The sequence below is a fragment of the Pseudoalteromonas sp. SWN29 genome, from assembly GCF_015864465.1.
GTDB lineage: Bacteria > Pseudomonadota > Gammaproteobacteria > Enterobacterales > Alteromonadaceae > Pseudoalteromonas.
The window spans coordinates 1-47,555 of record NZ_JADYXE010000041.1; the positions used below are offsets into that span (position 1 = coordinate 1).

The 47,555-nt window shown below is 39.4% G+C and carries 35 protein-coding genes, 2 pseudogenes and 1 riboswitch; of the genes and pseudogenes, 21 read left to right on the plus strand and 16 right to left on the minus strand.

The window, feature by feature from the left end; translation table 11 throughout:
• Positions 1–459: 459 nt before the first annotated feature.
• The 4 genes from I6F53_RS15050 to I6F53_RS15065 all read right to left on the minus strand — a co-directional run bounded on the left by I6F53_RS15050 (position 460) and on the right by I6F53_RS15065 (position 5,719).
• Positions 460–1,011, minus strand: a complete 552-nt coding sequence (locus tag I6F53_RS15050; RefSeq protein WP_197179756.1) for a DUF4136 domain-containing protein — start codon at positions 1,009–1,011, stop codon at positions 460–462.
• 96 nt (positions 1,012–1,107) lie between these two features.
• Entirely contained in the window at positions 1,108–3,882 is a 2,775-nt protein-coding gene (locus tag I6F53_RS15055; RefSeq protein WP_197240088.1) for an ATPase, read from the minus strand.
• Positions 3,879–4,427, minus strand: a complete 549-nt coding sequence (locus I6F53_RS15060) for a condensin complex protein MksE (protein WP_165739882.1) — start codon at positions 4,425–4,427, stop codon at positions 3,879–3,881. The genes I6F53_RS15055 and I6F53_RS15060 overlap by 4 nt, the downstream gene beginning before the upstream one ends.
• 20 nt (positions 4,428–4,447) lie before the next feature.
• On the minus strand, positions 4,448–5,719 hold the full coding sequence (locus tag I6F53_RS15065; protein WP_024612710.1) for a hypothetical protein: 1,272 nt from the start codon (positions 5,717–5,719) through the stop codon (positions 4,448–4,450).
• Positions 5,720–5,941: 222 nt separating this feature from the next.
• Here I6F53_RS15065 and nhaD point away from each other — a divergent pair, with 222 nt between their 5' ends.
• On the plus strand, positions 5,942–7,189 hold the full coding sequence (gene nhaD / locus I6F53_RS15070) for a sodium:proton antiporter NhaD (RefSeq protein WP_197240089.1): 1,248 nt from the start codon (positions 5,942–5,944) through the stop codon (positions 7,187–7,189).
• 101 nt (positions 7,190–7,290) lie between these two features.
• Positions 7,291–7,463: riboswitch (Lysine riboswitch) on the plus strand.
• Positions 7,464–7,538: 75 nt separating this feature from the next.
• The gene (gene lysC / locus I6F53_RS15075; RefSeq protein WP_197240090.1) at positions 7,539–8,930 is read left to right on the plus strand and encodes a lysine-sensitive aspartokinase 3; all 1,392 of its coding nucleotides are present in this window, start codon (positions 7,539–7,541) and stop codon (positions 8,928–8,930) included.
• A gap of 72 nt (positions 8,931–9,002) precedes the next feature.
• Here the strand turns inward: lysC and I6F53_RS15080 are convergent, their stop codons facing one another.
• A complete protein-coding gene (locus I6F53_RS15080; RefSeq protein ID WP_197240091.1) occupies positions 9,003–9,761 on the minus strand; it encodes a 4'-phosphopantetheinyl transferase family protein in 759 nt (252 codons plus the stop codon).
• Positions 9,762–9,902: 141 nt separating this feature from the next.
• On the opposite strand from I6F53_RS15080, the gene I6F53_RS15085 reads away from it, so the two are divergent.
• Complete coding sequence (locus I6F53_RS15085; RefSeq protein ID WP_197118851.1) at positions 9,903–11,225, plus strand: sodium-dependent transporter; 1,323 nt, start codon at positions 9,903–9,905, stop codon at positions 11,223–11,225.
• A gap of 95 nt (positions 11,226–11,320) precedes the next feature.
• On the opposite strand, the gene I6F53_RS15090 is transcribed toward I6F53_RS15085, so the two are convergent.
• Both I6F53_RS15090 and I6F53_RS15095 read right to left on the minus strand, forming a co-directional pair.
• Positions 11,321–12,301, minus strand: coding sequence for a 2-hydroxyacid dehydrogenase (locus I6F53_RS15090; protein ID WP_197240092.1), 981 nt, complete (start codon positions 12,299–12,301; stop codon positions 11,321–11,323).
• Positions 12,302–12,399: 98 nt separating this feature from the next.
• Positions 12,400–12,972, minus strand: a complete 573-nt coding sequence (locus I6F53_RS15095) for a glutathione peroxidase (RefSeq protein WP_197240093.1) — start codon at positions 12,970–12,972, stop codon at positions 12,400–12,402.
• 121 nt (positions 12,973–13,093) lie between these two features.
• Between I6F53_RS15095 and I6F53_RS15100 the strand changes: the two genes are divergently transcribed.
• Positions 13,094–13,975, plus strand: coding sequence for an NAD(P)-dependent oxidoreductase (locus I6F53_RS15100; protein ID WP_197240095.1), 882 nt, complete (start codon positions 13,094–13,096; stop codon positions 13,973–13,975).
• 224 nt (positions 13,976–14,199) lie between these two features.
• Here I6F53_RS15100 and sbcB read toward each other — a convergent pair whose 3' ends face one another.
• A complete protein-coding gene (gene sbcB / locus I6F53_RS15105; RefSeq protein ID WP_197240097.1) occupies positions 14,200–15,645 on the minus strand; it encodes an exodeoxyribonuclease I in 1,446 nt (481 codons plus the stop codon).
• Between the two features lie 268 nt (positions 15,646–15,913).
• On the opposite strand from sbcB, the gene I6F53_RS15110 reads away from it, so the two are divergent.
• The 4 genes and pseudogenes from I6F53_RS15110 (at position 15,914) to I6F53_RS15125 (ending at position 19,553) form a co-directional block, all read left to right on the plus strand.
• Positions 15,914–16,885: a hypothetical protein gene (locus tag I6F53_RS15110; protein ID WP_197240098.1), complete on the plus strand. Its 972-nt coding sequence runs from the start codon at positions 15,914–15,916 to the stop codon at positions 16,883–16,885.
• A 244-nt stretch (positions 16,886–17,129) separates the two neighbouring features.
• Positions 17,130–17,390: pseudogene (locus tag I6F53_RS15115) on the plus strand (alpha/beta fold hydrolase); the annotation flags it as partial.
• Between the two features lie 188 nt (positions 17,391–17,578).
• A complete protein-coding gene (locus I6F53_RS15120; RefSeq protein ID WP_197240100.1) occupies positions 17,579–17,986 on the plus strand; it encodes a hypothetical protein in 408 nt (135 codons plus the stop codon).
• A gap of 316 nt (positions 17,987–18,302) precedes the next feature.
• Positions 18,303–19,553: a cation:proton antiporter gene (locus I6F53_RS15125; protein ID WP_197240102.1), complete on the plus strand. Its 1,251-nt coding sequence runs from the start codon at positions 18,303–18,305 to the stop codon at positions 19,551–19,553.
• 139 nt (positions 19,554–19,692) lie between these two features.
• Here I6F53_RS15125 and I6F53_RS15130 read toward each other — a convergent pair whose 3' ends face one another.
• Positions 19,693–20,151 carry a hypothetical protein gene (locus I6F53_RS15130; RefSeq protein WP_231616609.1) on the minus strand — a complete coding sequence of 153 codons (459 nt, stop codon included), beginning with the start codon at positions 20,149–20,151 and terminating at the stop codon, positions 19,693–19,695.
• A gap of 457 nt (positions 20,152–20,608) precedes the next feature.
• Here I6F53_RS15130 and I6F53_RS15135 point away from each other — a divergent pair, with 457 nt between their 5' ends.
• The 7 genes from I6F53_RS15135 (at position 20,609) to I6F53_RS15165 (ending at position 29,614) form a co-directional block, all read left to right on the plus strand.
• Complete coding sequence (locus I6F53_RS15135; protein ID WP_165727704.1) at positions 20,609–21,019, plus strand: hypothetical protein; 411 nt, start codon at positions 20,609–20,611, stop codon at positions 21,017–21,019.
• Between the two features lie 554 nt (positions 21,020–21,573).
• On the plus strand, positions 21,574–24,666 hold the full coding sequence (locus tag I6F53_RS15140) for a PilC/PilY family type IV pilus protein (protein WP_197240104.1): 3,093 nt from the start codon (positions 21,574–21,576) through the stop codon (positions 24,664–24,666).
• 510 nt (positions 24,667–25,176) lie between these two features.
• Positions 25,177–26,667 carry a hypothetical protein gene (locus I6F53_RS15145; RefSeq protein ID WP_197240105.1) on the plus strand — a complete coding sequence of 497 codons (1,491 nt, stop codon included), beginning with the start codon at positions 25,177–25,179 and terminating at the stop codon, positions 26,665–26,667.
• A gap of 237 nt (positions 26,668–26,904) precedes the next feature.
• The gene (locus tag I6F53_RS15150) at positions 26,905–27,243 is read left to right on the plus strand and encodes a methanolan biosynthesis protein EpsI (protein WP_197240106.1); all 339 of its coding nucleotides are present in this window, start codon (positions 26,905–26,907) and stop codon (positions 27,241–27,243) included.
• Complete coding sequence (locus tag I6F53_RS15155) at positions 27,236–28,576, plus strand: SPFH domain-containing protein (protein WP_197240107.1); 1,341 nt, start codon at positions 27,236–27,238, stop codon at positions 28,574–28,576. The genes I6F53_RS15150 and I6F53_RS15155 overlap by 8 nt, the downstream gene beginning before the upstream one ends.
• A 152-nt stretch (positions 28,577–28,728) precedes the next feature.
• Complete coding sequence (locus I6F53_RS15160; RefSeq protein ID WP_197240108.1) at positions 28,729–28,998, plus strand: YrhK family protein; 270 nt, start codon at positions 28,729–28,731, stop codon at positions 28,996–28,998.
• A gap of 100 nt (positions 28,999–29,098) precedes the next feature.
• Entirely contained in the window at positions 29,099–29,614 is a 516-nt protein-coding gene (locus I6F53_RS15165; protein ID WP_197240109.1) for a M23 family metallopeptidase, read from the plus strand.
• Here the strand turns inward: I6F53_RS15165 and I6F53_RS15170 are convergent.
• Positions 29,611–30,780: an MFS transporter gene (locus I6F53_RS15170; RefSeq protein WP_197240110.1), complete on the minus strand. Its 1,170-nt coding sequence runs from the start codon at positions 30,778–30,780 to the stop codon at positions 29,611–29,613. The genes I6F53_RS15165 and I6F53_RS15170 overlap by 4 nt on opposite strands.
• Before the next feature lie 243 nt (positions 30,781–31,023).
• On the opposite strand from I6F53_RS15170, the pseudogene I6F53_RS15175 reads away from it, so the two are divergent.
• Positions 31,024–31,158: pseudogene (locus I6F53_RS15175) on the plus strand (LysR family transcriptional regulator); the annotation flags it as partial.
• 19 nt (positions 31,159–31,177) lie between these two features.
• Here I6F53_RS15175 and I6F53_RS15180 read toward each other — a convergent pair.
• The 3 genes from I6F53_RS15180 to I6F53_RS15190 all read right to left on the minus strand — a co-directional run bounded on the left by I6F53_RS15180 (position 31,178) and on the right by I6F53_RS15190 (position 35,142).
• Positions 31,178–32,179 carry a LacI family DNA-binding transcriptional regulator gene (locus tag I6F53_RS15180; protein ID WP_197240117.1) on the minus strand — a complete coding sequence of 334 codons (1,002 nt, stop codon included), beginning with the start codon at positions 32,177–32,179 and terminating at the stop codon, positions 31,178–31,180.
• Positions 32,180–32,254: 75 nt separating this feature from the next.
• A complete protein-coding gene (locus I6F53_RS15185) occupies positions 32,255–33,781 on the minus strand; it encodes an MFS transporter (RefSeq protein WP_197240118.1) in 1,527 nt (508 codons plus the stop codon).
• A 32-nt stretch (positions 33,782–33,813) separates the two neighbouring features.
• Positions 33,814–35,142, minus strand: a complete 1,329-nt coding sequence (locus tag I6F53_RS15190) for a GH1 family beta-glucosidase (protein ID WP_197240119.1) — start codon at positions 35,140–35,142, stop codon at positions 33,814–33,816.
• A 238-nt stretch (positions 35,143–35,380) separates the two neighbouring features.
• Between I6F53_RS15190 and I6F53_RS15195 the strand changes: the two genes are divergently transcribed.
• The gene (locus I6F53_RS15195; protein WP_197240120.1) at positions 35,381–37,957 is read left to right on the plus strand and encodes a glycoside hydrolase family 3 protein; all 2,577 of its coding nucleotides are present in this window, start codon (positions 35,381–35,383) and stop codon (positions 37,955–37,957) included.
• Positions 37,958–38,032: 75 nt separating this feature from the next.
• On the opposite strand, the gene I6F53_RS15200 is transcribed toward I6F53_RS15195, so the two are convergent.
• The 3 genes from I6F53_RS15200 to I6F53_RS15210 all read right to left on the minus strand — a co-directional run bounded on the left by I6F53_RS15200 (position 38,033) and on the right by I6F53_RS15210 (position 44,132).
• The gene (locus I6F53_RS15200; RefSeq protein ID WP_197240121.1) at positions 38,033–39,520 is read right to left on the minus strand and encodes a tryptophan halogenase family protein; all 1,488 of its coding nucleotides are present in this window, start codon (positions 39,518–39,520) and stop codon (positions 38,033–38,035) included.
• The gene (locus I6F53_RS15205) at positions 39,513–41,063 is read right to left on the minus strand and encodes a tryptophan halogenase family protein (RefSeq protein ID WP_197240122.1); all 1,551 of its coding nucleotides are present in this window, start codon (positions 41,061–41,063) and stop codon (positions 39,513–39,515) included. Before I6F53_RS15205 ends, I6F53_RS15200 begins: the two co-directional genes overlap by 8 nt.
• Positions 41,064–41,165: 102 nt before the next feature.
• Complete coding sequence (locus tag I6F53_RS15210; RefSeq protein WP_197240123.1) at positions 41,166–44,132, minus strand: TonB-dependent receptor; 2,967 nt, start codon at positions 44,130–44,132, stop codon at positions 41,166–41,168.
• Between the two features lie 483 nt (positions 44,133–44,615).
• Between I6F53_RS15210 and I6F53_RS15215 the strand changes: the two genes are divergently transcribed.
• The 4 genes from I6F53_RS15215 to I6F53_RS15230 all read left to right on the plus strand — a co-directional run bounded on the left by I6F53_RS15215 (position 44,616) and on the right by I6F53_RS15230 (position 47,424).
• Positions 44,616–45,524, plus strand: coding sequence for an MBL fold metallo-hydrolase (locus I6F53_RS15215; protein WP_197240124.1), 909 nt, complete (start codon positions 44,616–44,618; stop codon positions 45,522–45,524).
• Between the two features lie 76 nt (positions 45,525–45,600).
• Positions 45,601–46,260 (plus strand): hypothetical protein, encoded by a 660-nt coding sequence (locus I6F53_RS15220; protein ID WP_231616610.1) that lies wholly within the window; start codon positions 45,601–45,603, stop codon positions 46,258–46,260.
• A 3-nt stretch (positions 46,261–46,263) separates the two neighbouring features.
• Positions 46,264–46,938, plus strand: a complete 675-nt coding sequence (locus tag I6F53_RS15225) for a Crp/Fnr family transcriptional regulator (protein WP_165741490.1) — start codon at positions 46,264–46,266, stop codon at positions 46,936–46,938.
• 78 nt (positions 46,939–47,016) lie between these two features.
• Entirely contained in the window at positions 47,017–47,424 is a 408-nt protein-coding gene (locus I6F53_RS15230; RefSeq protein ID WP_165741491.1) for a hypothetical protein, read from the plus strand.
• Positions 47,425–47,555: the final 131 nt, after the last annotated feature.

Genomic DNA, 47,555 nt, shown 5'->3' on the forward strand with positions numbered 1-47,555 from the left:
CCCCTTGTACATACAGCATCTACTTAAAAAAAGTGTGCTTGGATACCATTCAGTTTCTGAGAATAGAAAGTCAGGGCCTTATCTACGGAGCAGTATTAAATACTAGACGCACAGGCAAGCTCACTGACTTCGATGTGATAAATGATAGCTAATCATTTATCAATGAGAGATACAAGACGTGCAGCTTGCAGACGTGACGAGCGTAGCTCGTAATTTGGAGTGAAATAAGCGCATAAAGATAATTAATTAGAAGCTGCGCTTCTCGCGCAAGCAAGCTTATCGCCTACAGATAAAATAAAGTTCAGCGTTTACAGGTAAAGATTAATCGGTGTTTTTTGTAGACGTGCAGCTTGCTGACGTGACGAGCGTAGCTCGTAATTACATAAGTCTGTAAGTCCTAAAAACAAGCACCCACAAAAAAGCTCACATAACGTGAGCTTTTTAAAAACTAACTAAAACTTACTGCTGCTTTTGCGGCGGGAAGTTACTTAAAATTTCGCTCACTGTTTTATTAATTGATGCTTCACGTTGTTCTGGCGATTGATTTTTCTTTAATCGACCTTCTTTCGCGCCGCGCCATACTAGCTGGTTTGATTCGCGGTCTACAATATCAATAATTAGTGTACCAACTTCGTATTCACGCGCAGTTGTATCACGTTGAAAACCAGTACCCCAATAACCCCAATGCGGGCGGTAGTTTACATTAAATGTATCTACTTCAAGCTCTTTATCAACCGATGCATGATAGTTAACAAGTACATCAGCTTGCGCTGCATCAACTAAGCTCATACCTAATGTTTGGCTCAATTCTGCATTAACGGCAGTGCGAACACGTTTTTCCATTAGGCCATTAATTTGATAGTTGGTTGTGTCTTTAGTTAAGCTCGCGTTTTCTACCCAAGCAAATGTTTTAAAATTACTAAAGTTGGCTGATTTATCGTAATCCCAATCTGGGGTTTGTGTACAGGCTGTAAGTAGTGCTAGCGCTGCAACAATAAGTATATTTTTCATTACGTTTGCTCCAATAAAATGCGTTAATTTAAAATAACACACATCATTTAAATGTGTATTATTTTAACGTCCTATATTTTAGTCTAATTACTTGGGCTAATGTTCAACTTCAATCCAATCTTTTTCGTCTACCCAGTTTTGTGCACCATCTTTCACTGAACGAATTGGCACAATATAGTCACAACTTATTTGCGGCTTAACTGAGGCAAATATAGGCACAAACCCAAAACTTAGTGCGGTTTCTATAATTGCTTTTTGATTTTGTGGGTCAATGTCGGCCGCTTCATCTATATAAATAGGTATACGGTATAGGTTTTGTTCTTGGTCACTTAATAAATAACGAATAAACAACATGCCACACAATAACTTAATCGTAATACGTGTGCCGTTTGAACCCGCCGAATCTATTTTCTCAAAGTGCTCTGTTTCACCTGCGCGGTTAACCACTTCAAATCGAATATCAAATAAATCGGTAAGTGTTAAGCCCGCTTTATCTGAGGCGAGTTTAATTAAGTGATCTTTCGCTTCGTTTACCGCACTTTCGCTGTACGGTTCTTGGCTAAGTAAATCAAGTGTGTCACCTTGCTCAAACTGATGCGACGTGCTGATAATGGTATCTATACTATCAACCAGCATTTTGCGCGGTATGACGTTAATTTTAAACGCTTGCAGATTTGAAATACGGTGCTGGCTTATGCCTTTATTAAAGCTGTTCATTTCGCGGCGAAGTCGGTCTAAATCTTCTCGCAAGCCTTTAATAGTTGCGGCCACTTCGGTAAGCGCAACGCGTGCTTGGCGTTCAACAGCATCGCGTTCGTTATCAATATTATGAAATGCGCTAATTAGCTTTTGGTATTTAGTAAATTCGTCGTTTTCGTTATCAAATTTAGTAATGCCTGCGTTATACACATGCAAATAGGTGTTGCGCACGTTTATGTCAAAATTACGCAGCTCTTGGCAGTCTTTATTAAAGTGATGAACAAGGTCGCTTAAGTTATCAAAGTCGACTGTTATATCAATCATGTACGGGGTTACTTTGCCGCTGTATAAATCAAGCGTGTGGTCAATTCGCTCACTTTTAACTTGGCGCAGGCGCTCTGTTTGGCGATTAATTTGCTCTTGCTTTGATTTAATTAATGAGCGGCGATCGGCAATTGAGCCGCTATTTTTTTGAATATCTTGCAGGTAGTCGTCAACTTGATCGCGTTCAGCTAATAATTGCTCTTTTAGCATGGCTTGTGCTTCGACCGACTGCTGCATTACATCAAACTGTTCTAAGCGTTTTAGTGCGCCCTCGAGACTCATTAGCTCATCGTATAGCGCGTCTTTTTCTTTTTGCTTGTCGGCAACGTTTGCTGCAACGTCGCGTTGTTGCTTAAACTCTTTAAGTGAATGCTCAAGTGCACTTAGCTGAGCGGTTAATTGCTCTTTGTTTTCGCCGCTTTGCATTTGCACTGGGGATAGCTTTTTAAGCTTAATGCTCGCACCTGGTAGCGTTAATACACCGCCTTTAACGTTTTCACTTAACAGCGATAAAAATTCCCCAAACGCATCTTCGTCATCAATGGTTATATCGCCATTGGTGGTGGTCGCAAACGAAAGAATATCTGGGTTTAATATGCGCGATATTTCTTCTACTTCTTTTAACGAGAGGTCTTCGCGCATACGGGTAAACAAATTAAACTCAAGATTTTTAAGCTGTAGCTTTAGGCTCTTAATTTGTTTTTGTGTTTCGCTAATGCGGTAGTCAAGCGTGTGAAGGCTTTGCCCTTGTGCGCTGGTTATAGAGTGCGAAAGCGACTCGTAATCTTGCTTTAATTGAGTCAGGCTGGTTTTAAGCGTGGCTTTATTTACCAGTTCAAATTCGCTTTTAAGCGCATCGTAATCTAAAAACCACTGCTCAATTTGAGTTTGTCTGCGCTCTATGTCGCGCGATTGCTGTACGTATAGGCTTTGCTTTTGCTCAAACTCGTGTTTTTCGTGCTCTATATCTTCAAGCGCAATGCCCAATTCATTAAGTTGCGACTCTTGATAGGTATCAAAATCAATCAGTGCTTGGTCAATTTTAGGCGCGTACGCCGCTAATTTACCTTTTAGTACCGTTTGGTTTTCAAGCATTGATTCAAGCGCTGCTATTGGCTCTTGCATTGACTCAAGGGCTTTTAATTCGCGTTTTGAGCGGTTTACTTTATCAAACGAGCGGCGCCATACTTCATAAAAGTCGACCTTAGAGTTCGACATATGGCGTTCAAACACGCGTAGCATAAAGCGTTTTACGTCGCTTGCGCCTAATTTGTGTAAGTTAAGAATGCGGCGGAATATTTCTTTATAAATAGAGGAGTCTTGCACATTATTAAGCGGGATCATTTTTAAGTTAATGTCGCCGTCAAACGGGGTTGCGCCACCAGTCAATAGCGCGTTTAGCTCTTGTGCTTTAAGCTCAATAGGGTTGTAATTAAGCGATTTTAAATGGTTGAACAGCTTGGTAAATTTAATAATTGTTTTACCTTGCGTGTACTGCTCTAAATCAAGTTTACCTTGATAACAAAAGTACTGATGCGCGTAACCGGCAATTTTACCAAGCCCCGCAACGCCAATCACTACCGAGCCATGAGGTAAGTTCGCTTCGAGTAAAATGTACGACTGATCGGATGAAAAATAAAACTTACGGGTTTCATCTAAATCGTGTCCGTCCCATTCTGTTAAGCGCAAATCGTTAATAAGCGGAAACTGCAGTGCGTTAATAACCGAGCTTTTACCTGTGTTATTTGGCGCACAAATAGAGCTGCTTTTATCAAGCGGAATCACACATTTTGCATAGCCTGCGGTGTTAAGTAGGGCGAGTTTACTTAGTCCGTATAGATTTTTCATTCCTCGTCCTCTGTAATGTAGGTTTCTTCGTTTACTTCCATGAGTGCATCTATGTAGCGGTGAATTGGCGCTTGTAGCATAAAGCCGCCTTCTACTTCACGGGCTAAACCTAAGCGCACCATGCGCAGGTAAACATCTTTGCGCAAATCAGATCCCGAAAATATCTCAAGCTGATCAAACAAGTGTTTGTTAATTTGCACCAGCGTTTGCATGAGTTCTAAATCGTTTACGTCGTCAAACAATGCGCGCATTGGGTCTTTACCCGTATTGGCGTAGTGTTCAATTAAAATGTAAATAGTGAGCGCGATAGCGCGAGATATCTTGCCCATATTTGGCGTGCTTTCGTCGCTACCAAAATAATAAAAGCCACGGCTGTCGTGTTTTAAATCGTTGCCTAGGGCTGTAAATAAGGCGCTGTAGCTTTCTATGTGTTGGTCAAGCTCTTGCCACATTACGTTGTCTTGCTCGCAAATGTGATAACCCGCTACTAATTTTTTATTAATGGCTTGTAGATGGGTTAGCTCGTCTAAGTTTATGTGTGTCATGCTAGTTTCTATCATAAGAGTTACTTACCTGCCTTTGAATCTGGCTGAGGCTCTGAATTAAATGGATATAAAGAAAAGTGCTGACCGGCAATTTTTACGCGGGCTTTTTCATCGCTTTGAATTATTTTAATATCGCTGTCGCTGACTAATTTTTGATACAAAAATAGCATTTCGTCGGCATCGAGATTTGGGTAGCTTTCGTCTAAAAATTGCAGCAAGGGTTGCGGCTTTTTGCGTTTTTTATTAAAGCGCTTAGCAAAGTTGGTTTTAACATCGTTGTAGTCAGGAATATTAGGCGTAACAAATGCAGGCACGTCTTGTTGATCTGGCAATTGGTATTCTTCGTGTTCAAATTCAACCAAGCTTGCCATGTAAGCCACAATATGACGTTGCTGACCAAGTGAATATCGCTGCGCGTCGCTTACAAAATGTGGTTGCACAGCACTTAGCATATTGTCTACGCCATTTTTACGTACAAGCCCAAGTACTTTGGCTGCTTGGCGAGTAATTAAGTTATTACGGCGTAACTCTTCGCGCAGCGGCATAAGCATATCGGCACTTTTACGTAAGCTTTCTCGACCCACTAAATGCATTTCGAGTATACGGGTACGTAATTGCTCCAGCATGCGTTTGTCGTTGTACGCTTTACCTGAGCGCTCAATGTGCAGTATTTGCTTACTTATTTGCTCTTCAATGAGGGTAAAACACGCATGAAATTCACCACGTATATCAACCATTTCAAGCATTGGCTCTATGTATTCGTCAAACGCTTCTATTACCGCTTTATAACGCTTTTGCAGCGATTGGACCGCATTATTAGATTTAGCTTGTTCAACAATATTTAAAATGGCGTTTTCGTTGTGCGCATAGAGCTTCATTATTTTACGGACCCGATCATCCATAATGCGGCTGTAGCGGCGTAAATCGTCAAAGTCTTCTATTTCACCAGCGTTATCTAGGCGGTTACCTAAACGTGCAAGGTCGTCGACTAATACGCTAATTTCTTGCGCTAAGCCTAAATGCTCTTCTTGCAGTAAAAACGTAGCAAAATCGGCAATAGCACGATTTATTTCAAGCTGAGAAGATTTAGCCAGTGGAATTAAAATATCTTGGTTTAACAAACGATTTGTTTCTTTATAAATGCGTTCGTTTGACCACGTAGGCTGCTTTTGCTTAATCGCGTTTTGTACGTCTTTTAGGCTAAAGTCAGCCATTTTAAAACGTTTAAATAATAGCTCTAGTACACCCCAATGTTCGGTTATGGTGTTTAGTAGCTTTTTAGCTGGGATCATAAGAGGTTACAACATCCTAGTATTTTATTATTGAGTATTCTGTTCATACTCATTATTACGTATTTTTAATTAACCTTGTCTGTATATAGTATTCGTTTTTAAGACCATTTAATAATAGTTTTTGCATAGAGGCAGTGCTAAAATTCGCGCCGAAAATAGGCACATGAAATGGAATGTTATTTGTGTGTTCTTTAAAACTATATCAAAGGTTGTTTAACTACCATGGTTTCCTCGATTATTCTAACCCTGATAGCGGTTGCTTTTTTACTGATCGTTATAGAAGATATAATCCATGTCAATAAAGCTAAAACCACGCTGTTTTTTGGTACGCTTTGCTGGATTCTTCTTTTTATATACCCTCTACACGGGCAAAGCCCCGATACGATTCAACACCTCCTAAACGAAAATATTTTAGAAATTGCCTCTCTATGGTTATTTTTAATGGCTGCAATGACCTTTGTCGCTTATTTAAATTCAAAGGGGTTTATAGAAAATATTGTGCATCGTGTTATGCCAAAAAGTATTAGCGAAAAAAAGCTGATGTTTTTGGTGGGTGGTTTTGCATTTTTGTTTTCGTCGATTTCAGACAACGTAACAGCTACGCTTATATCGCTTGCGGTTGTTATGTCGTTAAAACTTGAACCTAAAAAACTCATTAAATACGCCACGCTTATTGTGTTTGGGGTTAACTCAGGCGGGGTATCGTTAATAACCGGTGACGTAACCACACTGATGATATTTTTAGATGGCAAAGTAACCATAGCTCATTTATTGCTGCTTATAGCGCCAGCACTTGCAAGCGTTATGCTGTTAGCTGCGCTACTGTCTATCGGTATGAAAGGGCGAGTTGAATTTGCCGGTGCGGGTAAAACCCGCATTGAAAAAACCGACATTACCATTGCTGTTATATTTTTATCTACCGTAATTAGCACACTTACGCTTAGCGTAATTTACAGCGTACCGCCTTTACTCACCTTTTTGTTTGGCTTATCAGTTATGTTTTTAGTGGCGCAATTTTTAATGCGCAAAAAAGACATTAATAAAGACATAATCGATTTTGTTCGCGATATAGAATACGACACATTATTGTTTTTTGTAGGTGTACTTTTACTTGTAGGTGCATTAAAAGAAATTGGCATGTTGAGTAAATTTACCGACCTATACACGGTAATGGCGCCAGAGTACGCAAACTACTTAATGGGCATATTATCAGCAGGGGTCGATAACGTACCACTTACTGCTGCATTATTAAAAGCCGATATAGTAATGAGTCAACAACATTGGTTGTCGTTTACTTATGCAACGGGCGTGGGCGGTTCAATGCTTATCATTGGCTCTGCTGCGGGTATTATTGCCATGAGTAAAGTTAAAGCGCTTACCTTTATGAGCTACTTGCGTTTATCGCTGCATTTATTAATTTGTTACACGGTTGGATATGCAGGCTCTTATTACATGGGCAGTTTTATTTAACTCATAAATTATTAAATGCTTGACAGCTAGACGTCTAAACGATAACTTTCAAAGCCCCGCTACTTAGTGGGGTTTTGTTTTATTAGCCACTGGTTAATAAAACATTCAGAAGAGGTGCGATACTTAGGTACTTAATGTTAGGCGACGAAAGCCGATGATCATTAAGGAGGGAAGTACTCGCCGAGGAAAATAATGGTACGTCGTCATTATTTTTCGGTTTATGGGGCTGAATCCTCAAAACTGTCACCAATATAGGTGGAGAGCTTCTGGCAGTGGACTTATCTTCAAGCATTCCTTTGCCAAGTTCTTCTTGTTTTATTGCGATTTGGATATCGCGAAAGGAGACTAAATGACTACCCAATCAGCGCCTCAAACAGAGTTAAGCGCAAAGTCAGATTACATCGTTGCCAAATTTGGCGGAACAAGTGTTGCAAATTTTGAAGCGATGAGTCGCTGTAGCGAAATTATTGTTGCAGATAAAAGCGTACGTATTGTTGCCGTGAGCGCCAGTGCCGGCGTAACTAACCACTTAGTTGCACTGTGCAAACCAAGTATTACCTCAAGTGAGCGCCAAGAGCACATAAACGGTGTGCTTGCTATTCAACAAACTATTTTAGATGAGTTATCGCTTGATGCCGATTTAGCAGTTGGCTTTAACGAAACTCTAAAAGCATTTCAAACATTGGCTCAAGAGTCACTAATAACCGATAAACAACACGATGAGCTACTTAGCTTTGGTGAGCGTTTATCGTCGTATTTGTTTGCTCAGGTGCTGCGTTTAAATGGCTTAAACGCCGATCGATTTGATGTACGCAAGGTGCTTAAAACCGACAGCCAATTTGGCAAAGCAACGCCCAATGTTGCAGCCACAGCGCAAGCCGCTAAAGAACATTTAATCCCGTTATTAGACACTCAAGTAATTGTGACTCAGGGCTTTGTTGGCAGCGACGAATATGGCCAAACAACAACGCTTGGACGTGGTGGTTCAGACTACAGCGCTGCACTTTTAGCTGAAGCAATTAATGCTAAAAGTGTGCATATTTGGACCGACGTAGTGGGCATTTTTAGCACCGACCCGCGTTTGTGCGCAAAAGCGACGCCTATTGCACGTTTAAGTTTTGACGAAGCCGCCGAAATGGCGACCTTTGGTGCAAAAGTATTGCACCCAGCAACTATATTACCTGCAAGCCGTAGCCACATTAATGTGTTTGTAGGTTCTAGCCGCGAGCCAGAGCGTGGCGGTACATGGATTGAGCGCGAAAAATCGCAGCAACCAGGTATACGCGCAGTAACGCAACGTAAAAACCAAATATTGCTTACGCTTAAAAGCCCAGAAATGCTCCTAGCAAGCGGCTTTTTAGCACGCGTATTTACACTATTAAGTGAATACAATATATCGGTTGATTTGGTAACCACATCAGAAATCAGCGTAGCTATTACCCTTGATAACGCGCAAAACGCATCGCGCCCAGAGCTTGATCAAGAATGCCTAGATAAGCTTGCAGAGTTTTGCCATGTTTCGGTAGAAAACAACCTAACATTGGTGGCACTTATTGGCTCTGAGATTCAATTACGCCAACACGAAATGAACTTAATGAGTGTACTAAAAGACTTTAACATTCGATTAATTTGTCACGGTGCTAGTAAGCACAACCTGTGCTTTTTAGTAGAGCAAACTGAGTCAGATAACGTAGTGCAGTCTATTCATAGCCGTTTATTAGAAAATGATTTTGCTGCGTAAGTAATCGTTATTCAGGAAAATCACCTAGTAAAATTAACTAGTAAAGTCACTTAATAAAGCTACTTAACAAAATTAATTAATAAAGTCAGTTAATAAAAAGCATCGCCAGTCGGTGCTTTTTTTATGCACCACACTCACATCAAAACAAACATTGCTGTCACTGCTATCAACTACAGTAACGCGATTACTGCAAGCGCTAAGCTTTGCACTATTTAATTCGTCAAACACATTAGGGCTAAGTAATTTTGCAATAGGGCGGCTGGTGGCTTTAGCAAGTGACTCTTTTAATGTCCAAATTCTAAAAAACGTATCTGCTTGGGCTTGGGTATTAGTGGGCTTGGTGATAAGTGTAATTTCATCATTATGATAAAAATGCTTAGCGAGCTTTTCAAACGGACGTTTTAAGCTTACTTTTTCAATATCAAAACCAAACTCACTTTTATCAAAATTTAGCGCGACCCCAACTAAACCATGCGAGTGCGAAATACAGGTATTAATAACATCACCACTTACATGTATTTGCAGCTTTGAGCTTGCTTCGTCAAATTCTGTACTCATTTTATTAAGCGCCACGTGCGCATGTTGCGGCTGCGCTATTTTAATAAGGTGTTTTAACAATAACCGCGTAGCTAAATACTCTTGCTTAGCTTGAGGGCTTTTGCGGCGGTTTATAATGGTTAACTCAAATGGGCTTAAGCAATCGGGCAAATTAAAGTGACTAAGCTCAAGTGTTTTAGCATTAAATAATAAAAGGCTGTTACTAGCTAAAGACAAATTTGCCAATTGAGTTGAAGTAATACTCAAGGCGTTTTTAAAATAGTGTTCAGTCATAAAAGCCCTAAAGCAAAAGAAGTCGCTGATATTGTGAGCGGTTAACGCCACTAACAAAGGCTGGGTACAATTTTATTACTCAGCTGGCATGAAATATGGTTTAATTCACAATAATCAAAATAATAACAGATTTGTAGATGTATGGCACAAGTGCGTGATGGGTTTCAAAGCCGACTTGGTTTTGTTTTAGCCGCTGCTGGCGCAGCAGTGGGTTTGGGTAATATTTGGGGTTTTCCTACGCAAGCGGCCAACCATGGCGGCGGTGCATTTTTACTGGTTTACTTTATTGTTATATTTTTACTTGCGCTCCCTGCGCTGTATACCGAACTTTATTTAGGCCACAAAGCACAAGCTAATCCTGTAAAAGCATTGGGCGATGCATGGCAAAACACTAACCGCAAAGTAGGTGCGGCAGCCGGTTATATAGGCCTTGCGGGCGCAGTTGTTATGCTAAGTTTTTATTCAATAGTGGCAGGGTGGATGCTCTCGTACGCTATTGAACCCATAACAACCTTTTTTGGATTTACAGGCGCAAGCGAGTTTTTACATAGCGACTCAGTGCTGCGTAATTTTGTATTTACGCCGCTTATGCTTATTTTAACTGCCAGTATTATTTTAAAAGGGGTCAAATCGGGAATAGAAACCTGGTCGCGCCGTTTAATGCCACTGCTACTCATATTGCTTGTTGGTTTAATTGCCTACATTGCTACACTTGATGGCGCAAGCGAAGGCTTTGCCGCGTATTTAATTCCTGATTTTAGCCAAATACTCGACCCTAATTTAATTATTGCTGCAATGGGGCAAGCGTTCTTTTCGCTCTCACTAGGTGTGGGCTGTATGATGATTTACGGCTCGTACTTACAGCCAGATGCTAATTTACCAAAGCTCACTGCAGGTGTTGCTTTACTTGATACCAGTGTGGCGTTTTTAGCTGGGTTACTTATTATTCCTGCTATTTATGTTGCGCAGCACAACGGCGTTGAAGTATTTAGTGGCGGTAAACTGATTGGCGAAGGGCAGCTAATTTTTGCTATTTTACCTGCACTATTTAGCACCATGGGCGAAATTGGTTTATTAGTCGGTTTATTGTTTTTTGTATTAATGTCTATCGCATCGGTTACGTCAACTATATCGACCACCGAAATTCCGGTAGCGTTTTTAGTAGAAAACCACAACGTTAGCCGCACCAAAGCAACATGGGCAGTTAGCGCCGTTGTACTTGTGTGTGCAAGCGCCATTATATTAAATTTTGATTGGTTATTTGGCTTAGTCATTATGCTATTTACCCAATACCAATTACCGCTTATGGGCTTGTTTTACTTTATTACTGTAGGCTGGATGTGGAAACGTGGTAACAAATTACATCAAGCAACAACCGGCTTACATTACTGGTTTGCTCAGTATATTCGCTTTGTTTGCCCAATATTAATGACCTTGGTATTTGCAAACGTTGCCTTTGGTTAATTTTATCTAAGCCCTAAAATAGATTAATAAAGCGAAGTGAGTTTAAAACGTACTTCGCTTTTTTTGTACCTGTTATTTAGGTATAGCCAAGAACTTTATAAAACCTCATTAGTTAAAGATTTACCTTCATTTACTTCCAGCGCGTTAAGTAGGGTTGTATTTGCTATTTCGGTGAGTGCTTCTTGGGTAAAAAAGCCCTGATGCCCCGTTACTAAAACATTTTTAAAGCTCACTAAACGAGAGAATATATCGTCTTGATTTATTTCGTCGCTATGATTTTTAAAAAACAGCTCCGACTCTTGCTCGTAAACGTCGAGCCCTAAGTAGCCTAATTTTTTAGTTTTAAGCGCATTAATACACGCTTTGCTGTTAAGCAGTGCGCCACGAGAAGTGTTAATAAGCATAACGCCGGTTTTCATTTTACTAAATGCCTCGTCATTTATTAAATGATGAGTTTGCTCGGTAAGTGGGCAATGTAAAGAGATCACATCGCTTTGGCTAAGCAAGGTGTTTATATCGGTAATAGTATAATTGCCAGGTTGTGCGTAGGGGTCGCACACTAATACTTTAGCGCCAAAGCCATTTAAAATGTTACACAGCGCAAGGCCAATTTTACCGCAGCCCACAATACCCACGGTTTTATTGTGCAAGTTAAAACCGAGTAATCCGTTTAAATCAAAATTATCTTCGCGAACGCGGTTATACGCTTTATGGGTTTTACGGCTAAGCGTTAGCATAAGTGCTATGCAGTGCTCAGCTACTGCTTCTGGGCTGTATGCTGGTACGCGTAATACCTTTAATTTATGTGCTTTTGCTGCAGGTAAATCAACGTTATTAAACCCTGCACAACGCAGCAAAATAGTGTTTATGCCTTGGCTTGCCAGTTGCTCAATAACAGCGGCGTTTACGGTGTCGTTAACAAACACGCATATGGCATCAAACCCGTTTGCTAAAATAGCGGTTTGTTCGCTCAGGGCTTGCTCAAAATACGTTATTTTTATATCACGCTGATCGCGTGTACTTTGTTCAAAAAAAGGCAGTTCGTACTTTTGAGTACTAAAAAAAGCAATGTTCATGGTAATAGCCTCGACGCTTAAGGAGTATTATTTATTACTAATACAATAAACTACTTTATAAACCTGTGCTTTAGTAGTACGCATTTTATTGATTTAAATTAAGCCTTAAGCGGAGCCTTACTTGAGGTAAACAAAGGTATTTTTGAAGATACCTTTTTACCATCTTTAGCTGTGCTTAACTTTGCGGCTTGCAGTAGGTTGCTTTCTATTACTTGTTTAAGTGTTTCGGGCTTAGTGCGCGGTGCATAACGTGCAACAAGTTGCCCTTGTGAGTTAATTAAAAACTTAGTGAAATTCCACTTAATAGCACGGTTTTGCGAAATACCCCGCGTATGCGACTTTAAATAATTAAATAACGGGTGCGTCTCTGGCCCGTTTACCATTACCTTACCAAATACCTCAAACGAGGTATTAAATTGATCTTGGTAAAAGTCTTTAATGGCTAAATTATCAAGCGGCTCATTTTGGCCAAACTGGTTACACGGAAATGCAAGTACAGTAAAACCATGGCCTTTGTATTGCTGATAGAGCTTTTCGAGCGCATTTAATTGCACCGAAAAATTACACTTACTCGCTGTATTAACAATAAGTACGGTTTTGCCCTGTAACTGACTAAGAGAAAAATTTTCGCTGTTAAAAAGTGGTGCATTAAATTGATAAATACTGTCCATAGGTTACCTACTTACCTTTCCTGCTAAGGAAATTTTATAAAGACTTTCATTCGCTTTTTTATCGACCGGTTGACATAATCGAGGTCTAGTTTCTAAGTTATCAGTTTAATAGGTCATTTTTATGTCAATGAAAGTCGCATTTATAGGTTTAGGCGTAATGGGTTACCCAATGGCGGGGCATTTAGCAAAAGCAGGGCACAGCGTATGCGTTTATAACCGCACACAAGCTAAAGCACAAACGTGGGCTGCAGAACATTCAGGAAGCTTTGCACCAACCCCGCGCGAAGCTGCTAGCAATGCCGACATCGTATTTATGTGTGTTGGTAACGATGACGATTTACGCTCAGTGGTCTATGGCGACGATGGTGTATTAGCAGGCATGTTGCCGCACACTGTTTTGGTTGATCACACAACAACCTCTGCTGAAGTAGCCCGCGAAGTGGCTGCAAAAGCGGCTCTACAAAATATCGACTTTATAGATGCGCCTGTATCGGGCGGACAAGCTGGCGCCGAAAACGGCGTATTAACGGTAATGGCAGGTGGTAGTGAAGCTGTATTTGCTAAAGTGCAACCAGTTATGGCGGCGTTTAGTCGTTTTAGCCAACTGTTAGGCGGCGTTGGCTCGGGACAACTTTGTAAAATGGTTAATCAAATTTGTATTGCTGGCGCAGTACAAGGTTTAGCCGAAGGCTTACATTTTGCCAAGCAAGCTGGGCTTGATGGTGAAAAAGTAATTGAGACTATTTCTAAAGGTGCAGCCGGTTCGTGGCAAATGGAAAACCGCTACAAAACAATGTGGGCGGGCGAATATGAGTTTGGTTTTGCCGTAGATTGGATGCGTAAAGATTTAGGCATTGCACTCGATGAAGCTAAAAACAACGGCGCTACACTACCAATGACCGCAACGGTCGATCAATATTACGCCGATGTACAAGCACTTGGCGGCGGCAGATACGACACCTCAAGCTTACTAGCACGCATTGAAGCGCTACATAAAAAGTAACAGCTTTGCACATGTTAAAAATTAAAAGCTGCGCTTTTCACGTGAGCAAGCTCTACGTCTATCGCGGGGGTATAAATTTACGCCTATTTTGTAGACGCCAAGCTTGCTTGCGTGATGGGCAAAGCCCATAAAAATTCAAACAAAAAACGCGACGCTTTATTACTAAAACGTCGCGTTTTTCATGTGTTATACATACTAACTAATCTAAACAAACCTAAACCAAATTACATGCTTTGAGCGTAGTTATACAACGCCTTTAAAATTGTAAGGTTTTTTTCGCTGTCGTCATGTTCATGCGCTAGGTTTTCAAGGGTGATCATAAAATCTTGCGCATTAATTGATGGTTGATCTTCACCGTGCATTAACTTGTTTTGGCAATATTGACGCCATTGATCAAGCTCTTGTTGGTTTAGTGTTTCAGGCCAATTACGAGCGCGGTATCTAAACAATAACGTATTAAACTTTTTATCTTCAAAATCTAAATTCAACCCAGCCAGATCATCTGGCTTAGCATCACGAATAATCGCAAATTTAGCTTTGTCGGCATGGCTTGTAAACCCATCGTAAAGTAAGTAGTCAACGTTAGTAGTTGCGCTGTAATCGCCTTGCTCGTTAAACACTTCCGTTACTTTATCGCGAAGGTCGGTATTGGCTTTTAAAATAGCTAAGTTAGCTAAGCACTGTTCGCGGTCAATCCCCAAACGAGCGGCGTTTTCAGGCAATAACGTTTTAGCAGGCGCTAAAATAGGGCACTTGTTTAAATGCACCAGTTTTAAGCCAACGGGTAAATCGCCCTCGGCCAAATCTAAGCGTTTGGTGTATAAACGTTTGCGTAACTCTTCAACATTTAAATCAATAAGTACTTGCGGGCTTTGAGTTAAATCAAAACAAATAACCGCGTTTTTATTTACCGGATGAAAACTCATTGGTGCAACCCAGCTGGTACAGCCTTGCGTTGCAGGTATGCGCGACGTGGTATGCACCAGCGGCGTCATATTAAAAACATCAACCAATTCAGCAAGGGCTTTTTTGCCACGCAAACCAAAAAAGAAGTTATACAGCTTTGGCTGTTTTTCTTTTATTAGTTTAGCTAGTGCAATAGTGGCGGTTACATCGCTTAGCGCATCGTGCGCAGCGGCGTGTTCAATACCATTGGCTACCGTTAAATGCTCTAGCTTAAAGCTTGGGCTGCCGTCTTCTTTTAACGGCCATTCAATCCCTTCAGGTCGCAGTGCATAACAAGCACGTACTAAATCAATAATATCCCATCGGCTATTATTATTTTTGTATTCGCGCTCGTACGGGTCGTAAAAATTACGGTAAAAACTATAGCGGCTTACTTCGTCATCAAACCGAATACTGTTATAACCGGCAACACAGGTGTTTGGCACACTAAATTCGGCATGAATTTTTGCTATAAACTCAGCCTCAACTAAGCCTTTTTTCATCGCAACTTGAGGGGTGATGCCTGTAATTAAACACGCTTCAGGGTGAGGTAAGTAATCTGCTTGCGGCTTACAATATTCAATAAGCGGCTCGCCAATTATATTTAAATCAAGGTCTGTACGAAGGCCCGCAAACTGGCTCGGCTTATCCTTCTGGGGGGTTGCCCCCCAAGTCTCAAAGTCGTACCAGTAGATTGTTGCTTGATTTTGCTCTTGATATGCCATGCTGAAAACCCTGAGTAGTTAACTTAAAAGCGCCTAAATGCGCGCCAAGTTACTAAAATAATGAATTATTTAGATTATGGCATATGGGCGAGGGAGTTTATAGGTTTTGCTATAAGAAGTACTTAGATATATGGCTGGTTGTATTTACGGTGAAAGCTTTTAACTTAGGCTAGGGCTTATGGTATTAATATGGTTTAGCAGTTACTATAGAATAATTACATTAAGCACTAGGCAATTCAACCTGCCACCATAATGGTTTGATTATCACATGAATAAGAGACCTCCTTACAAGAAAAATATACCTCCTTATTTAACAAAGATATTAAAATATGTATTTTTAGGCTTATTAATATATTCAATTTTTATAGCTGGTATAGCAATTCACTATAAATTTTGGCTATCAGGTGTAGATTTAGGGATTTTTCAGAGTACTGGAGAGGCGAGTGACTTTATAGTTTCATTCATTGCTTCTGCTCTTGAAAGCGTCTTATTTTTTATATGCTCAGGTGTCATAGCATTCTTACTTTCAATTTCTAGACCAGAATATGAGGATTTTGAAACCAAATTATATTATCTTTTTCCTCGAGTTAATCAGTCGGATAAAGGAAAGGAGTATTGTAAATCTAGTATAAATAAACTTGCATGTATTAGCCCAAAAACTACAATTCAAGTCTCTTTGGATGAATATTCTGAAGAGTACAAAGCATTTCGTATGTCTACCGATCAGGAATATCATTTATTAAATCTACATAATAATATTGCTTTCCAAGATTCTCTTAAGGTAAAACAGCGATTAGATAAAAGTGAAATTTGTGATTTTGGTAATAATCATTGGGGGCAAATCAAGCGAATACGGACAATAGCAAATCATCAAACGCCGGATGAATGTAAAAATTTAATAGATAAACCTATATCATTAGATAAAAAAAGCTTTGAATTTCCTTTTAATGTTGAGATACGGCCAAATGATAATTTAATTTTGGACATTAATACTTGGACGTGGAATAATTTTCTTGTTCCTCAGACCGCTCGGGTTGGGCGATTTACAGAGAATTTTGTTTTATCTTTAAAAAACAATACAGGTAAAAATTTAGAACTTTTGTTTCAAGGAGAAATCAAAAAATTTGAAAATGGTGAGTTTATTGAATTACATAATGGGATTGCAACGCCACAAGATCAGGTTGAGTACCAAATTTTTTTAGAGGGAGGTTATACGAAAAACCTTTGTATGGATAACTGAATATGTTATATAATAAGAATAAGATAAGTACTTTGATATAATCAATAGTTGAAGGTGATAAGACAATGAAAGTAAATGAAACTAAACTTAATGATTTTGAAGGTGTGTGATACGCGCATATAGCTGATCTAAATAATTCAATTGAAACCCAGAGCTAACCAGTCTGGGTTTTTTTATGGGAAGTGGTATTTTTGAAAACTTTTATTCGTATACAGATTTATTGCAACTCACCTAAATAATGCCTAAACGTCCACTGCCTGATTATCCACAAATTGCTGATATACCAGTGACTGTTATAGCCTCAGTTAAAAAATATAAAAGTCCATCGGTATTATTTTTTACCAACAAAGCGCGTGAAATGTGGGGCGACTTACATTCAAAGTGGGCTAATGCATTTCCTCAAGGTGAAATAGTAATAACAAATAAAAGCTATCACTACCCACAAAATGATGAGCCAGAAATGGTTGTAGCCCAAGTAGTTAAGTTGCTAGAGCGTACTAAATAAGGTGTGGGTTTGGTTGCTGATTATATAAATACCAATCCCCGTAAATTAGTAGTTTGGCATTAGACTAAAGTCTATAGATTAGATTTATTCACTTATTAGGTTTGTTTTAATCGTTTGTCGGTTTTGTGTTAATTCTCTAAAGTTCAGTTGTCGGCAACAAGTACGACTTAACCAACAGGACTACGACCATGAAACTTACTCTTATCAAAACTATCGCTCTTAGCTCACTACTTACATGTTCAGCTGCTGCAATGGCTGAGCAAAGTGATTACAAATTAATGGTTATTGAAACTGCAACAGCGCCACAGCCACTTGAGCAATCATTTAACAGCTGTGCACTGAATGTTAAGTCAAAAAATTATACTGAAGCTGAAGCAATTTGTACTAAAGCAATCGCACTTTTAAAAGACGCAGATGGCCCTAAGTTTAAAGTACGCCAACTTACGTCATTCGCACTAAGCAACCGTGGTGTTGCACGTTTAAAAGCGAATAACGACACTGCTGGCCTTGCTGATTTATACGAAGCAAACCAAATGTCTACAAGTACAATGGTATCGCATAACTTAACTCGCGCTAAAGAAGAGCTTTCTTTATAAGCACTTTATAAACGTCTTTATAAAGTGCTTACTGAAGCATGATATAAAATAGCGAGAGTAAAAAAGCCCATGTTAGGTTAATTCTTAACATGGGCTTTTTTGTGTATTTTGTTTTGGTATAAACTGACTTTAAGAAATAATAATGCGGTACATCAGTATTTTAGGTACACTTGTTGTCGCTATTTATACAAAAAATTAGCCCTGTAAAAAGCACTAATACAAAATTTAGTACAAAACTTAATATAATACTAAACACAAAAACATTCCTCTGCCTTGCTTGAGCGAGGTGCAACTACATATTTACTGAGACTAAATCATGGTATCTGCAACCAGCCTAACGGTGCTTGAAATAAGCGCTATATTTTTATCGATTACTGCGCTACTAAGTTATGTGAACCATCGCTTTATTGGTTTACCAACCACCATTGGCGTGATGGTTATTTCAATGCTTTTATCTATTGGCGCTATATTTTTAGGCTTTTTAGGATTTGATGAAGTAATAGATTACGAAGTAAGTTTACTCGATCAGTTAGATTTTACTGAAGTTTTGCTTGATGGCATGCTCTCTATGCTGCTTTTCGCTGGGGCGTTACATGTAAATGTTAGCGATTTAAGGCGCTATAAATTGCCGATTGGTATTTTGGCTTGTGTGGGTACGCTGTTATCGACCGTTATTATTGCTGCCGCGCTTTATTTTGTAATGCCTTTACTTGGGTTTAACTTGTCGTTTATTTGGTGTTTATTATTTGGCTCGCTAATATCGCCGACCGATCCGATTGCGGTTATGGGTATTTTACAATCGGCGGGTGCACCAAAAAGTATTGAAACTGTTATAGCGGGTGAGTCGTTATTTAACGATGGTATTGGCGTGGTGATTTTTGTGCTTTTACTGGGTATTTTATCCAGTGGCGATATTCCTACAACGTATTATGTGGCGCATACACTTGCCGTTGAAGCGGGTGGCGGTATTGTTTTTGGTTTGGTGCTGGGCGGTATTTTATATTACTTACTTAAAAGCATTGATAGCTATCAAGAAGAAGTATTACTTACACTAGCCGGTGTTATTGGTGGTTACGCGCTTGCAAGCCATTGGCATTTGTCGGGTCCACTTGCAATGGTAATGATGGGCTTAATGGTGGGTAACCACGGCCGAAGCTGGGCCATGAGCGACAAAACACGTCAGTATGTTGATTTGTTTTGGGAACTGATTGACGAAATTTTAAATGCTATTTTGTTTGTTTTAATCGGGCTTGAAGTTGTGATGATTGCCTACTCAGGTAACTTATTTATAGCGGCCGGTTTAACTATTATTATTGCGTTGCTAGCACGTCTTATGGTTGTTGGTATAACTACAACTACTTTTGGTAAACAGCTTGAGCTACCTTCAGGCGCGTGGAAAGTATTAACCTGGGGCGGTTTGCGCGGTGGTATTTCGGTAGCGCTGGTACTGCAATTACCCGATGGCACTGAACGCGATATTTTATTGGCACTGACTTATGCTGTAGTGGTGTTTTCTATTTTGGTGCAAGGTTTAAGTATTGGTAAGGTTGCTAAAAGCATTCGTTAAATATAAATAGATTAACTATAAACCGAGTTAACTATAAGTTTTTATAAAGCCTGTGAAATGTCCGTATTTCACAGGCTTTATTGCTTTCTTATAACAATAAAAGGGCAATAAAAAATATGAACTAATATTATAAAGTTATTTAAAACGTAAAGCTGAGTTGTACACCGCTGTAAATATGTTCTTGTGCTTCCCAGTAGTCGCCATCTATTTGGCGTGCTCGGGTATATACTTCTATTTTAAATGCCTTAAAGTGATAACCCGCACCTATACCTGCGTAGCCGTCTATATCGTTGTTCGATTTATCTATTTGGTATGTGTTATCGCCTCTATCGTTTTTAAAGGCAAGTTCAAACAGATCTAAGCCAAGCTCGGCGTATATAAAAAAATCATTAAAGTAACCAAGCTTCATTCCATTATCCCAGGTAATAAACTCTTCTTGCTCGCCTTGTTTATTATCGATTACTGCCGCGCCAATTGCGCTTGTAAAAATAACACCAAAGTGACTGTTATTTTGTTTTACCATCATTTCTACACCCGCCGATGTAATGCTGCTATCACCATTAAATTCCGACTTTATAAACATACCGGTGTTAGGCATGTTGTTACCGAGCAAAAGCCTCGCGTTAGCATTTTGGCTAAATGATAAAAGCGTGCTTAATAAAACAAAAAGGGGGAGTGTATATTTCAAAAAGGTTAACCCATTAATAATGAAAAGTTATCAGAGCCGTAATTATAAATACATGACTTAGTATTGCATGTAATTAAATGTGTAAATTTGTTTGATTGTTATTCAGCTATGCCAAAGCAAGGTGCTTAAAATAAAACTGACTAAATAATTATATGTATTTTAAAATGCAAAGTAGCGATTTTAGACACGTAGCTAAGTGCGTAACTCCCTTTAATATATAGAAAAATCCCAGTTGTATTAGACTAAGGTCTATAGGTTAATTTTCTTCACTTATTAGGTTTGTTTTAATCGTTTGTCGGGGTTGTGTTAATTCACTAAAGTTCAGTTGTCGGCAACAAGCACGGCTTAACTAATTAGGAATATAATCATGAAATTTACACTTTTAAAAACCATCGCTCTTGGCTCATTATTAACTTGCTCAGCTGCTGCAATGGCTAATCAAGGTGATTATAAATTAATGGTTATTGAAGACTCAGTAACAGCAGCCCCTGCATTTGAAAAATCGTTTAATAGCTGTGCACTAAATGTTGAGTCAAAAAACTACGAAGAAGCAGAAGCTATTTGTACACAAGCAATTGCACTGCTTAAGCAAAGCCATGGTCCGCGTTTAAAAGTACGTGAACTTACATCGTTTGCATTAAGTAACCGTGGTGTAGCGCGTATAAAATCACAAAAAGACACTGCTGGTATTTCTGATTTATATGAAGCAGTTCAAATTTCTAAAAACTCACTTGTAACGCATAACTTAACTCGTGCTAAAAAAGAGTTATCTTTATAAGAATGCTTGTATAAAGCACTTATAATTTAGCAAGAGTACAAAAGCCCATATTAGGTAGCACCTAATATGGGCTTTTTTGCGTTTAAATGACCGTAGTTATCTATTAAATACACTCCTTTTAATAAAACAGCTTTACTGAATAATAGTGCTCTTAAGAGTGATTTTTATAGCCTTACGTTATTAATTTATATTGGTAAGTACTTGTTACCTAAAACATAGATCTATAAATATAGAAACATAGGTAAAAATATTACTTTGTAACGTGATTCAACTGTGCAGAAAAACGGGATTGTTTTATTTAAGTCGTTGTTTTTAATTGATAATAAAGCCTAATGTCTTTGACTTTAATCTGTTTTTATTTAAAATCGAAGTAATATATATTTTATAGCATTGACGACACGTTGATGCTAATCACTGTTTTGTGATAAATAGCTAGATATTATCTTGGTTTTAATTTTTAGTCCCACCTCCATATTACTAAAAATTAAACAGGGAATAGAGTAGTTATTAACTTGCGCGATAAAAATAAAAAGCGCAAATAAAGGGATTTAAAAATGCAATTCAAACTAAAAAAAATAGCTGCCTTGTTATTCGGGGTGAGTATTAGCCTTTCTGTATTTGCCGAAGATATAGAGCTATACGTAAACCATAATGTTAAAACAGACGAAAACCCTCGCGTACTTATTATTTTTGATACATCAGGAAGTATGGGTGGAAAATTACCTAATGGTGGTCCTAAAAAAATTGATGCTGGTAAAAGCGCAATGACTCAATTAGTAAATGATAATAGCTCGATTGATTTTGGTTTGATGCGTTTCAATGGCAATGATGGTGGCTATGTTATGGCTGGCCTAGGCTCCTCACATGATAAAATATTGGGTCAAATAGAAAAGTTGCCTGCTGGCGGGAATACGCCTATCACTGAGACCTTATGGGAAGCTTACCTATATATGACGGGGCAAACAATTTGGTATGGGCGAAATACTAATAAACGAGATTTTACTATTGAGAGAGAGCAAAGTGGTAGTGATATACCTCGATATGTTTCTCCTTTTGAGCAGCCAGCAGGGGCCGATGAGCGTTGTGATAACTCAATTAGCTTAATATTAATGACTGATGGTGATCCTACACAAGATACCACCCGAAATGATGATATTGAAGCATTATACAAATCTACTTTTGGCTCAAACCCCACTAAAACAAGTAATAGTTATTTAGCCGCTTTAGCTCAGATAATACATGGTACAAGAGATGTTGAGGTGGATTTGTACGACACTACGTCAAAGGTTGCTGATACCGGGCGAGTTTTTACTATCGGTTTTGGTAGTGGCATGAGTACAAATGGTAAAAAGTTATTAGAAAAAACCGCTTTATTGGGGGGCGGCGAATACTTACATGCAGATACCTCAACTGAACTCTCTGAAGCGCTTAACAACACAATATCGAAAATACGTGAAGTTAACGATAGTTTTTCATCTCCTACGGTAGCTAGTAATAATGTTGACCAAACACGTAGCCGAGAGTCAATTTACTTTGCAATGTTTTATCCAGAAACAGGTGCACGTTGGAGCGGAAATTTAAAAAAGCTTAAAGTGTCGGGCGCTAATATAGTAGATTCAACTGATAAAATAGCTCTTGATGAAAATGGGTTAATTGATGAGAAAGCTCGAACTTTTTGGCTGCCAACTAATAAGCCTGCAGATGGGAATTTAGTAGCTCAGGGTGGCGTAAATTTACTTTTATCAACTTTAGACCCTGATAGCCGTAAAATCTACATAGATAAAACGGGCAGTATTATTGATTTTACTTTTGATAAAGTACAAACCATTTTAAATTTAGCGACAAGTACAGTTACCGATCTTGCCCCTGATTTGATTCCTAATATCGGGTTAACTTTACAGGAGAGTGATATTAACTGGGCACGAGGGGTTGATGTTGATAATGAAGATGGTGATGACTCATCAGTAGATCAACGAAGCAATATTTTTGGCGACCCTTTGCATTCTAAACCGGTATCTATAGATTATGGCGATGGAAGTATTTATATACTTGTTGGCACTAACGCCGGCTTTTTACATATGTTTGAAGACAAAGGCAATACCGTTGAAGAAAAGTGGGCTTTTACACCTGCGGCCTTATTAAAAAACATTCCGGCTTTACGTAGTAATCTTGCAAATACTAAAGTGTATGGCATGGATGGGCCTATAAGTGTGTTCTTTAATAATAAAGGCTCAAACAGCGAAGGTTTAAATGATGGTGTTATTAGAGCAAGTGATAACGATGAAGTATGGGCATTTGCAGGCATGCGCAGAGGCGGTAAAAATTACTACGCCCTGGATATAAGCGACCCAGATAAACCGAAAAAATTATGGAATAAGCCAATAGTTGGTGGCTCTGAAGACTTTAAATATTTAGCACAAACATGGTCTAAACCTCAAATTGCTTATATTAAAGCGTTTGGTGAGGATCCACTGCTGATATTTGGCGCAGGCTACGATACAAACAAAGATAAGGCGATTAGAACGACTGATGAAACTGGACTAGGTATTTACATTGTTAATGCTAAAACTGGCGAAAAGGTATGGGCACTAACGCCGGAAGAACATGGTTTTACCGGGGAGCACAGTATTGCAGCAGATGTAACTACGCTTGACTCAGATTACGACGGGTATATCGACCGAATTTATGCAACCGATACTGGCGGTAATATTTGGCGTGTAGATATTCCTAGTGACGATGAAAGTGATATTACTCATTTTAAGCTTGCGGAGCTTGGCAGTACATTAGCGTCGCAAGACAGACGTTTCTTTTATAAACCGTTAGTTGCTAGAACGCTGTTTAGTAAAGTTACTAAGACCAATTATGATGGTGAGGTGATTACGACCCGTTTAGATACCCCGTATGACGCAATAGTTATAGGTAGCGGAAATCGTTCAAACCCACTTGCTACTAATGAGCAAGATCAGCTGTATATGATCCGTGATGAAAACACCCTAACAAAAATATTTACTGAATTTCCAGCCCCAATAGTGCCAGATGATTTAATGAAAATGAATGAAGACCCATTTGGTAACGCACTTGATGACGTTGATAAATTTGTTAACCTTGAAGTTAAATTAGCCGAATTTAAAGGGTGGCGATACGAATTAGGGACGGGCGAAAAGTCCCTTGCTGCAGCAACGGTCGTTGGTGGGGTTGCTTACTTTACTTCCTTTACGCCTGCATCTTCATCATCAACTCAAAACCAATGTTCGTTAACGGGTGGCGGTGGTTCGCTTTATGCCTTTCATTTACATTACGGAACGAAGGTTTATGACGATGTGAAATTTGCAACAAGTAATGATGTACCAGATACACCGAAACTATTTTTTGGGGAAGGCCCGTCGTGTGCAGATAATGATGCGGATGGTAAGTGCGATTGGGATGATGAAACGGATGTAACGCAAGTTAGTCAGTTTTATTTAATAGGCCCTGGGGTTAAAGGTTCTGATAAGCCGATAAAAGCTATTGAAATACTTGGACCAAATTTAAATGTTGAAGGTGGAAAAGTTAAGCTAGTAAATGGCGCTCAACCAATTGGTTTTGGCTTTAAAACTCAACAAACGTATATTTATAAACGTGAAGAAAACGATAGTCAGGCACATTAAAAACACGATGTTATAAACATAAGCCACCTTAATTAGGTGGCTTTTTAATTTTAAGAGCGAATCAAAAATGCTGATGGTTTGCTTATATAATTGTTTTATAGTCATCGAAGCCCTCTAAACCAACCCATGTATGATACACATTCGTTTACAAAATACTGCCTATCACTCAAGCCCTTTATTTTAGGTACCTGTAGTCCATATTAGTCAGCAATAGTTGGTCTTAGTTATATTTAATTAACAAATGTAATGGCTAAATATAACATTCCATGCAAGGATATAGGTACAGGCATGTTAACTTGTTGCCATCCCCCATAAAAATTCAATAAATTTCAGTTGTTTAAATTTATATCAACCTGCATAAATCTTTGCCTCGTTTAGCGTAATTTTCTTAACGTTAAATAGATCCCATATATAAGCAGATTGGTATTACTTATTTGTTATTAAAGTAACCAATTCAATTTATAACAATATGATTAATAATAATTAAAGTACAAAAAAGGAAGTCTTTGTATGTCTTTTAAAAAAAGTCAGTTAGCTATTTCATTAGCGTTTACGCTAGGCCTTGTTGGGTGTGGTGGTGGCGGTGATAAAGCGGCCGTTGTAGAACCAATAGTAGCCAAGCCTGATCCTGTAAAAGTAGAACCAGTAGAAGTAACAACTATTTCTCTTACTGGTAAGGTTATTGATGGCTATGTATCTGGTGCAATAGTATGGCTAGATATTGATGGCGATGGTACTTTTGATGAGCAAACAGAACCTTCTGTAGTCTCTGAAGAATCGGGTAATTATAGTTTTAATTTTACAGAAGAGCAGGCGCTGTGTGTGCCGTATTCAACTATGTATGTAGATGTACCCGTTGGCGCAATTGACGAGGATTTAGGAGAGGTAACGCAAGCGTATCAAATGTCATTTCCACCTTCAATTGAGGCTTTGACTGATGAAGATATTCGAAATATATCCCCTTTAACAACCGTTATTTGGGAACAGTTGAGCCTTCAATTACAAAAAAGTGGTAACAATAATTTAAGTTGTGATGCACTTAAAGAAAATACTGAGCTACTTGCAAACCTTCAAAGCGAAATAACAAATGTTATGCAAAACTTGGTTGCGCATTATAATTTGTCGACAGAGCAAATTTACTCAGATTTTATCGCTACTAACGACAGCGACGCTTACGACAGAGCACAAGCAATTGTTAAGGGACTAAAAGCGGCCTATAAATTCAAGCAAGAGCTAGATGCTCAGTATCCTGATGCAGAAGAAGTAAGAGCAGTGATTTACCAGGACACAGCAAAAGATGCAGAGTATGGATTTGAAAATGCATGGTACCGCGATAAAGTTATTTTTGCGGGCGCTGAGCTTATTTATGAGCAAGTAAAGCTTCAAAATACAGACGAACTCGACAAAATTGACGTTATTTTGTCTCGATTGGATTCAACAGATACGCCTTGGGGCGAAGAGTCGTTAAATGGAAAACTAAGAGTTAGAGACGATGTATACATTAATGCCGATCGTACTTATCGGTGCTCTAGCATTGAGAACGTTAGTTTTGAGAAAAGTAATGTGCTTTATAGCGTTGATAATACAAGCCCATCTGTTAACTTTCCAACAGCAGATGAATGCGTTAGTGCTAATTTAGATACACCGTTCGAGCGAGGTTTTAGCATTAGCTATACTGAGTCAGGATCGTTTTACCAAACTGACTTTGCCTTTAGAGAGGAAAATGCCGACTTTCAAACATTATCTGATTGGGTAAATGTTAAAGACAAAGCTGCTGATCTAGAAACTCAAGATTTAGTTACTGTACTCGCTGCTATGCCTTATAAGTTTGATGACGAAACATCTATTGATGCTAGCTTTTGGCGTAAATACAAAACCACAGACAACGTACGTATTACAAAGACAATTGAAGGGCAATGGTTTAGAGATACCCGCCGAGAAGATGGAACAATGCTGCATGAGTGCGGTGAAAATGGTGTTGATTGGGCTCCATGCGAATAATGTAAAAAGCACTTTAATAAATATTTAGCTTAGTGCCAGTCAGTTAATAACTGACTGGCATTTTTTTGTTTAAAAAAGCTTACTTTTACGTACGGTTATAACTATATACTTGATGAACTCTATTTTTAATCTGTTTTTTACTCGGGTTTACTGTAAAATTACTGGGTTAACATTTGTTAAGCAATGCTTACAATTGTTATTGCTCATTAAGTATTTAAACTAATTTAAGTAGAGCTTATGATTTTTTATATTATAGGGTTAAGTTTACTTGTTATTATTTTATGCGTTGCACTTTATGTAATTTACAGCAACGTACATAAAAGTCGGGTAAGAAAATCCAAAGAATACAACGTACTATTTGATAAAGACACAATAGTGGATGATTTAATCACTCAACTAACAGAAAAAAATCAAACACAAGAAAACCAAGATAAAACAGCTAAAGGTAAAAAAGAGATCCTCGAAACATTTGTTGAGTTACATCGCTCTGGTAGCTTTTGCGCACACTTGAGTGAACAGGAAATCATTTACTTTGTTAAAAAGAAATTAAACATGGAGAGTAATAAAAATGGATAGCGAAAAAGCAGTCCCAGCAGTAAAAAATGATTCTTTTATGAGCCGATTTGGTCGTCGTAATGTAATTGTTGTGTCATCAATTGTTGTTGTATTAGCCGTAATTGCAACGCTTACATCGCAAGTTGTTTCTTGGAATGAAGCCGATGAGCGTTTAGTACATCAATCAGCTTTTACAGGTAACTTAACCGTAATAAATCAAGCCGGCCCTTATTTAAAAGCGTTTGGTACTACATCGGCTTATAAAAAAGTAATTTCGATTAACTTTACGGGCGATGCCGGTGCAACAGCAAGCGCAATTGTACCGCTAATACCCATTCGATTTTTAGACACTACAACGGGTGGCGCACGAGGTGTTTCTCGTTTTAGATTACCAGGCAATGTACCTGCAGCTGAATCGGGTGCTTTACGTGGTTTACTTAAAATACACGAAGAGTTTGGTTCACAAGAAACGCTAATATCTAATTTATTAATGCGTGCAACCACTGAAAATGTAAAAGCGTCGGCGCGTATGATGTCGGTAGAGCAACATTACTCTGGTGGTAATGGCCAATTAAGCCAAGATTTTGCTGATCAATTAACAAACGGTATTTTTGTTACTGAACAAATTATTAGTACCGGTGAGCGCGATAAATCTGACGATTTAGGTAATTTAAGTAAACAGCAACGTGTCACTATTAATATTAAAATGGACGACGAAGGTAATACACTGCGTAATGCACCTATTTTAGGCGCTTATGGTATTACAGTAGTCGATGCCAGCATTATTGATATTGACTACGAAAGCAAAGTAAATGCTCGCCTTGAAGCTCAAAAGCAAGCTGCTGCTGATGAAGCGCTAGCGCGTCAAAACCTTAAAAAAGCTGAGCAACAAGCACGTACCGAAGTAGCTTTAGGTGAACAAGCAATTGCTAAGCAACGTGCTGAATCTGAAAAGCTGAAAATTAAAGAGCAAATTGATGCTGAACGAATTAAGGCAAATGCCATTATTTCTGCGCAGCAACGAGTGGCTGTAAAAGCCGAGCTTGCAAAAGAGCAAGAAGAGATTTTAAAGCAACAACGCTTAGAAGCATTAGGTATGGATGTTTTAGCTGAGGCTCGTTTAAGAGCTAAGTCTGCAGCACTTGATCCTAAGTATGTATTTGATGAAACGTTAAAAGCAGAAGTTAAAATTCAAACTGCTTTATTTACGAGCTTAGGTAATAGCCGTTTAGTACCTGAAATTGTAATAGGCGGGAGCCAAGGCGAGCAAAGCAATGGCTCTGAATTTATGCGTTTATTAGCCGCTGATGCTGCATTAAGCCTTAAAAAACGTTTAGAAAAAGAGAAAAAATAAACGATTAGTTAAGTATTGTACAAATAATAAAAACGTTGGCTGACTTACATCGGCCAGCGTTTTTTATTGCGTAAATTTTGCTATTGTATGGCGCGGCTTAGCTTGTAAAAACAGGCTTTTTAAATTATGAAATAAAAGAGTGAGCAGTATTTATGGACTCTAACAGTAAGCAGTTTATTTTAGATTTAGGGCAAGAGCATATTACCATTCAGCGACGATATGAAGCGCTGGGAGCGTTTAACGATTTTTTGATTGCTGTGTGGTTTTTAATTGGTAGTTTTTTCTTTTTAAATGACTCACTAATAGAAAGTGGCACATGGTTGTTTATAGCGGGCAGTGCTCAATTGCTTATAAAACCTGTTTTGAAGTTGATCAGCTTAGTACATGTTAGTCGGGTATTTCATTCAAATAAAACTTCATAAATAAAACCATAAATACGACTCATGATGAGTTCAGTTATTATGGCTAATAATTTACCTGTATACGTAAATTGTTGATTATTTAAATATCAAGGATAGAAAAGTGAAAGTACTAAAGTGGATTGCAATTGGAATAGCTACTTTATTAATTATAGGCTTACTAATCCCCGAAAAAATAAGGATCCCGGTAAAAGGTGCCACAAGTAAAGATTGGAACCACAATACGTTTTGGTACGAGCCTTGGGGTAGGTCGGGTGTGCACAAAGGGATTGATATTTTTGGCAAAAAAAATACTCCCGTAGTTGCCTCAACAAGCGGTGTTGTTATATTTGCAGGTGAGTTAACTCGCGGTGGTAAAGTGGTTGCGGTGCTTGGGCCTAAATGGCGCGTGCATTACTTTGCACATTTAAATGACTACTCTGTAAGTACAGGTGATGTAGTAAGCATAAACAGTCAAATTGGCTTGCTGGGTGATACCGGAAATGCCGCAGGAAAACAGCCTCATGTGCATTATTCTATTTTATCGTTAGTGCCCATGCCATGGCTTTATACAACGCAAAGCCAAGGCTGGAAAAAGATGTTTTTTTTAAGTCCACACGATAAATTAAAAACTAATTAGCCTGCAACAGGCGTTTTACCTGCGCGAATATTTTTAATGCTTTTAATAAACATATAAATACAGGTAGTGATTAAACAGCCTGCTAAATAAAACACAATACCGTTGGGTGCTTCGGATAAATTTGCAGCAAGCATAGGGCCAAATACCGAACCAATACTGTAACTGAGCAGCATAACCTCAGTTGCCGATACTATTTTTGCCATTGGCAATGAGTCGCACGCAAGCGTTATAGCAATTGGGTAAAGTGCAAAGCTGCAGGCGCCTAGTATTAAGTAGCTCACTATTAATCCTGCTAAAGTGTTTGCTTGTAATATACCCACAGCACCGGCTGCACCTACTAAACAAAACATACCCATCAATAAGCTTTTTTCAAGCCGAGTAGATAAGTAACTCACAAGCGGCTGTACAAGCATGCCACCTAAAATAATAACTGCCATAAGTGTACCTGTGTACTGAGCTTGATCAGTCTGCGCTGAAATATAAACTGGCATTAAGCCGTAAATAGGGCCTAGTAATAAGCCTGACGCTAAGCATCCGAGCATAGCTGGGTGGCTTAGTGTTTTTATTTCTTTTAGTGGTAGTTTTTCAAGATGCTGTTTTTCGGGCTGACCTTTGGTTATTAATAAAGGCGCTAAAATAGCTAAAAATAATAACGAGGCTACAAATAAATAAGGCGTTGAACCTTCGGTGCCAAGCGGCCCTATAGCAAGCTGACCAACGGCGCTGCCGCCATAAAGTGAGGTCATGTATAAGCCCAAACGTTTCGCACGCGACTTTGCAGTGTTGGTCATTAATAACCAAGATTCAACAACGACAAACACACCGGCAACAGCAATACCTGCAATAAAACGAGCCGCTAACCAGTTACCCATATTTGGAATAGCAAGCTGTGCCAGTACGCTTACAATTAATAAGCTTAAAAATAATATAAAAGCGAAGCGATGACCTATTTTTACCACCACGCGTTCAATGGTTGTAGCGCCAACAAGTAAGCCAAAGTAAAAAATGCTCGCAAGCCATGGCGCTAAGTTTTCATCAAGCTTAAAAGCCGGTAACGATAGCGGAATAAGGCTCATTAAAAAGCCGGATGCGATAGCAAAAAATGACAGCCCAATAACAGGCGCTAAAGGGTTGTTTGGGGTGCTTGTGGCGGCTAATTCGGCCATGTGTGTTTATCGACTCTTGAAGGTAAATAACCACTGTTTTAAAGTTTGAGAGGTTACTTTAATAATAAAATTTGCGCGAATTTAGTGCCAAATTAAAAATAAGTAAAGTGATATTTTATTAAACAATATAAATAAACTTTAAAACGATCGTTTTGGTAAATTATCGGATCTATTATGCTTATTATTGTAGTGTTTTTATGTAGATATTGTTTTATATATGTGAGCATTTATGTCTGAATAGAGTTTTTTGTAATGCGAACAGACAGGCACATATCGCATGCTGCACGTAACTTTTTAAAGTTTGCGCAGCAGCACGTAGAACAATATTTAGATACGCAGTGGGTGCGTAACGAGTTACATAACTTAGATCTAAATTAGATTTAGATTAGGTTTAAAGTTAATTAATATCGGGTGTAGAGTCTCTTAAAACAAGCTTTGGCTGAAACACGTGCTTTACTGTTATGCCGCTTTTTTTATAAATATCTTTAAGTACTAAGTTAGCCGCAGCTCGACCCATTTCAGGAACTGGGTTATCTATTGTAGTAAGCGTTGGGTAGAGGTAATTGGTAAAAATTACGTTATCGAACCCAATAATGGCTAAATCTTTTGGTAGGTTAAAACCGTGTTCGCGGGCGTATTTCATGGCACCCGATGCCATTTCGTCATTGGCACATACAAGGGCGGTTATTTGCGCCTTATTTTGAATAAAATGCCTTAAGCCGTCACTGCCGCCGGTTTCTTTAAAGTCGCCTACATAATATAAGTTTTCGTCAAAGGTGAGGTTGTATTCTGCGAGGGCTTTTTTGTGGCCTTTTAAACGATTTGATGCATCTTCTTTAAACTGCGGGCCTGCTATGTACGCAATGTTTTTATGACCTTTGTTGATCATGGCTTTGGTGGCTAAGTAGCCGCCCATTACGTTGTCGAGGCTAATGCAGTTTTCTTCAATTTCTTTAACGTAGCGGCTCATTAAGTAAATAGGGGTTTTACCTTTACTCAGCTCAATTAGGTAATCATTTGATACCGCTTCTACGTGGGCAATAATAGCGTCGCAATTACGGCCTATTAAAAATTCAAAGCCGCTTTTTTCTTTTTTCTCGTCACTATGCCCAGGGGTAATAATAACGTGTTTACCCGCAATACGAAGGTGCTCTTCAATGGCTGACATCATTTGACCAAAAAACGGACCATCTAACTCAGAAACTAAAATACCGATGCTGTTTGTGGTACTAGAGGCTAAAGAGCGAGCAATAGAACTTGGCTGATAGCCTAGCTCTTTCATTGCTTCTAATACCTTTTTTTTAGTTTTTTTGCTTACGTAGTCGTTGTCGTTAAGTACCCTTGAAACAGTTGATAAAGACACACCTGCCATTTCTGATACTTGATAAATTGTCGCCATTGATGTCCTAGCTTATATGTGTTTTTACTCGCGCTTTATAAAAATATAAAGCGCGAAGGGTCATTAAAAGTTAATTTACACATTACTGCGTCTAATTGCTAAGTCTTCTGTTATTTTTTGCGTCATCGCTGAAGTAAGTGGGTAAATAAGCATCAATGCGGCGCCTAAAAAAGCAAATGCGGCAGGTATCCAGCTCATAAGTAATTGCATACCAGGTAGAGCTTGCGTAATTGTTAGCTCATCCATGCCGTTATAGCCATAGCCTGCAAGTACCACTAATACTAATGCACCTGCAAAACCACCCCCGGTTTTTTGCACAAATGTACCCGCAGAATAAATTAAGCCTGTAGCGCGGCGTTTGTTTTTCCACTCTGAATAATCGGCTGAATCACCAAGCATACTAAAAAATAAGGTGGGCATCATTGCAGCAAAAAATTCAGCGGCGCAACCAAAGGTAAATACAGCAACCAGGTTATCGCTAGGGACCCAGTAAAAAGCGGTAGTGAGTATGCCGCTTAGCATTAACGATGCAATAAAGAGGTTTCGTTTACCCATTATTTCGGCCAGTTTACCTGTGGCAAGTGCGCCTAATATAGATACAACCAACAAGGCGATAAAATACTGTCCAGCCATGAGTTCATTAGCTACGTGGTACTTAAAGTAGTAAGCAATTACGCCGTATTTTATGCCGTTAAACATCATGGTTAAAAAACCAATACCCAGTAGTACAAGCCACGGTTTGTTGGTTAGAAGATCAACCATATCGCGCTGTGAACCCGTTAAGTTTTGCTTATCTTTATTAAGCAATTTTTTAATAACGTATGTCATTGCTGCCATAACAAGGGCAAAAAATACGCCACTGTATAAATCGCGGTAATAAAAAAACAAGGTGGTAGCAAGCAAAGGTAGGATTATAAATGGCAGGCTTTTAGTTAAATCAAATAACTCTGATTTTAAATTCCCTTCATTTGAGGCGTGCGGTGTTACACGCTCTTTAGTGGTCGCAAACGTTATAACCATTAAAATAATAAGTAAGCTGGCAAATAAGTACATAGTAAGCTGATAGCCTTTGGCATCGTCGCCGCCACCAAAAAATGCCACTAGCTCAGGTAAAAAACCCATCACTAATAAACCACCAGTAAAGGCACCAGCAAACCTAAAACCAGAGAGCTTTGTGCGCTCTGTATCGTCGGGTGTCATAACGCCCATAAGTGCCGAGTAGGGCACGTTACTTACGGTGTAAGCAAGCGTTAAACCTATGTAGGTTACGTAGGCATAAATAAGTTTATTGGTGGTGCTAAAGTCGGGTGTGGTAAAACACAGCACCATAAACAAGCCCAAAAACGGTGCTGAGTAGAGTATCCACGGTCGAAATTTACCAAAGCGCGACTGCGTTCTGTCGGCAATCATACCCATAATAATATCGGTTACGCCATCAGATAGCCTGACCACCAAAAATAACATGGCAGCGGCAGCGGCCGATATGCCAAATGTATCGGTGTAAAACACCGCTAAATAAGCAAGCGCGCCGCGCCATACTAAGTTAGCGCCAGCATCGCCCATGGCGTAACCGACTTTTTCGTATAAAGGGAGTTTGTTCACAGTGTGTGTTCTTATTGTTATAAGCCGATAATTTATCGGCTTGTTATGAGTTTAGTGTACGCTTTACCACTGGCTTTAACAGTTCGTTTTTGTGTGTTGTAGTCTACGTGTACTATGCCAAAGCGTTTTAAATATCCTTCTGCCCATTCAAAGTTATCCATTAGGCTCCACGCAAAGTAACCATCTACTTTTACGCCTTGCTCGGCTGCGTTATGCAGGGCATTTAAATGCTCGTGGTAGTATTCAATACGATCGTTGTCTTTTACTTCACCGTCTTTAAATTCGTCAGCCGTGGCTGCACCGTTTTCGGTAATATAAATAGGCGGTAGAGTGTATTTTTCGTTTAACGATACAAGTAATTCTGTAAGCGCTTTAGGATAAATTTCCCAACCTATATCGGTCATTGGCGCTTTATGTGGCAGTTCGTGATAAAAGTCGGTTTCGCTTGCTTGATAATGCATGCGGGTATAAAAGTTAACTCCTAGGTAATCTAGTGGTTGAGCAATTATTTCCATGTCGCCTTCTAAAATATCAGGGCGGTGGGCTTTAGGTAATTGCGAAATTATATCTGGGTACTTACCTTGCATTACAGGCTGCATATACCATTGGTTTATGTAGTCATCAGCAAATGCAGTGGCTTTTAAATCGTCTTCGCTTTGGGTAACTGAGTAACAAGGTGTAAAGTTAAGCACAATACCGTTAAGCGTATTTGGGCTATTTTTAGCAAGTACTTGCATAGCCAAACCGTGACCCAGTAATAAGTGGTGCGCGGCTTTACGACCAAATTCACGACCTACAATACCCGGAGCATGTACGCCAATTTCGTAACCTAAGAATGAGCTGCAAAATGGTTCGTTTAAAGTGGCGTACGAGTGCACGCGTTCACCAAAAGCTTGGGTAATTAAATCTGTGTAATGGGCAAATTCGTAAGCGGTGTTACGGTTTAGCCAACCACCTTCGTCTTCAATGTGTTGTGGTAAATCCCAGTGGTAAAGCGTTACAAAAGCTTTAATGTTACGGCGTTTTAGCTCATCTAAAATATCGGTATAAAACTTAACGCCGGTAGGGTTTAAGTGACCGCTTTTAGTCATTACGCGTGGCCAAGAAATAGAAAGTCTGTAAGCGTCTACGCCTAATGACTCTATTAGGTCTATATCGTCTTTCCAGCGAGTGTAGTGCTCGCAAGCTATATCGCCATTTGAATTATCGACTATTTTGCCTTCTTTACTGCAAAAGGTATCCCAAATACATGGCAAGCGATCAGCTGCGCCGCCTTCAATTTGAAATGAGGCCGTAGCTACACCATAAGTAAAGTTTTTGGCTAAAAGTGGTGAGCCACTAGGTAAAGATAATTGTTTCATTAAGAGAAAACCTCTGCTTCTTTGTAGTAAATTTTGCTTTTATTTATAGTTTATAAATTGCATTGATGGAAGCGCTTCCATATTTAATTTGATTAATCACTAAGGATGGTATTTAATAACTTTAAGGAAGCGCTTCCATATTTAGGTTAGTGGCTATTGCTAAGTAGGTCAATAGTTAAATTTAAATAACAAATAGGCGCTGCACAAAAACACACTGACACAACACAGGGCTATAAAAATGAAAAAAAGCTTAAACACTAACAGGTTACGAATGCTGCCTATTTTAATAGGCGGATTATGCGTTTTAAGTGCGTGTAATAAACAAGAAGCTAACGTTGATAATAACCAAAGCGCGGTAGCCAAAAATGCTGAGCATGAGCAAGGTGATTTATCACTTTGGCCAACGCTTAAAAGTAAGGTAGTAAAAACGCCTGAAATTGAAAAAACAATTGCTCAGTATTTAAAAACAATGACGCTTGAGCAAAAAGTAGCGCAGATGATCCAACCTGAAATCCGCGATATAACCGCTGCAGACATGCGCAAATATGGTTTTGGTTCTTATTTAAATGGCGGTGGCTCTTTTCCGAGTGCGAATAAACATGCAACGCCTGCCGATTGGATAAAGCTTGCTGAGAGTATGTATCAGGCATCGGTTGATGACTCAATTGATGGCAGTAAAATTCCAACTATGTGGGGTACTGATGCGGTACATGGTCATAATAATGTGATTGGCGCTACGTTATTTCCGCACAATATTGGCTTAGGTGCTGCTAATAACCCCGCATTAATTGAGCGCATTGCAGCAGCTACTGCAATAGAGGTAATGGCAACAGGCATAGACTGGGTGTTTGCACCGACTGTTGCGGTTGTGCGCGACGACCGATGGGGCCGAACGTACGAAGGCTACTCAGAAGACCCTGCAATTGTACGTGAGTATTCAGCCGCAATTGTAAACGGATTGCAAGGCAGAGCCGATGAGGACTTTTTAAGTGATAAACGCGTAATTAGTACCGTTAAGCACTTTTTAGGCGATGGCGGCACGGTAGATGGTGACGATCAGGGTGACAACATTGATAGCGAAGAGACGTTATATAACATTCATGCGCAAGGTTATATTGGCGGCCTAACAGCGGGTAGCCAGTCGGTTATGGCATCGTTTAATAGCTGGAATGGCAAAAAGAATCACGGTAATAAATATCTACTTACAGATGTACTAAAAACAAAAATGGGTTTTGATGGCTTTGTTGTAGGCGATTGGAACGGGCACGGGCAAGTTGCCGGCTGTACAAATGAAAGTTGCCCGCAAGCTGTTAATGCAGGGCTTGATATTTTTATGGTGCCAACGGGTGCCTGGAAGCCGCTTTATGAAAATACAATTAAACAAGTAAAAGCGGGCGCAATAACAATGGCGAGAATAGATGACGCCGTAGCACGTATTTTACGCGTTAAATTACGCGCGGGTTTATTTGATAAACCAAGCCCTGCAAATCGAAAATATTCAGGTAAGTTAGAACTAATAGGTGCGCCTGCACATCGCGATATTGCCCGTCAAGCGGTGCAAGAGTCGTTAGTACTACTTAAAAACAACAACCATTTATTACCGCTTAACCCGTCTAGTAACATACTGATTGCAGGCGATGCGGCCGATAACATAGGCAAGCAATCGGGTGGCTGGAGTATTACGTGGCAGGGCACTAATAATCAAAATGCAGATTTTCCTGGAGCAACGTCTATTTATGCGGGGCTAAAAACGCAAATAGAGGCTGCTGGCGGTAACGCTATTTTAAGCCCAACGGGTGAATTTAATACCAAACCCGATGTAGCCATTGTTGTATTTGGCGAAGAACCATACGCAGAGGGGCATGGCGATAAAGACAACCTTGAGTTTGAACGTAACAATAAACGTTCTCTTAAAATATTAAAAACATTAAAGCAGCAAGGTATTGCGGTGGTATCGGTGTTTATATCGGGCAGACCAATGTGGGTTAACAGCGAACTAAACGCGTCGGATGCATTTGTAGCAGCATGGCTTCCTGGCACTGAAGGACAAGGCATTGCAGATGTTTTATTAGCGGATGTAAGTGGGCAGGTACAGCACAACTTTAAAGGTAAATTGTCGTTCTCGTGGCCTAAATCGCCACTGCAAACCGCAGTAAATAAGGGCGATGCTGATTACTCACCACTATTACCCTATGGCTTTGGCTTAACGTATAAAGATGAAAGTACGCTTGCCAATAATCTAAATGAAGACTCAGGTGTTGATATTAGTAACCTTGCGCCGCTATCTATATTTAATGGCAGTTTTAAAACACCGTGGCGTTTGTTTTTAAATTCAAACAGCGAGCAGCACCAAGTAGCAAGTAACAGTGTAAAGCTCGGCGGCATTACTTATCGCACTGAAGACAAAGCGATTCAAGAAGATGCGATGCAGTTTAATTTTGATGGTACTGCAGCCAGCTACATCGAAATTAATAGTAACTTTACCGAAGACAAAGTGGCCTACATTGAAGCAAATTCGGCCCTTAGCTTTAGCTATAAAGTAAACCAAATACCTAGCTCACAGACATACCTTGCAATGAAATGCGAACAAGGCTGTGGTGGCGAGCTTGATATTACCAATGAGCTTAAAAATGCTACTTTAAATACATGGCAAACTATGAGTATAGATTTAACGTGTTTTACTAAAAAGGGCGTTGATTTTGCCAGAGTAACCAGCCCTTTTATTATTAAAACGGCAGGAGATCTTAACGTTTCAGTTACAGATATTAGCTTTGAACCACAAAGCGCTAAAACAGCAAAAATAAAGTGTGAGTAGTAGAGTGTTTATAAGTTAAGTTTATTGTGTGTTGTCTCAAAGCCCTTTTTAAAGGGCTTTTTTTATAAAAAATATTTATGCTGGGCAATACTGCTTTAAAAACTCATGATGAGGTGGTAATTGGCTTACGCGTTGCTCTATTTGTTGCTTAATACCGTGTAAAAAACGGGTGAGTTCTTCATCGCTCATCATGCTGGCTATTAAGTGATGTTGATTAGGCTCAATACCTTGACCAAGCATAACTTGCACCCACGAATCGACTCTAAAAATATCGCCATCGTCTAAAAATACACGGCCAGTTTGCTTAAACAAATCAATTTTGTGCTGAAGTGTTTTTGGCACCTCCATGGCACTACAGTGTTGCCAAAACTCACTGTCATCGCGATTAGTTACTTTGTAGTGCAGCACAATAAAGTCGCGAATATTTTCAATTTCGCTTTTAAGTTGTTTGTTGTATTCGTCAATGGCGTGATTGGTAATGCCATTAAACGGAAATAAACGCATAAAGCGAATAATACCCGACATAATTAAGTGAATGCTGGTGGACTCAAGTGGCTCTACAAAACCGCTAGCAAGGCCAAGCGCTAGGCAGTTTTTGTTCCACCCTTTTAAGCGACGCCCTGTTTTAAATTTAATAATACGGGGCTCTGTAAGCGGCTCACCTTCAATATTATTTAATAATAGCGCTTTGGCTTGTTCGTCATCCATATATTGGCTGCAATAAACTAATCCGTTGCCTACACGGTTTTGCAGCGGTATACGCCATTGCCAGCCGCTTTTATGGGCAATAGATCGGGTAAGTGGCAATACGGTCTCGTTGGTTGATTTTGTTTGCACCGCAATGGCGCTGTTACACGGTAGTAAATGCGACCAGTCTTCGTAGCCCGTATGCAATGCTTGCTCTATTAATAAGCCTCTAAAGCCGGTGCAATCAATAAAAAAGTCGCCGTTAATGTGCTCGCCATTATTTAAAATCAATGATTCTATATGGCCTTTTTTAGTATTTTTTATTACTTTTTGTATTTTACCTTCAATGCGTTTTACACCTAGTGGCTCTGAAAATTCACGTAAAAACTGCGCGTAACGCGTGGCATCCATATGGTAAGCATAGTTAATGGGGTTTTGCTGATTAAACGCAAATTTACCCGCTTTGGCGGCTTGTAGTTCGTAACAGTAATCGCCAAATGGGTTGTTTATTCCAAGTGCTTTACCTTGCAGCCAAAAGTGATGAAATTCACCCGCCCAGCATTCTTTACCGGTAGCGCCAAACGAGTGAATATAATGGGTGTTTTCATCGCCCCAGTTTTCAAAGCTAATACCTAATTTAAAACTGGCTTGGGTCGCTTTCATAAATGCTTGCTCGTTTATACCTAGCAATTTATGAAATGTACGAATTGGCGGAATTGTTGCCTCGCCAACGCCCACGGTGCCAATATCGTCAGATTCAACAAGGGTTATGTTTATATTGTTGCCAACTAATTTGGCAAGTGCCGCTGCGGCCATCCAACCTGCAGTGCCGCCCCCAGCAATTACTACGTTTTTAACAGCGTTTGTTTTAGTCATTATGTGGCTGCCCATTATTTGATAAAAGGTGATTTAAAAGCGCGCGATTACTTGGCAGTCCATTTAAGCACTGCGCTATTTTTTCGCGATTTTGCTGATAATAGTAATCCCCAGCACGTGGGTCGTTAAATGTATTTTGTGCAGATACTGTTTGTGTATTAAAGCCCATGCCATATAAAACGTATTGATAACTGCTTGATGAAAACACTTCTTCGTTCTCAATAAAATCAAAGCGGCTAGGGGGTTGAAATTGCCAAAGTTTAAGTAAATTTTGCAGGCGCTCGGGCGCGGTATTTAAATTACTAATATCTTGCCAATAAGGAGTGTCGTCGCGCTCGCTTAGCACATAATGAAGTTTTAAAAACTCAATAACGCGCTGCCAACGAGTGCTAAAACGATCATTAAAACGCGTTTCAAGCTGACTCATGTGGGTGCGGTTTTGCGGAAGTTGCTCGCTTATCATGCTAATTGAAAGCTCAACCATAGCAAGAGCTGACGCTTCAAGCGGCTCTAAAAAACCAGCAGACATACCCACGGCAACACAGTTTTTAATCCAAAATTTTTGCCTGTAACCAGGATTGAATTTTAATACGCGGTAGATAAGCTGCTCAGCTTGTTGCTCACTGGTGCTTTTGGCTATATAGCTTTTTAGTGTATTTGTTGCGCTTTCATCACTTTGATATTTACTACTAAATACATAACCTGTACCACGGCGCGTTGGCAGGGCTATATCCCAAATCCAGCCGTTACTTTGCGCTGTAGATAGCGTAGCAGAGGCAATTGGTTGATCTGAGTGTGAGTTAGGTATTTGCGCCGCAACAGCGCTGTTATTAAATAAAATATGATCTTGCGCTATAAACTCACTATTAAAATGCTCCCCAATTAAACGAGCGCAAGAGCCTGAGCAATCTATAAATAAATCACCCGTTATATCGCCATTATTATTTGTTTTTAATGAGGCAATATAGCAATGCTTGTCGTTAATAACCTCGGTTACATCGTCAGTAATATGCGTAACGCTTAGGTTTTTAACGCAGTGATTTTTTAAAAACTCAGCAAATTTACCCGCATCTAAATGATAGCCATAGTTGGTGACCGCTGCATATTCGGGAGTTTGTAATTGTTTTGGTGCAAGTGCGGCTTGGCATACAAAGCTTTGCATATTAACCACGTCGGCAAATTTTTGATCAGGTGCAATACGTTGCCAGCTGGCGTGTAAATTGGTGTGCTCGTAGCCTTGTGGATTCATAAAAGGGTGGTAGTAGTTTTCTCCCTCGCTGAGGTTACGCCAATTTATAAATTTAGAACCTTGCTTAAATGACGCGTCGCACTGGGTTATAAAATCAATTTCTTTAATGCCAATACGTTGTAGGGTGTTGCGCATTGACGGCCACGTGCCTTCGCCCACGCCTAGTATAGGCACATTTGCCGACTCGATTAATGTGATACTAAGGTGCGGGTGTTCAGCAGCTAATAAGCCTGCGCTTAGCCAACCGGCAGTGCCACCACCTAAAACGACTATTTTTGTTATTGATTTGGTCATGACTTAACACCCTAAAATTGATAACAATTAAACTAGCATTAATACTGTTTTAAATACAAAAAAGCCGCTAGTAAAAACTAACGGCTTTACTTTGTATTACCTTTAGAAGTTGTAACGCATACCAATGTTGTAACGTGCGCCTAGCTGCTGTAGGTTCCATAACTGTGCTGACGTACGGCCATGTTCGCGGCTGTTTTGCTCAGTAATGTTAATGCCTTCAACAAAAAACGAGAGTTTTTCGCTGTAGTTGTACGCAACATTAAAGTCGATTTGATAATATTCTTCAGTAAAGCCTGGCTCGTTAATATAACGCGCTGCGCTATTTAAAAACTTATCACGCCAGTTGTAAGCAATACGTGCTTGAAAATCGTCGTTTTCGTACATTGCTATAAAGTTAGCTGTATCGCTTAGACCCACTAGTGCAAATTGTGTAGTAGTAGGGTCAGCGTTTACATCGAAGTCTATGTCGCCATTAACAGTGGTGTAGTTTGCTTGCACACCAAAGCCGCTTTCACCAAAAAAGTGCTGAAAGGCAACTTCAAAACCATCAATAGTGGCATTTTTATTGTTTGTAGGTACTTGTGCTGTAAATTCTAGTAATGGGTCATCACCATTTGCAATTACATCGTAAGCGGCTTCAAACTCTTCGTAGGTCATTGAGTCAAAATCAACGTTGTTTTCTGTTGCTGCAACCATTTGGAATAAGTTTGAATCAGTTACTGCAAGTCCGCGAGATTCTAGCTCGGCAATGGCAGCTTGTGCGCGAGGGCCCGCTGTTGCATCGCGTAATCCGTAGTAGTTTTGTGTCATTGGTGATAAACCAATAAAATTTTCGATGTCTTTCGTGTAGTAACCTACCGACACATAGCTTGTTTCTGCAAAGTACCATTCAGCCGATACATCAATATTATCTGATTCAAGTGGTACTAAACCAGGGTTACCTGTTGATGCAGTTGCCTGTGACGAACCAGCGAGCAGAGTCGGACCACTTGGTACACCCACGGTTGCTGCAGAGCTTAAGTTATCGTAAGTTGGGCGTGCAATAGTGGTGCTATAAGAAAAACGTGCTTTTACGTTTTCAATTACTTCTATGTCAAAGTCAAAGCTTGGTAAAAAGTGATCGTAGCTAGATTTAAGCGAAAAATCTTCTTTGTCAGAACCAAAGCGTACGTTGAAGTCGTTATTACCTTCCCACGCTACTGCGTTAGGTAAATCGATATTAGCCGTTGAGGTAATGTCGGTAGACTCTTGGCGCGCGCCAATAACAACGTTGTATGGCATATCGCCAATGTAACCGTTGTAAGTAAATTGCACGAACGCGGCTGTTATATCTTCTTCAATGGTACGGTTAGTTGCAAATGCGCCATCGGCTGCAAAATTAAAGCCGTATTCTTCACCTGCCCAGTAGCCAATTTGCGATGCGCTGCCTGTGAATCCCTGATTATACGAGCCTGATGTATCGTAGTCGTCAAATTCGGCTAAAAAGTTTGTTGGATTTAGGTAGCCATCAGGTAGTTCGCCTGGGTTTTCGATACCCCAGTTACCCATTGTATTACGTGTAAGCGATTGTAGTGAATGGCTTTCCATAGAGCGAGACTCTATACCAAAGTCAATTGCCCCGTTTTCAATTTCGTATTTACCATGAATTCTAAATTCTGTTACTTCAGACTCTTGGCGAGCAAAGTTAGAATCTAAAATAGACGTTCCCACATCAGAGGCATCTAACGTGTTATTACAATTTAGGTTGTCTCGGCGGCAATCATCAAAATCGATACTCATTGATGGAAGCTCACGGCTAAAATCAACTTCTTGTGCGTTAACTACGTTTGCGCCCAAGCCTGCGTTTACCCAGCTGCCGTAAGCTGCATCTGGTTTACTAGTTGCTTTTGAATTGTGCGCATCAAACATAAAGCTCAATTGTGAATTGAAATAGTACTCAACGTTTAAACCAATAGAGTCGTTTTGATTAACTTGGTTTAACTCTTGAAACGCTAAACCTAAATCACGTGTTTGCTGATCACGACGTTCTTCTCGGTAGTAAATAGGGGTTTTTACCGTGTTATCGTCAAATGTTAGCGCGCTTTTGTAGTTATCCATCCATATTGATTGCTCAGCACGGGCTTCGAACAAATCTTGTTTAGAATACGTGTAATCAAGCGTGGCTGTTAAATCGTCAATAGGGCTGTACTGCAGCGTTAATTGTGCGTTTGTACGAGTTCGTTCTCTGTCGGCAATGGTGTAGCGCAAATCTGATGGCATTGAATAAAGCTGGCCAACAGCGGGTGCATTAGTTAAAACAATATCGTCTGCTGCTTGTGGGATTGTGCCGTCAAAAGCAGATGTATTCCATTGATTTACAAACGCACCTGTTGATGAGCTATCGCGCTGTTGCATGCTTGCAGTTAACGAGGCACCAAATTTAGCTTCACTGTCGGTCCAGCTAATTAAGCCCGAAAGCTCTGGTGTTATGTCATCACCAACGCGGTTTGTTGAGTCGTGTAATGCTTTTACACCAATGCTTGAAACAAAGCCTGGATTGTCGAGTGGGCGAGCCGTATTAATATTAATTGTTGCGCCAATACCACCTGATGCAATACTTGCTTTACCTGTTTTATATACTTCAACCGATTTAACGCTATCAGACGCTAAGTTTGCAAAGTCAAAAGCACGAGAGCTTGGTGTACCACCGCCTGAAGGCAATGAAGCTGCCGGCATTGTACGCCCGTTTAGGGTTACCATATTGTAGTCGGGACCAAAACCACGAACCGTTACTTTAGAGCCTTCACCATTTGAACGATCAATCGACACACCCGTAATACGCTGTAGCGACTCGGCTAAGTTGGTATCGGGGAATTTACCAATATCTTCAGCTGATATAGCATCTACAACGCCTGCGGCGTCGCGTTTTAAACGAGTAGACTCTTTAATACTGCTTTTAAAACCAGTAACTTGAATTACTTCAACATCTGTATTTGCTTCTTGTGCATATACAGGTAAAGAGATAGATGCGCCTAAAATCAGAGATAGGCTGGTCGCTATCTTTGTTTTTCTTACAATATGGTTGGACATTCGGTTTCCCTCGCACTTTTATCATTATTATTAACAGCTGTATGGGGCTGTTATTGTGTAATTATAAACATTGTCAAATGTATGGAAGCGCTTCCAGAAAAATTCATTTAACTGAGCTTTGTGGAAGCGCTTCCAGAAATGCTAGTTTAAATTTTAAATAGGGTCAACTATTGTTTTAATAAAATGAGACTAAATTGTTTTTAAAATGTATGTTTTTTAGATTTAATTTTATTTAAATTATAAATTACAGGTGGTTATAAAAAACCGTTTTAAATAGTTGTGTAACAACATTTTATTATAAGAAAACCGGTTATTGATTCATTTAGTTATTTAAACACTTTAATAAGGTGTTTAAATCAGCTTTTAGTAAGGGCTAAAATTAATAAGTAGGCCGTTGGTCACTCAACTAGGACAAAACTTAAATTACTTATTACACTCAGCCATAGACTCAACTTAAAACACTATTTATAGGTATTAATAATTATGAGCAATGTAAAACAAGGATTAGCTGCAACCGCTTTAATTATGGCGTCGTTTAGTAGTATTGGCGCGCAGCAATGTAGTGATGTAAGTTTGCAAATTTTAGGCTCGGGCGGCCCTGAGCTTAACGATGGTCGCGCATCAACAAGTTACCTTATTTGGCACGAAAATAAAGCCAGAGTGTTAGTTGACGTAGGCTCTGGTGCCAGTATTGGGTTTGATAAAGCAGGTGCAAAATTTAGTGATGTTGATGCCATTTTATTAAGCCATTTACACACTGATCATGCTGGCGATTTACCTAGTTTTATAAAAGGCAGTTACTTTACATCACGCGATAAAACACTTGCGATATTTGGCCCCCAGGGCAACCGTGTAATGGTTTCTACTAATGAATATGCACAAGCGTTACTAGGTAAGCAGGGCGCATTTAGATACTTAAGTGATTACGTAGAAGGTAATGAAAACTACAAATTAGATATTCGTTCTGTTGCATCAACAAAACAAAATGAATTTAAACAATCACTACAAAGTGATTTGGCTGTTAATGCAATGACAGTTAACCATGGACCTATTCCGGCTTTAGCGTGGAAAGTGAGTATAGCAGGATGCGAACTTGTGTTTGCAGGCGACATGACCGACAAGTTCGGCACATTTACTGACTTTGCTAAAAATGCCGATGTAGTGGTTATGCACAACGCAATTGATGAAAACGCATCAGACGGGGCTAAAAATTTACACATTACCCCAAGTCAAATCACTAAGGTACTAATTGAGGCTGCACCTAAAACGGCGGTTCTATCTCATTTTATGAATCGGTCATTAAAAAATCAGCAATTGTTTAAAAAATCGTTAATTAAATCACTAAAAAGTAACGTAGTTTTTGCAGAAGATGGTTTAAAAATAAACTTATAAAGTATTGCGCATAAGAGTGTTGCGGGTCGCTAGTTTTATCGCTATTTTAAAGGCTCTCTCATAGATGGATTTTATTATGCGCATTAAATTTTTAGCGAGCTTTTATTCTTTCTTCTTGTTTGCACTGTTTGGTTGTGACGAACAAAGTATGGCAATGCAAGATAGCCCTCAGCTAAATAATAATGTAAGTAACTTACCCTCTGATCTCAAAGTAAACACGCCTTCAGCAGCTCAAACAAACGAACCCGCTTTAGTGGTCGGTATGCTGGCAACACATTGTAAAAGTAATGAAGCAGCCTACATTAACGCAAAAATGCATAAAGTTGTGCGTAACCCAGATGAAAGTACAGCCTACAAGTTAGAACCTACCGATAAAGTGCTTTCTATTTGTGTTGCAAAAGATGACTCATCACTTAGTTATCGATTTGGTAGAGTTAATGACATAGGGCTTGAAAAAGAAGCAACACCGGATGCACCATTTGGTAGTTACTACAGGCAAGTAGGGCGTATTGGCGAGAGTATTTTATTTTTCAGTAACGGCGAATATCATTATTATATTATTAACTCAGGCGGTATGGGCAGCGGTGTAACCGTTAATGTTTATAAAAACGATACATTAATAACTGAACTGTTTTCGGGTAATGATCCTTACGATGATTTTGTTATAGCAACCGATTTAAATTTCCCTAAAAAATTGGTTATCGAAAAACAGCCATTTAATAAGCAAATGCAGTAAATAATGACTCCACAGCAGCAAAACGTTATAGAGCAAGGGCATTGGTTTAAAAACCGTAGCGCTTATTTAAAAAGCTTTTTATTAACGCAGGGCAAAACGCTCTCGCTAAAAGCTCAGCAATCATTATTTTTGCGAGGTGATAAGCACGATGGAATTTATGCAGTGCTTAGCGGCGTGGTGCGTATTAGTGGCGTAAGTAACGAAGGCAAAGAAGCCGTATTGAGCTTTATTGATTCATCATTGTGGTTTGGCGAAGTTACCTTGTTTGATGGTGGCCTGCGTACTCATGACGTATATGCACAAACTGACGTTGTGCTTTTTTACGTTCCCCAACGCGAGCTTGAACAGCTTTTAAATGAACAGCCACAATATTGGCAAGAGTTTGGTTTATTATTGGCACAAAAGTTACGCCTAATGTTTACCTCAATGGAAGATCATGCCCTGTTAAGCGCTGAGCAAAAAGTATGTAACCGGCTTTTAATGCTAAGCGAACATACAGAGCACTTAACACCGCTTGTTTTATCTCAGCAGCAACTTGCTGATATGACCTACCTAACGCGCCAAACTATTAATCAAATACTGCAACAACTCGCTAGCCTACAAGCTATTAGCTTGGGGTATCAACGTATTACTATTTTAGATAAACAAAAATTACAGGCATGCGCTGAAAAAGCTTAAAAAAACACTTTAATTAAAGTGAATTAGTTGGAACCAAAATTGCTACATAACACGTGAGGCAATAATGGATTTGAGCTAATGACAACAATAACCTTTAAAAATCAATACAGTAACTATAACTCTCCTACAGTAAATAAAGCGGCAAGTTCAAGCGAAGTTGCGGCAACTAATCCGCTCCCTAACGAAAAAACAAATGATGTTAAAGGCATTACCTCAGCCCCTAAAGAACCAACGTTTTTAGAAGGTGCTCAAGAAGCGTTGGTTTATCAGCGTTTAGGTGTAAACAAAAACAAAATAGACGAGCTAAAAGCGACAATAGAAGAGCTCATTAAAGAACAGCAAAGTGAGGGCGCAGACCCTAGCGCAATTGCTGATAAAATAGAGGAACTTCAAAAAATGCTTGAGCAAGAGTATCAAAAAGGGCGCGAGCGAACGGATATGCAAGGTGAGTATGAGCCGGGTAAAATAATTTCTGCATTTGTTTAATTTACAAAATGTCGGATACCTGACATTGTTGTTGTGTCTACTTTTGCTAAAGTAACGCCGTGCGCGACTTAAAATTTTGTTATCAAGGTTGAAAAAGGCATGTTCTAACTTTATATAGTAATCGTCAAAAA

Excerpts from the sequence above, each read along its gene's own strand:
- I6F53_RS15085 (WP_197118851.1), top strand. The coding sequence starts at position 9,903 with ATGGCACAAGTGCGTGATGGGTTTCAAAGCCGACTTGGTTTTGTTTTA.
- I6F53_RS15110 (WP_197240098.1), top strand. The coding sequence starts at position 15,914 with ATGAATAAGAGACCTCCTTACAAGAAAAATATACCTCCTTATTTAACA.
- I6F53_RS15150 (WP_197240106.1), top strand. The coding sequence starts at position 26,905 with ATGATTTTTTATATTATAGGGTTAAGTTTACTTGTTATTATTTTATGC.
- I6F53_RS15120 (WP_197240100.1), top strand. The coding sequence starts at position 17,579 with ATGAAACTTACTCTTATCAAAACTATCGCTCTTAGCTCACTACTTACA.
- I6F53_RS15130 (WP_231616609.1), bottom strand. The coding sequence starts at position 20,151 with ATGCCTAACACCGGTATGTTTATAAAGTCGGAATTTAATGGTGATAGC.
- I6F53_RS15055 (WP_197240088.1), bottom strand. The coding sequence starts at position 3,882 with ATGAAAAATCTATACGGACTAAGTAAACTCGCCCTACTTAACACCGCA.
- lysC (WP_197240090.1), top strand. The coding sequence starts at position 7,539 with ATGACTACCCAATCAGCGCCTCAAACAGAGTTAAGCGCAAAGTCAGAT.
- I6F53_RS15210 (WP_197240123.1), bottom strand. The coding sequence starts at position 44,132 with ATGTCCAACCATATTGTAAGAAAAACAAAGATAGCGACCAGCCTATCT.
- I6F53_RS15230 (WP_165741491.1), top strand. The coding sequence starts at position 47,017 with ATGACAACAATAACCTTTAAAAATCAATACAGTAACTATAACTCTCCT.
- I6F53_RS15170 (WP_197240110.1), bottom strand. The coding sequence starts at position 30,780 with ATGGCCGAATTAGCCGCCACAAGCACCCCAAACAACCCTTTAGCGCCT.
- I6F53_RS15080 (WP_197240091.1), bottom strand. The coding sequence starts at position 9,761 with ATGACTGAACACTATTTTAAAAACGCCTTGAGTATTACTTCAACTCAA.
- I6F53_RS15095 (WP_197240093.1), bottom strand. The coding sequence starts at position 12,972 with ATGGACAGTATTTATCAATTTAATGCACCACTTTTTAACAGCGAAAAT.
- I6F53_RS15180 (WP_197240117.1), bottom strand. The coding sequence starts at position 32,179 with ATGGCGACAATTTATCAAGTATCAGAAATGGCAGGTGTGTCTTTATCA.
- nhaD (WP_197240089.1), top strand. The coding sequence starts at position 5,942 with ATGGTTTCCTCGATTATTCTAACCCTGATAGCGGTTGCTTTTTTACTG.
- I6F53_RS15050 (WP_197179756.1), bottom strand. The coding sequence starts at position 1,011 with ATGAAAAATATACTTATTGTTGCAGCGCTAGCACTACTTACAGCCTGT.
- sbcB (WP_197240097.1), bottom strand. The coding sequence starts at position 15,645 with ATGGCATATCAAGAGCAAAATCAAGCAACAATCTACTGGTACGACTTT.
- I6F53_RS15100 (WP_197240095.1), top strand. The coding sequence starts at position 13,094 with ATGTCAATGAAAGTCGCATTTATAGGTTTAGGCGTAATGGGTTACCCA.
- I6F53_RS15205 (WP_197240122.1), bottom strand. The coding sequence starts at position 41,063 with ATGACCAAATCAATAACAAAAATAGTCGTTTTAGGTGGTGGCACTGCC.
- I6F53_RS15090 (WP_197240092.1), bottom strand. The coding sequence starts at position 12,301 with ATGAACATTGCTTTTTTTAGTACTCAAAAGTACGAACTGCCTTTTTTT.
- I6F53_RS15225 (WP_165741490.1), top strand. The coding sequence starts at position 46,264 with ATGACTCCACAGCAGCAAAACGTTATAGAGCAAGGGCATTGGTTTAAA.
- I6F53_RS15220 (WP_231616610.1), top strand. The coding sequence starts at position 45,601 with ATGCGCATTAAATTTTTAGCGAGCTTTTATTCTTTCTTCTTGTTTGCA.
- I6F53_RS15200 (WP_197240121.1), bottom strand. The coding sequence starts at position 39,520 with ATGACTAAAACAAACGCTGTTAAAAACGTAGTAATTGCTGGGGGCGGC.
- I6F53_RS15060 (WP_165739882.1), bottom strand. The coding sequence starts at position 4,427 with ATGACACACATAAACTTAGACGAGCTAACCCATCTACAAGCCATTAAT.
- I6F53_RS15140 (WP_197240104.1), top strand. The coding sequence starts at position 21,574 with ATGCAATTCAAACTAAAAAAAATAGCTGCCTTGTTATTCGGGGTGAGT.
- I6F53_RS15125 (WP_197240102.1), top strand. The coding sequence starts at position 18,303 with ATGGTATCTGCAACCAGCCTAACGGTGCTTGAAATAAGCGCTATATTT.
- I6F53_RS15190 (WP_197240119.1), bottom strand. The coding sequence starts at position 35,142 with ATGAAACAATTATCTTTACCTAGTGGCTCACCACTTTTAGCCAAAAAC.
- I6F53_RS15160 (WP_197240108.1), top strand. The coding sequence starts at position 28,729 with ATGGACTCTAACAGTAAGCAGTTTATTTTAGATTTAGGGCAAGAGCAT.
- I6F53_RS15145 (WP_197240105.1), top strand. The coding sequence starts at position 25,177 with ATGTCTTTTAAAAAAAGTCAGTTAGCTATTTCATTAGCGTTTACGCTA.
- I6F53_RS15065 (WP_024612710.1), bottom strand. The coding sequence starts at position 5,719 with ATGATCCCAGCTAAAAAGCTACTAAACACCATAACCGAACATTGGGGT.
- I6F53_RS15215 (WP_197240124.1), top strand. The coding sequence starts at position 44,616 with ATGAGCAATGTAAAACAAGGATTAGCTGCAACCGCTTTAATTATGGCG.
- I6F53_RS15195 (WP_197240120.1), top strand. The coding sequence starts at position 35,381 with ATGAAAAAAAGCTTAAACACTAACAGGTTACGAATGCTGCCTATTTTA.
- I6F53_RS15155 (WP_197240107.1), top strand. The coding sequence starts at position 27,236 with ATGGATAGCGAAAAAGCAGTCCCAGCAGTAAAAAATGATTCTTTTATG.
- I6F53_RS15135 (WP_165727704.1), top strand. The coding sequence starts at position 20,609 with ATGAAATTTACACTTTTAAAAACCATCGCTCTTGGCTCATTATTAACT.